Source organism: Dyadobacter sp. HNCC25DJ183 (assembly GCF_056895175.1).
Genome location: NZ_JBXHAP010000011.1, coordinates 1 through 57,671 on the forward strand (window position 1 = coordinate 1; position 57,671 = coordinate 57,671).

The 57,671-nt window shown below is 46.0% G+C and carries 54 protein-coding genes and 1 tRNA gene (1 of these 55 running past the window's edge); 30 read left to right on the top strand and 25 right to left on the bottom strand.

Going from position 1 to position 57,671, the window contains the following annotated elements; translation table 11 throughout:
* From AC1XTG_RS24460 to AC1XTG_RS24480, 5 genes are all read left to right on the top strand, one after another.
* On the top strand, window positions 1-1,059 hold a 1,059-nt coding region (locus tag AC1XTG_RS24460; protein WP_484843782.1), incomplete at its 5' end, for a T9SS type B sorting domain-containing protein.
* Between the two features lie 109 nt (window positions 1,060-1,168).
* Window positions 1,169-2,047: an ACP S-malonyltransferase gene (gene fabD / locus AC1XTG_RS24465; protein ID WP_056279340.1), complete on the top strand. Its 879-nt coding sequence runs from the start codon at window positions 1,169-1,171 to the stop codon at window positions 2,045-2,047.
* 66 nt (window positions 2,048-2,113) lie between these two features.
* A tRNA-Gln gene (locus tag AC1XTG_RS24470) sits at window positions 2,114-2,184 on the top strand.
* 279 nt (window positions 2,185-2,463) lie between these two features.
* Window positions 2,464-3,069 carry a TetR/AcrR family transcriptional regulator gene (locus AC1XTG_RS24475; RefSeq protein ID WP_056279337.1) on the top strand — a complete coding sequence of 202 codons (606 nt, stop codon included), beginning with the start codon at window positions 2,464-2,466 and terminating at the stop codon, window positions 3,067-3,069.
* 114 nt (window positions 3,070-3,183) lie between these two features.
* A complete protein-coding gene (locus AC1XTG_RS24480; protein WP_056279335.1) occupies window positions 3,184-4,683 on the top strand; it encodes an oligosaccharide flippase family protein in 1,500 nt (499 codons plus the stop codon).
* Window positions 4,684-4,693: 10 nt separating this feature from the next.
* Here AC1XTG_RS24480 and AC1XTG_RS24485 read toward each other — a convergent pair whose 3' ends face one another.
* Both AC1XTG_RS24485 and AC1XTG_RS24490 read right to left on the bottom strand, forming a co-directional pair.
* On the bottom strand, window positions 4,694-5,440 hold the full coding sequence (locus AC1XTG_RS24485) for an ABC transporter ATP-binding protein (protein ID WP_484843783.1): 747 nt from the start codon (window positions 5,438-5,440) through the stop codon (window positions 4,694-4,696).
* Between the two features lie 29 nt (window positions 5,441-5,469).
* Window positions 5,470-6,198 (bottom strand): MlaE family ABC transporter permease, encoded by a 729-nt coding sequence (locus AC1XTG_RS24490; protein ID WP_056279331.1) that lies wholly within the window; start codon window positions 6,196-6,198, stop codon window positions 5,470-5,472.
* A 60-nt stretch (window positions 6,199-6,258) separates the two neighbouring features.
* Here AC1XTG_RS24490 and AC1XTG_RS24495 point away from each other — a divergent pair, with 60 nt between their 5' ends.
* The 3 genes from AC1XTG_RS24495 to AC1XTG_RS24505 all read left to right on the top strand — a co-directional run bounded on the left by AC1XTG_RS24495 (window position 6,259) and on the right by AC1XTG_RS24505 (window position 8,712).
* Window positions 6,259-6,969: an SDR family oxidoreductase gene (locus AC1XTG_RS24495; protein WP_484843784.1), complete on the top strand. Its 711-nt coding sequence runs from the start codon at window positions 6,259-6,261 to the stop codon at window positions 6,967-6,969.
* A gap of 73 nt (window positions 6,970-7,042) precedes the next feature.
* A complete protein-coding gene (locus AC1XTG_RS24500) occupies window positions 7,043-7,951 on the top strand; it encodes an ROK family protein (protein ID WP_056279327.1) in 909 nt (302 codons plus the stop codon).
* A gap of 50 nt (window positions 7,952-8,001) precedes the next feature.
* On the top strand, window positions 8,002-8,712 hold the full coding sequence (locus AC1XTG_RS24505; RefSeq protein WP_484843785.1) for a glycosyltransferase family 2 protein: 711 nt from the start codon (window positions 8,002-8,004) through the stop codon (window positions 8,710-8,712).
* 52 nt (window positions 8,713-8,764) lie between these two features.
* Here AC1XTG_RS24505 and AC1XTG_RS24510 read toward each other — a convergent pair whose 3' ends face one another.
* The 3 genes from AC1XTG_RS24510 to murB form a co-directional block, all read right to left on the bottom strand.
* A complete protein-coding gene (locus AC1XTG_RS24510; protein ID WP_484843786.1) occupies window positions 8,765-10,765 on the bottom strand; it encodes a T9SS type A sorting domain-containing protein in 2,001 nt (666 codons plus the stop codon).
* 63 nt (window positions 10,766-10,828) lie between these two features.
* The gene (locus AC1XTG_RS24515; protein ID WP_484843787.1) at window positions 10,829-12,058 is read right to left on the bottom strand and encodes a hypothetical protein; all 1,230 of its coding nucleotides are present in this window, start codon (window positions 12,056-12,058) and stop codon (window positions 10,829-10,831) included.
* A gap of 3 nt (window positions 12,059-12,061) precedes the next feature.
* Window positions 12,062-13,078 carry a UDP-N-acetylmuramate dehydrogenase gene (murB, locus tag AC1XTG_RS24520; RefSeq protein ID WP_484843788.1) on the bottom strand — a complete coding sequence of 339 codons (1,017 nt, stop codon included), beginning with the start codon at window positions 13,076-13,078 and terminating at the stop codon, window positions 12,062-12,064.
* A 110-nt stretch (window positions 13,079-13,188) separates the two neighbouring features.
* Between murB and AC1XTG_RS24525 the strand changes: the two genes are divergently transcribed.
* The gene (locus tag AC1XTG_RS24525) at window positions 13,189-13,755 is read left to right on the top strand and encodes an SPOR domain-containing protein (RefSeq protein WP_484843789.1); all 567 of its coding nucleotides are present in this window, start codon (window positions 13,189-13,191) and stop codon (window positions 13,753-13,755) included.
* A 57-nt stretch (window positions 13,756-13,812) separates the two neighbouring features.
* Window positions 13,813-14,925, top strand: a complete 1,113-nt coding sequence (gene gmd / locus AC1XTG_RS24530; RefSeq protein ID WP_056279318.1) for a GDP-mannose 4,6-dehydratase — start codon at window positions 13,813-13,815, stop codon at window positions 14,923-14,925.
* A gap of 68 nt (window positions 14,926-14,993) precedes the next feature.
* Here the strand turns inward: gmd and AC1XTG_RS24535 are convergent, their stop codons facing one another.
* Entirely contained in the window at window positions 14,994-15,467 is a 474-nt protein-coding gene (locus AC1XTG_RS24535; protein WP_056279317.1) for a thioredoxin family protein, read from the bottom strand.
* Between the two features lie 152 nt (window positions 15,468-15,619).
* Between AC1XTG_RS24535 and yihA the strand changes: the two genes are divergently transcribed.
* The 5 genes from yihA (at window position 15,620) to AC1XTG_RS24560 (ending at window position 19,787) form a co-directional block, all read left to right on the top strand.
* Window positions 15,620-16,231: a ribosome biogenesis GTP-binding protein YihA/YsxC gene (gene yihA, locus AC1XTG_RS24540; protein ID WP_056279315.1), complete on the top strand. Its 612-nt coding sequence runs from the start codon at window positions 15,620-15,622 to the stop codon at window positions 16,229-16,231.
* Window positions 16,232-16,325: 94 nt separating this feature from the next.
* A complete protein-coding gene (locus tag AC1XTG_RS24545) occupies window positions 16,326-16,862 on the top strand; it encodes a DUF5606 family protein (protein WP_082489048.1) in 537 nt (178 codons plus the stop codon).
* A 70-nt stretch (window positions 16,863-16,932) separates the two neighbouring features.
* Window positions 16,933-17,592, top strand: a complete 660-nt coding sequence (gene deoC, locus AC1XTG_RS24550; protein WP_484843790.1) for a deoxyribose-phosphate aldolase — start codon at window positions 16,933-16,935, stop codon at window positions 17,590-17,592.
* Window positions 17,589-18,713: a glycosyltransferase gene (locus AC1XTG_RS24555; RefSeq protein WP_484843791.1), complete on the top strand. Its 1,125-nt coding sequence runs from the start codon at window positions 17,589-17,591 to the stop codon at window positions 18,711-18,713. Before deoC ends, AC1XTG_RS24555 begins: the two co-directional genes overlap by 4 nt.
* A gap of 129 nt (window positions 18,714-18,842) precedes the next feature.
* Window positions 18,843-19,787, top strand: a complete 945-nt coding sequence (locus tag AC1XTG_RS24560) for a 3-oxoacyl-ACP synthase III family protein (protein ID WP_484843792.1) — start codon at window positions 18,843-18,845, stop codon at window positions 19,785-19,787.
* A gap of 74 nt (window positions 19,788-19,861) precedes the next feature.
* On the opposite strand, the gene AC1XTG_RS24565 is transcribed toward AC1XTG_RS24560, so the two are convergent.
* Window positions 19,862-21,856: a M1 family metallopeptidase gene (locus AC1XTG_RS24565; protein ID WP_484843793.1), complete on the bottom strand. Its 1,995-nt coding sequence runs from the start codon at window positions 21,854-21,856 to the stop codon at window positions 19,862-19,864.
* A gap of 134 nt (window positions 21,857-21,990) precedes the next feature.
* Between AC1XTG_RS24565 and meaB the strand changes: the two genes are divergently transcribed.
* Both meaB and AC1XTG_RS24575 read left to right on the top strand, forming a co-directional pair.
* Window positions 21,991-22,977, top strand: a complete 987-nt coding sequence (gene meaB, locus AC1XTG_RS24570; RefSeq protein WP_484843794.1) for a methylmalonyl Co-A mutase-associated GTPase MeaB — start codon at window positions 21,991-21,993, stop codon at window positions 22,975-22,977.
* A gap of 104 nt (window positions 22,978-23,081) precedes the next feature.
* Window positions 23,082-23,564, top strand: a complete 483-nt coding sequence (locus AC1XTG_RS24575; RefSeq protein ID WP_056279302.1) for a lipocalin-like domain-containing protein — start codon at window positions 23,082-23,084, stop codon at window positions 23,562-23,564.
* 50 nt (window positions 23,565-23,614) lie between these two features.
* Here AC1XTG_RS24575 and AC1XTG_RS24580 read toward each other — a convergent pair whose 3' ends face one another.
* Window positions 23,615-24,049, bottom strand: a complete 435-nt coding sequence (locus AC1XTG_RS24580) for a YybH family protein (protein WP_484843795.1) — start codon at window positions 24,047-24,049, stop codon at window positions 23,615-23,617.
* A gap of 225 nt (window positions 24,050-24,274) precedes the next feature.
* Here AC1XTG_RS24580 and AC1XTG_RS24585 point away from each other — a divergent pair, with 225 nt between their 5' ends.
* Both AC1XTG_RS24585 and AC1XTG_RS24590 read left to right on the top strand, forming a co-directional pair.
* Window positions 24,275-25,150: a diacylglycerol/lipid kinase family protein gene (locus AC1XTG_RS24585; RefSeq protein WP_056279301.1), complete on the top strand. Its 876-nt coding sequence runs from the start codon at window positions 24,275-24,277 to the stop codon at window positions 25,148-25,150.
* A gap of 33 nt (window positions 25,151-25,183) precedes the next feature.
* A complete protein-coding gene (locus tag AC1XTG_RS24590) occupies window positions 25,184-25,516 on the top strand; it encodes a translation initiation factor (RefSeq protein WP_056279299.1) in 333 nt (110 codons plus the stop codon).
* 12 nt (window positions 25,517-25,528) lie between these two features.
* Here the strand turns inward: AC1XTG_RS24590 and AC1XTG_RS24595 are convergent, their stop codons facing one another.
* Both AC1XTG_RS24595 and AC1XTG_RS24600 read right to left on the bottom strand, forming a co-directional pair.
* Entirely contained in the window at window positions 25,529-25,981 is a 453-nt protein-coding gene (locus AC1XTG_RS24595; protein ID WP_056279297.1) for a hypothetical protein, read from the bottom strand.
* A 61-nt stretch (window positions 25,982-26,042) separates the two neighbouring features.
* Entirely contained in the window at window positions 26,043-27,284 is a 1,242-nt protein-coding gene (locus AC1XTG_RS24600) for an ABC transporter permease (protein ID WP_056279294.1), read from the bottom strand.
* Window positions 27,285-27,412: 128 nt separating this feature from the next.
* Here AC1XTG_RS24600 and ggt point away from each other — a divergent pair, with 128 nt between their 5' ends.
* Window positions 27,413-29,179, top strand: a complete 1,767-nt coding sequence (gene ggt / locus AC1XTG_RS24605; protein ID WP_484843796.1) for a gamma-glutamyltransferase — start codon at window positions 27,413-27,415, stop codon at window positions 29,177-29,179.
* A gap of 110 nt (window positions 29,180-29,289) precedes the next feature.
* Window positions 29,290-30,639 carry a hypothetical protein gene (locus AC1XTG_RS24610; protein WP_484843797.1) on the top strand — a complete coding sequence of 450 codons (1,350 nt, stop codon included), beginning with the start codon at window positions 29,290-29,292 and terminating at the stop codon, window positions 30,637-30,639.
* Window positions 30,640-30,643: 4 nt separating this feature from the next.
* Here AC1XTG_RS24610 and AC1XTG_RS24615 read toward each other — a convergent pair whose 3' ends face one another.
* Entirely contained in the window at window positions 30,644-31,150 is a 507-nt protein-coding gene (locus AC1XTG_RS24615; protein ID WP_484843798.1) for a cupin domain-containing protein, read from the bottom strand.
* Window positions 31,151-31,281: 131 nt separating this feature from the next.
* On the opposite strand from AC1XTG_RS24615, the gene nudK reads away from it, so the two are divergent.
* The gene (nudK, locus tag AC1XTG_RS24620) at window positions 31,282-31,878 is read left to right on the top strand and encodes a GDP-mannose pyrophosphatase NudK (protein WP_484843799.1); all 597 of its coding nucleotides are present in this window, start codon (window positions 31,282-31,284) and stop codon (window positions 31,876-31,878) included.
* 50 nt (window positions 31,879-31,928) lie between these two features.
* On the opposite strand, the gene AC1XTG_RS24625 is transcribed toward nudK, so the two are convergent.
* From AC1XTG_RS24625 to AC1XTG_RS24635, 3 genes are all read right to left on the bottom strand, one after another.
* The gene (locus tag AC1XTG_RS24625) at window positions 31,929-32,264 is read right to left on the bottom strand and encodes a YtxH domain-containing protein (RefSeq protein WP_056279288.1); all 336 of its coding nucleotides are present in this window, start codon (window positions 32,262-32,264) and stop codon (window positions 31,929-31,931) included.
* Window positions 32,265-32,390: 126 nt separating this feature from the next.
* Complete coding sequence (locus AC1XTG_RS24630) at window positions 32,391-33,122, bottom strand: SIMPL domain-containing protein (protein ID WP_484843800.1); 732 nt, start codon at window positions 33,120-33,122, stop codon at window positions 32,391-32,393.
* A 192-nt stretch (window positions 33,123-33,314) separates the two neighbouring features.
* Window positions 33,315-33,749, bottom strand: a complete 435-nt coding sequence (locus AC1XTG_RS24635) for a MarR family winged helix-turn-helix transcriptional regulator (RefSeq protein ID WP_056279286.1) — start codon at window positions 33,747-33,749, stop codon at window positions 33,315-33,317.
* 256 nt (window positions 33,750-34,005) lie between these two features.
* Here AC1XTG_RS24635 and AC1XTG_RS24640 point away from each other — a divergent pair, with 256 nt between their 5' ends.
* Together AC1XTG_RS24640 and AC1XTG_RS24645 are read left to right on the top strand one after the other, a co-directional pair.
* Window positions 34,006-35,859, top strand: a complete 1,854-nt coding sequence (locus AC1XTG_RS24640) for a zinc-dependent metalloprotease (protein ID WP_484843801.1) — start codon at window positions 34,006-34,008, stop codon at window positions 35,857-35,859.
* Window positions 35,860-35,930: 71 nt separating this feature from the next.
* Window positions 35,931-36,443 carry a hypothetical protein gene (locus tag AC1XTG_RS24645; protein WP_056279282.1) on the top strand — a complete coding sequence of 171 codons (513 nt, stop codon included), beginning with the start codon at window positions 35,931-35,933 and terminating at the stop codon, window positions 36,441-36,443.
* Window positions 36,444-36,533: 90 nt separating this feature from the next.
* Here the strand turns inward: AC1XTG_RS24645 and AC1XTG_RS24650 are convergent, their stop codons facing one another.
* From AC1XTG_RS24650 to rpsU, 3 genes are all read right to left on the bottom strand, one after another.
* Window positions 36,534-39,119, bottom strand: coding sequence for a phosphoenolpyruvate carboxylase (locus AC1XTG_RS24650; RefSeq protein WP_056279280.1), 2,586 nt, complete (start codon window positions 39,117-39,119; stop codon window positions 36,534-36,536).
* Between the two features lie 66 nt (window positions 39,120-39,185).
* Window positions 39,186-40,058, bottom strand: coding sequence for a tyrosine-type recombinase/integrase (locus tag AC1XTG_RS24655; protein ID WP_484843802.1), 873 nt, complete (start codon window positions 40,056-40,058; stop codon window positions 39,186-39,188).
* Between the two features lie 102 nt (window positions 40,059-40,160).
* Complete coding sequence (rpsU, locus tag AC1XTG_RS24660) at window positions 40,161-40,355, bottom strand: 30S ribosomal protein S21 (protein WP_026629542.1); 195 nt, start codon at window positions 40,353-40,355, stop codon at window positions 40,161-40,163.
* Window positions 40,356-40,512: 157 nt separating this feature from the next.
* On the opposite strand from rpsU, the gene AC1XTG_RS24665 reads away from it, so the two are divergent.
* The 3 genes from AC1XTG_RS24665 (at window position 40,513) to AC1XTG_RS24675 (ending at window position 44,840) form a co-directional block, all read left to right on the top strand.
* Window positions 40,513-41,448, top strand: a complete 936-nt coding sequence (locus AC1XTG_RS24665; protein ID WP_056279276.1) for a Ppx/GppA phosphatase family protein — start codon at window positions 40,513-40,515, stop codon at window positions 41,446-41,448.
* A 76-nt stretch (window positions 41,449-41,524) separates the two neighbouring features.
* Complete coding sequence (locus AC1XTG_RS24670) at window positions 41,525-44,101, top strand: zinc-dependent metalloprotease (RefSeq protein ID WP_484843803.1); 2,577 nt, start codon at window positions 41,525-41,527, stop codon at window positions 44,099-44,101.
* A 58-nt stretch (window positions 44,102-44,159) separates the two neighbouring features.
* A complete protein-coding gene (locus AC1XTG_RS24675; protein WP_484843804.1) occupies window positions 44,160-44,840 on the top strand; it encodes a peptidoglycan DD-metalloendopeptidase family protein in 681 nt (226 codons plus the stop codon).
* Between the two features lie 8 nt (window positions 44,841-44,848).
* On the opposite strand, the gene AC1XTG_RS24680 is transcribed toward AC1XTG_RS24675, so the two are convergent.
* The 3 genes from AC1XTG_RS24680 to AC1XTG_RS24690 all read right to left on the bottom strand — a co-directional run bounded on the left by AC1XTG_RS24680 (window position 44,849) and on the right by AC1XTG_RS24690 (window position 49,450).
* Window positions 44,849-45,601: an SDR family NAD(P)-dependent oxidoreductase gene (locus tag AC1XTG_RS24680; protein WP_056279269.1), complete on the bottom strand. Its 753-nt coding sequence runs from the start codon at window positions 45,599-45,601 to the stop codon at window positions 44,849-44,851.
* 28 nt (window positions 45,602-45,629) lie between these two features.
* Window positions 45,630-47,336: a S41 family peptidase gene (locus tag AC1XTG_RS24685; protein ID WP_484843805.1), complete on the bottom strand. Its 1,707-nt coding sequence runs from the start codon at window positions 47,334-47,336 to the stop codon at window positions 45,630-45,632.
* Between the two features lie 164 nt (window positions 47,337-47,500).
* Entirely contained in the window at window positions 47,501-49,450 is a 1,950-nt protein-coding gene (locus AC1XTG_RS24690; RefSeq protein WP_484843806.1) for an acetoacetate--CoA ligase, read from the bottom strand.
* Window positions 49,451-49,748: 298 nt separating this feature from the next.
* Here AC1XTG_RS24690 and AC1XTG_RS24695 point away from each other — a divergent pair, with 298 nt between their 5' ends.
* On the top strand, window positions 49,749-51,356 hold the full coding sequence (locus AC1XTG_RS24695; RefSeq protein ID WP_484843807.1) for a pseudouridine synthase: 1,608 nt from the start codon (window positions 49,749-49,751) through the stop codon (window positions 51,354-51,356).
* 58 nt (window positions 51,357-51,414) lie between these two features.
* Here AC1XTG_RS24695 and AC1XTG_RS24700 read toward each other — a convergent pair whose 3' ends face one another.
* From AC1XTG_RS24700 to AC1XTG_RS24720, 5 genes are all read right to left on the bottom strand, one after another.
* A complete protein-coding gene (locus tag AC1XTG_RS24700) occupies window positions 51,415-52,947 on the bottom strand; it encodes a Do family serine endopeptidase (protein WP_484843808.1) in 1,533 nt (510 codons plus the stop codon).
* 217 nt (window positions 52,948-53,164) lie between these two features.
* Window positions 53,165-53,596: an Hsp20/alpha crystallin family protein gene (locus AC1XTG_RS24705; RefSeq protein WP_056279258.1), complete on the bottom strand. Its 432-nt coding sequence runs from the start codon at window positions 53,594-53,596 to the stop codon at window positions 53,165-53,167.
* A gap of 215 nt (window positions 53,597-53,811) precedes the next feature.
* Window positions 53,812-54,558 (bottom strand): ribonuclease III, encoded by a 747-nt coding sequence (gene rnc, locus AC1XTG_RS24710; RefSeq protein WP_031529466.1) that lies wholly within the window; start codon window positions 54,556-54,558, stop codon window positions 53,812-53,814.
* 14 nt (window positions 54,559-54,572) lie between these two features.
* Window positions 54,573-55,826 carry a beta-ketoacyl-ACP synthase II gene (fabF, locus tag AC1XTG_RS24715; protein WP_056279256.1) on the bottom strand — a complete coding sequence of 418 codons (1,254 nt, stop codon included), beginning with the start codon at window positions 55,824-55,826 and terminating at the stop codon, window positions 54,573-54,575.
* 45 nt (window positions 55,827-55,871) lie between these two features.
* On the bottom strand, window positions 55,872-56,108 hold the full coding sequence (locus tag AC1XTG_RS24720) for an acyl carrier protein (RefSeq protein ID WP_015813362.1): 237 nt from the start codon (window positions 56,106-56,108) through the stop codon (window positions 55,872-55,874).
* Between the two features lie 228 nt (window positions 56,109-56,336).
* On the opposite strand from AC1XTG_RS24720, the gene kdsA reads away from it, so the two are divergent.
* Together kdsA and AC1XTG_RS24730 are read left to right on the top strand one after the other, a co-directional pair.
* Window positions 56,337-57,149: a 3-deoxy-8-phosphooctulonate synthase gene (gene kdsA, locus AC1XTG_RS24725; protein WP_056279254.1), complete on the top strand. Its 813-nt coding sequence runs from the start codon at window positions 56,337-56,339 to the stop codon at window positions 57,147-57,149.
* Window positions 57,146-57,671 carry the 5' portion of a phosphatase PAP2 family protein gene (locus AC1XTG_RS24730; RefSeq protein WP_484843809.1) on the top strand. The gene runs 158 nt beyond the window's last position, so 526 of the gene's 684 nt are visible here — the first part of the coding sequence; the start codon lies at window positions 57,146-57,148; its stop codon lies beyond the right edge, outside the window. The genes kdsA and AC1XTG_RS24730 overlap by 4 nt, the downstream gene beginning before the upstream one ends.

Sequence of the window (57,671 nt, forward strand, 5' to 3'; positions counted from 1 at the left end):
TGGACCACGCAGAGCGGGCAGCTCGTCAAGTTTGATGAGACAAAAACAGCCAGCAGTGTACGCCTTGAACAGGGCGCTGCCGAGCCGGGCAAGATCCGCGTCAACTGGTCGGCGCTGGTGCCCTGGGACAACACCAACCGCGTACACAGGATATACAGAGAAGACAAAACCAAACCAGGTACCTTCAACCGCATTGCCGACTGGCCGGTGCAGGGAAGCCAGTCGTTCAGCTTTGTCGATGACGGCGTTGACAGGTATGCTGCCGACGGGACTGCCAGCATTAGCATCAACAACGATTCTACGTACTGCTACAAAGTGGAAACGGTGGGCTCTTACAACAACAGCCAGATCAGGCCAGCTGTACTTTACAACTTCTCGCAGATATTGTGTGTGTCTTCTTCGGATACCACCAAGCCTTGCCCGCCTGTGCTGGCACTTGACCCGCTCAACTGTGATTCGTTACAAGCACACCCGGACGCATTCTGCGACTCACCTACATTTACCAACCACCTCTCGTGGACCTACCCGCAGCAGGCAGACGGTAAAGAATGCGATGCGGCAGTGACCGCTTACAGGGTCTACTATGCCCGCTATGAAGATGAGACTCCTGCCCTGATCGCAACAGTGACTATCCCGCCTGCACCGCTGGCAACCGAGTACGACCATACCGGCCTTACCTCCTTTGCAGGCTGCTACTATGTGACGGCCGTCAACAGGTTTGGTGCGGAGAGTGCCCCCAGCAACACCGTGTGCAAGGACAACTGCCCGATGTATGTGTTGCCCAATGTGTTTACACCAAATGGGGACACGAAAAACGATGTGTTCCAGCCTTATGAATGCCCTGCTTTTGTGCAGTCCATGGAGTTTACTGTCTTCAACAGGTGGGGTGCCAAGGTGTTCTCTACCACCGATGTGAACATCAACTGGAACGGAAAAACCAATGCAGGAAAAGACCTCGCAGCAGGGCAGTATTACTACGAAGCAAGGGTCCGTTTTGAATCAGCTAAAAGAGAAAGCGAGCAAACTATCCTGAAAGGATGGGTACAGCTTATCAGGTAAGGCACGATTATATGTGTCTTTTTTCTTTCGAGATCAAGTATTTCCTTTGTAGCCCGCGCATGATGCGCGGGCTTTTTATTTAATGTGAGCAACCTAAAATTCAGAAACTATGAAGACGGCATATATTTTTCCCGGACAGGGATCGCAATTCAAGGGAATGGGATTTGACCTTTACCAATCCTCAGACTCTGCCAAAGCACTATTTGAAAAGGCGAACGAGGTACTTGGCTTCGAAATTACGAAGGTGATGTTTGAAGGTTCGGATGAAGACTTAAAACAAACTGCTGTAACCCAGCCTGCCATTTTTATTCATTCCGTGGTATTGGCAAAGATCAGCACCGACTTCAACCCGAATATGGTCGCTGGTCACTCGCTGGGGGAATTTTCAGCATTGGTTGCCGCTGGTGTATTGTCTTACGAAGAAGGCCTGCTGCTTGTTTCCAAACGTGCTTCGGCAATGCAGAAAGCCTGCGAAATCCGTCCATCGACAATGGCTGCCATTCTGGGATTGCCTGATCAGGTGATCGAAGAAGTTTGTGCAGGTATTACTGACGAGATTGTGGTTCCAGCCAATTATAACTGTCCCGGACAGGTCGTTATCTCAGGCTCTGTGGAAGGCGTTGAGAAAGCGTGCGAGCTGCTTAAAGCAGCAGGTGCCAAACGTGCTTTGATCCTGCCGGTAGGCGGCGCATTCCATTCTCCGTTGATGGAGCCGGCGCGTGAAGAGCTGGCTGAGGCAATTCATGCTGCCCAATTCGAGCCCCCTGTTTGCCCTATTTATCAAAATGTAAATGCGAGGCCGGCTACGGAGGTTACCGTGATCAAGGAGAACCTGATTTCTCAGCTTACAGCGCCTGTAAGATGGACGCAGTCTGTGGAGCAAATGGCAGCCGATGGGGCCGAAATGTTTATCGAATGCGGCCCGGGAAAAGTGTTGCAGGGACTGGTTAAGAAGATCTCTCCAACCGCATTGCTGCAAAGTATTTAATTTTTTTGCGCAAAAGCTTGACAACTTAATCTCGTCACATTACTTTTGCACCACTGTTTACGGTTTTGGCCGATGGTGTAATGGTAACACAGGACATTTTGGTTGTCTTATTCAGGGTTCGAGTCCTTGTCGGCCAACAGTAACTTAAAGAGCTCAGTTTTCTGAGCTCTTTTTTTGTTTCCCACAAATTCATACCCACTTCTTGGGATTTCTGCCAACCAGGCCCTCTCCTTTTTAAGAATGTGTACAAATTACAACATTCAAATCCCTTCATAACTGCTAAAAAGGCACAATAGACGCTGTTTTTGGATGTTTTATATACCAATCCTTCGATTTGGTTACTTACCATATTTGGATACTATAAAATTTCCAGATGAAATATTACATTTATATGTTTTAACCTAAACAGCACCCATATGAAAATTGACAAAATCAAAAAGCGTGACCGAGAGCGGACCAAGAGTAAGATACTCAAGGCAGTAGGAGATGTAATTGAGCAGCATGGAACCGAAAAAGTGGGGGTTAACCTCATTGCCCGCACAGCCGGTGTCAACAAAGTTCTTATTTACCGGTATTTCGAAAGCGTAGACGGGCTCATGGAGCAGTACGTAAAATCCGGTGAGTACACTTCCACCAGCAGTACCGATTACATCGACAACATCCCAGAACTGGGCCCGGAGGAGCGCGCTGAGGCATTGAATAACCTTATGCAGACATTCATGAAGGACCTTCGTGAAAGAAAAGCGACACGCGACCTTTTAAGGTGGGAAATTGGCACGGGCAAATCCATGCTTTCTGACGCCAGAAATCAAACGGCTCACAAAATCCTGGGCAAGATAGGCGAGCTTCCCAATTTTAATGATACCAGTGCGCTGGTCTCCTTCCTCTCTGCCGGAATCTACTTTATGACCCTTTCCACCGACTATCGCCAAAAAATGATCGACGTGGACCTGCATTCAGACGACGGCTGGAAACGCATTGAACGAATTATTGAACGTATCATTACAGATATCAGAAACTAGCCCGCAACGCTGCTATCGCAATTTTAAACAACCATAACCTATATTTGCCCGTTCATATATGATAATACTGATACTTTCTGAATAGGCCTTGCCAGTGTTGACGGGCTATATAATATGAGTGTTTTAAAGAAGCTAGCGGGGGAAACCGCCATGTACGGGATCAGCACTATGCTGGGCCGTTTTCTGAACTACCTGCTGGTTCCCCTTCATACCGGGCTGTTTAAACCCGAGCAGATCGCCGCACAAGGTCAATTGTACGCCTACGCAGGGTTGACAATGGTTATTTATACTTTTGGAATGGAAACAGCCTTCTTCCGCTTTGCGAGACAGGAGGCAGATCGAAAAACCTACTATAATCTCATTTTAAGTGCAGTAATGCTGGTCAGCCTGTTTTTTTCCGGGCTGATCTTCATTTTTGCACCCCAGCTTGCCGAGGCAATCCGCTATCCTGAAAGCGCCAATATTGTCAGGATGTTTGCGGCCATTATGGCGACTGACGCGATTATTGCTATTCCATTTGCCAGGCTGAGGCTGGAAGGAAAAGGTAAAAAGTTCGTGACAGTGCGCCTTGCGAACATCGTTATTACCATTCTGCTGAACCTCTTTTTCCTGATCGTTTGCAGGGATATTTATCAGGGTAAATATCTGTCGATGCTGAAACCTGCGATAGACCTGTTCTACAATCCCGCTCATGCCCCGGATTACATTGTTTTTGCCAATCTGATCGCCAACCTCCTCTTCTTTGTCTCACTTCGCAAAGAGTTTGCCGGGTTCAGGTTTGTTTTTGACAAAACCCTCTTTCAACCTGTCTGGGTATATGCTTTTCCAATTCTGATTATGAATGCGGGTGGGGTGATCAATATGCTTTTTGACCGTACATTCATCCAGTTCTTACTTCCCGACGGCTTTTATCCGGGTCGCAGTACCAAAACAGCAATTGGTATCTATGTGCAATGCTATAAGCTTTCCATCTTCATGAACCTGGCTATCCAGGCATTCAAATATGCCGCAGAACCATTCTTTTTTACAAAAGGAGAAGACAAGAATGCCCCGCCGATATTCGCAAAAGTGACAAAATACTTTATCATTATCTGCGCGTTGATGTGGGTTGGTATCTCCTTGAATCTCGACTTGTTCGCTGAAATATTCCTGAAACAAAAGATTTACCATGAAGGCTTGCCGGTAGTACCCTGGCTGCTCGCGGGATATTTCTTCCTGGGGATTTACTATAATGTTGCAACCTGGTTTAAGCTGACAGATCAGACGCAATATGGAACCTGGTTCACATTGACCGGAGCCTGCATTACCATTCTCACGAGTTTCCTTTTGGTACCGCAAATCGGCTACCTTGGCTTCGCAATAGCTTTTGCATTGTCGGGATTGGTGATGCTTGTCCTGTGCTATTATTACGGACAGAAGTTTTATCCGGTACCTTACGATGTGAAATCCGCGGTAGGCTACCTGGCAGGCGGCGGGGTCTTGATCTTTCTTTCTTCCCTCGTAAAAATACCTGAGCTCTGGCTGTCCGCTACGCTGCACATTATCCTTTTCGGACTGTTTGCTGCCGTTGTGTTTATATTGGAAAGGAAAAATCTTCCTGCATTGAGGAAATAAAAAAGACTAGCTAGGGCTGCATTTCACGCAGCAACTTATTGGAGAAAAGGAATTCTTTCAGCTCGGGAACGGTGGTTTTGGTTATATCTGAATTGACCCCTTCCCACAACTTGTCTCCCTGGTACAAGAACATGATGTTCTGGCCGATCTCCATCACCGAATTCATATCGTGTGTGATTATGATCGTGGTGATCTGATATTCTTCGGTGATCTCTTTGATCAGCTCGTCAATCTTTACCGAAGTAAGCGGATCAAGGCCTGAATTGGGCTCATCACAAAAAAGATACATTGGGTTCATGACAATAGCCCGCGCAATTCCCACGCGCTTTTTCATTCCACCGCTGATTTCGGAAGGCATTCTTTTGGCAGCTGCTTCCAGGCCAACCCTTTGAAGACAGAATGCTACCCGTTCCTGTTTTTCCTGTGAAGACTGATCCGTCAGCATATCCAATGGAAAGCGCACATTTTCCTCAACTGTTTTAGAGTCAAATAGCGCCCCGCCCTGAAAAAGCACTCCCATTTCGCGGCGAATGGACTGTTGTGTTTCCTTATCGCTGTTATAGAAGTCGCGGCCGTCGTAAATTACATTACCCTGATCCGGCTTTACGAGGCCGATCATGCATTTGAGTAAAACACTTTTCCCGGTACCGCTCCCGCCGATAATCAGGTTGGTCTCCCCTTTCTTGAAAGTTGCGGAAATGCCTTTTAAAACCTGTTTTCCGTTGAAAGCTTTGGAAATATTACTGATCTCGATCATTGCTTGCTGAATTGATAGCCTGGGCTGAATTATAACAGTAGTTGCGCAAGTAAATAATCCGCAATTAATACGGAGATACAGCTACTAGTTACCGCGCCAGTGCTTGCTTTGCCCACTTCCAAAGCTCCACCTTGTGTAAAAAACCCTTTATATGAAGATATCGTTGCGATCAGAAAACCGAATACAAACGGTTTTACACACATAAAGAAAATATTATATGGAACAAAGGAATCCCTTATCCCCTCCAGATAATCTCTTTCTGAAATCACGCCGGTTAATGTTCCGGCAAGATACCCGCCGAAAATATTCAGGAATCCGGCGAATATAACAAGCATTGGAAACGTCAACATCGCAGCAATTACCTTCGGGAGCACCAGATATGCCGCTGAATTGATCCCCATTACTTCCAATGCATCTACCTGCTCAGTGATCCGCATAGTACCCAGCTCACTGGCAATATTGGAGCCCACCTTTCCCGCCAGCACAATGCAGGTAATCGTTGGCGCAAGTTCAAGTATCGACATATCCCGCACGATTAATGCAACCGTAGAAACCGGAATAATCGGGCTAACCAGGTTGTAGGCGGTTTGAATGCAGGAAACAGCACCGATAAATGTGGAAACAATCGCAACAATGAAGACCGAACTCACCCCGATTCCCACGCACTCCTCCATCAGACGCCGCCAATAAACAGACAGCTTTTCACCTCTCGAGAATATTGTCCCTAGAAAAATAAAGTATTTCCCGATTACAGACATAATCTTAATAGTATTCAATATTTTCGGGAAAATTAGGCAAAAAAAGAAGCATTTAGAAAAATGAATCAATTAGCGGTAGTTACCGGTGGCACAAAGGGAATCGGCCGGGCGGTAATTGAGCGATTTCTGCAAGGCGGATTTGATGTGGTCACCTGCGCGAGGAATAATGACGATCTGCACCAGCTTAAAAGTCAATGCAACCTAACTTACCCGGGAAGCGAAGTCTCCATCTTTCAGGCCGACTTGTCCGAACGTTCTCAGGTGAGTGCATTCCTTGATTTTATTAAGTCTCAAAACCGTTTTCCAGAGGTACTTATTAACAATACCGGCGTATTTATTCCCGGACAGGTACACAATGAAGAAGAAGGTGTTTTAGAGAAAACGATTAACACCAACCTTTACAGCGCCTACCACCTCACACGAGGATTGCTGCCTGAAATGACAGCCGCGAGAAAAGGGCATATTTTTACACTTTGCTCCACCGCGAGCATTATCGCATATCCAAACGGAGGTTCTTACTGTATATCCAAATTTGCGCTTTACGGGATGACCAAAGTGCTCAGGGAAGAAATGAAGCCCCACAATGTGAAAGTAACCGCAGTGATTCCGGGAGCTACATTGACCGATAGCTGGAAAGGGACTGATTTACCGGAAGAACGATTTATTGATCCAAAGGACGTTGCAGAGGCAATCTGGTCAACTTACTCGCTTTCCGGACGCACAGTTGTTGAAGAAATATTGATCCGCCCGCAGTTGGGAGACCTGGATTGATTAGTGTACAAAGCGCATTTTTAGTAAATTGCCGCATTTTTAAAATTATTTATTAAAACCTTTAGCTTTTTTCATGGAACAATACCTCGGTATAGACGTGGGCGGTACTAACGTAAAAATGGGAATCGTTGACGCTACGGATGGGAGAATTTCAAATTTTTATAGCCATGATACGGCTAGCTGGCGCAGCTCAGGACATTTCATTGAACGTTTGGGCGATGCAATCGCATTGCAGCTGGTCGAATATCCCGAGGTGAGACGAGTAGGTATCGGAGTTCCTGGACTGACTACCCGCGACCGGACTACATTAATTGAAATTACAGCAATTCCCGAAATAGATGGTATCGCGATCGTGCCTGACCTGAAAGCCCGCTTTCCAACACACGATTTTTACCTCGAAAATGACGCCAATGCAGCTGCATTGGGAGAGTACTATTTCGGAGAGGATAAATTGCCGGAAGATTACATTTTCGTAACGCTCGGAACCGGGATCGGCGGAGCAGCGATTATAGATAAGAAGGTTTTCAAAGGCGGCGGCGGTAATGCAATGGAACCCGGACATATACCGTCCAAAAACGGTAAGGTACTGGAAAGGAACATCGGCAAAAAAGAGCTTCTCGACCTGGCTATTTCCATGCGTGCAGCCTATACAGGCACAACACAGCTTCCTGCTGACGGTACTATCTCAACAACCGGCCTCGTAGCTGCAGCTTCGGGAGGTGACGAGCTTGCCAAGCAGGTATTCCAGGAAATGGGTTACTTGCTGGGAGAAGGACTGGTTTCAATGGTACGCATCCTGGATATTACTACAATTTTGATCGGCGGTGGCATTTCTGCTTCGTTTGAATTTATTTTGCCAGCAATTAACGAGCGCTTTCAATACTGGTTAACTCCTTATTATCTGAAAACAATCAGCATCAAGCGTGCTACATTGGCCAATGATGCAGGATTGCTTGGAGCGGCTTCGTTATGTTTTGATTGAGATACAGAGATTTACAACTTCATATTAGCCATACACGTTACTAGTCCCGGATGAAATTATCAGTCATAGTTCCTGCTTACAACGAAGAGAAGACCATTTGGAGAGTGCTGGAAAAGCTAAAATCCGTCGAGTTAATAAATGGTTTTCAGAAAGAAATTGTAATCGTAAATGACTGTTCCTCAGACAATACCGAAGGAGTAGCACAAAGATTTATGGCTGAAAATCCCCTTTTGGAAGTAAGCTACTATCGTCACGAATACAATCAGGGAAAAGGAGCGGCACTACATACCGGATTCAGACGTGCTACCGGTGACTACATCATCGTGCAGGACGCAGATCTGGAGTATGATCCGCAGGAATTCAATATTTTGCTGAAACCGGTCGTCGAGGGTTACGCCGATGTAGTTTATGGCTCCCGCTTTATGGGCGGAAGGCCGCACAGGATCCTGTTTTTCTGGCACACGATCGGAAACAAATTCCTGACATTCCTGAGCAATATGTTCACTAACCTGAACCTGACGGATATGGAAACCTGCTACAAGCTTTTCAGGGCCGATTTGCTCAAGAACCTTTCACTCCATGAAAAACGCTTTGGCTTTGAGCCGGAAGTAACCGCAAAGATCTCCAAAATACCCAAGATCAGAATTTATGAAGTAGGTGTGTCTTATTACGGCCGTACTTACGAAGAAGGTAAAAAGATTAACTGGAAAGACGGTTTCCGCGCATTGTACTGCATTGTACGCTACGGATTAGGAAGCTGATTCTGACAATATATAGAAAAACAAAAAAGGGTAGCGAGCGCTACCCTTTTTGTTACTGCTTGATGATCTTACTACTGATCATAGTCCCGTCGCCCTGGTCTACTGTAAGAATGTAGAGGCCGGTCGGCATCGTTGAAATATCCATTTCATACCTGCTTTCAGATTTTAGCTGCCCATTGTGCACCAGCTGCCCGCGCGCATTGCTCAGCCGGATTTCTCCTTTCACCGGATTTCTGAACTCCACCTTTAAAGCCGCTGAAACGGGGTTAGGATAAATTTTCCAGAACATTTCGTGCGGTTCCGGTTTTATTGCCAGAAGCGGCAGCATTTTTACGGTAGTAGTTTTTACAAGCGACTGCGAGGTTTTGCTGAAAGCCTGAATGCGGTAGCTGTAAGTTTCATCCGGAGAAACGTCTTTGTCCTCATAAGACAGCGTACTTCCATTGAATGTATCGATGGTTTTAAAGTCCGCATCATCGGGTCCTTTCTTTTCCAGCACATACCGGTCGGCGCCCGTAGATTGCCAGGAAACCAGCACACTGGCCAACTCGGATTCTTTGGCTTCAAAAACGGGGAATGTAATGATATTAGCAATAGCATACTCCTGGAAGGAAAATGCACCCAAACCGCGCGCATTCGTCAGAAAAGGTCCGTAATAAATCCTGATCTGCTCGCCTTTGTAAGCAGGAAGGTAGGTCAGCTTGCTCGCATTAGAAGCCCCCGCGAGCTTTAAGATAACCTTATTGCCATTTGCAGAGCCTGATGCAATGCTTGCCGGCTTCGATTCGTCACCGTCAAAGTAAAAAACATCTTTCAACCCTTTAAGGAACTTCGTGCCACTGACATCGTCAATCAGCGTATCCTTTGGCCAGCGCAGGTTCTGCCCTTCTTCGAAAACCAGCGTTATTTCGTCTTTTTGTTCAGATGAATAGTAAATCTTCTGCACATCCGGGCAATTTACATTACTGCTGTCAGCAGAACCGTACACTTTTGGTTTGAGGAAATTGTAAACCCTCCTCCCCAGTTCCTGATAGCCGGAAAGACTATAATGAATGCCGTCAAAACCAGGCAAGCCATTTACATTGAAATGATCCGTTTTGGGATAAATGTATTTGGTTTTCCGCTGAAACTCGCGGATCGTACCTGCTACGTAATACGGGTTAAAAAGTACAGGAATTTGAACGACCACAAACTTGTCAACCTGCGGGTAATCCTGCTGCCAGTATTTAAAAAGCTTGTCATATTCCTGCTCATAATTACGGATATCCTCCAAAGCTTCCTGCTCTCCCTGATACCAGAAGAAAGCACGAATTCGGCCAGCCCTGGCGGCTTTGATCCTCTGGTACAAAAAACCATATAAATTCGAAGAGGCCGGATTTTCAGCATTGCGATCGGTGTGGTAGCGGATGTACGAGCCGGGCAATGCACCGTTGATTACGCAGGTGGGAATGCTGTCTTTTTCGAGAATGCGGCGCTGCATTTCCACGCCCCAGGCGCCTGCGTAAGGCCACGACCACGAAGAAGGTATCCACATGGTATCGCCCAAAGTTTGTGCAGGACTGTCATCGGGGGTTCTGCCAAGGGTGCGCGCGTATTTACTTGACCAGTCTCCAAAATGGACCGCGGCCGCATTGGATTGTCCGCTGATTACGTAAAAATCGCCAGCAACGATCTCTGTTCGTTTTACAATCAGTACCGAATCATCTGTTTTACAAACATAAAATGCGAATTCATAATCCGCCATTTCAGCTTTGATCTTTGGTTTCAGCTCAAAATTGGCGAAACTCTGACCGGCATAATCCAGCTTTTGCTGCTGCAAGGCAACCTGCTTTCCATTGCGGAAAGTAACCACCGACATGTGATCCCAGCCTGTTGCTTCGATTTTTCCTGCAAAGGGAACTTCGGCTACATTATTGTCATCGCGTGCGAAAAGCTGCATATCCTTAGGCAGCTTGTTGAACACAACAGAGAAGAAACGCTGGCCGTATGTTTCCTGCGATATTCCTGCGAGTATGATCAGGAAAAAGGCACTTACCTTACTTGTAAAGCTCATTTCATTCAGCAACTTTTAAATTCAAAAGCTTGATTTTACACCGCAATTGATATAAATATATCCTTAATATTTTGCATTTACTGCTTCTGCTTTTTCTTCTACTTTTTCGGTCAGCGACCATTGTTCGTCAAACATAGCCAGGAACCACAAAGCCATAATTACCGGTAACGAATATTTATCCCACGATAACTGCGCCTTACCAAGCAGCAACACATTGAATGCAACCATCCAGCTCGCCAGATTGAATCTGGGAGAGAAAAAACGCATTAAAGTAACTAATGCTAAAAGTCCGAAAATGACCTGCTTTATTAGTCCGCTGATCCCGATCGTCATCATTAACTGATCAATATAACCCAGATAAGGCCACGTGAAATAGGGATTATAAGCTTGTTTGGCAGGTGAAAAGATGATCACGGCCGTGAGTATCGCGACGAATGCGGCGAACAGCTTGGGATAAAGTGACGGAAACTTAAACAGGTAGCCCAGCTTTCTGGTAAAAATCAATTCGGGGATCACGTGATAAACCGCGATAACCACCGACGCATACATCAGATAACCGAAATTGTACTGCGCGATCTTATCCGAATCGTAGTGCTGATCGGCCATAACGGCAGCAGGGGCCGGTCCCTTCCAGAGCAAAACCCACGGCACAATACTCAAAACCGCAATTCCGTACCAAAGCCACGTTTTATCTTCCCACGCATTCCTGATCAGCAATGCAGGTTTAGTTGATTTTTTCAAATGATTAAACAGCTCGTAAGCCACCACCGCAGCCGGAAACGCGAGCATATACTGCCGGCAACAAACAGCCGCCGCAAACAGCAGCATCCCGGCCCAGTGTACACGTTTGATATAAGCGACGATACCGGCGAGTACAAAAAACATCGCAAAAATGTCCGTGTAGTAATAAACGCTGACCAGATAGTAGTTTGGAAAAAACAGCAGTCCGCCCAGGCAGAGCCAGAAGCGACGGCTTTTTTCAGGACTGTTCCATACAAAGAGCATTAACAGACCGAAGCTAAAAACGAACGTGAGCAAACGCAGCGCCTGAATGCTTTCGCCAAAAAGACTCACAACCCAGCCACCAAGAATAAAAGGAATGGGCGTGTTGAGCTCATTGTAGCTTTTCAGCAAATCAATGGAAGGGATCGGTTCGGGACTGAAATAAACGGCTGTCGGCAGGTAATGGAACTCATCCTGATAGAGCGCTACCGTAAACCGCTGCTTCAAAAAGAAGACTGCAATAAAAAGAATAACAAGAAACAGCGTCGCGTTGCGCTTTTTTGAATTCATATATCAAATGAAATTTACCTCCGCCTTTAAACTGATCCCGAATTTGGACAGAATGGATTCCTGAATTGACTCAGATAATAACTTGATTTCGTTTCCGGTACCGCCTCCGTAATTCACGAGTACCAGCGCCTGCTTTTCGTGTACACCGACGTTCCCTTTCCGGTAGCCTTTCCAGCCTGCTTTTTCGATCAGCCAGCCGGCGGGCACTTTCACTGTGTTTTCATCAACAGGATAACCCGGTATTTCAGGATATGTCTTTTTAAGATCTTCATATTGTGCCGCAGGAATTTCGGGGTTTTTAAAGAAGCTTCCCGCATTTCCGATCTGCGCCGGATCGGGTAATTTGCTTTTCCTGATCCGCATAATCGCTTCACTTACGTCGCTGATCGTTGGAACTGTAACTTCCATTTCAGCCAGTGTTTTCTGGACGTCGCCGTAACCAATGTTCAGCACAGGATTTTTGGACAAAACAAAGGTGACGCCTGTAATTACGAAGCGGCCGCTGGCTTCCTTTTTGAAAATACTTTCACGATAGCCGAATTTGCATTCCGCATTTGAAAATATGTGCAGTGCGCCGGTTTCAACCTCGACAGCCTCCACCGATTCAATCACATTTTTAACCTCTACACCATACGCGCCAATATTTTGCATGGGCGCAGCGCCTATACTGCCAGGGATCAAAGAGAGGTTTTCAACACCTCCATAACCGCTTCTCACGCAGTATAATACAAACTCATGCCAGCTCTCACCACTACCTGCTTTCAGCCAGATCTGACTGTCAGTCTCCTTTATTTTATCAATTCCAGTGAGTTTCGGATGAATTACAAGCGCGTCAATATCCTGTGTTAAAAGGATGTTGCTGCCTCCGCCTAAAATAAATTTCGGCGTTTTTTTCCATTCCGGATTGGTCAGGATTTCGGTTAATTCCGTTAGAGATGTAATTTCAACAAAAAAGCACGCCGTCGATTCCAGCCCAAAGGTATTATAATGTCGGAGCGGAAAATTGGATTGAATTTGCATTGGTATTGTGAATTGTATTGGTAAAGTTAGGTATTACAATCAAAACTAAGTGGTATGCCGATTCATCCTTTTTTATTATGTTTGTTAGTTAAGTTACCGTTTTCAGAGATATGAAGCTGAAAAAGAATTCCTTATTGGCGCTGCAGATTGGCATGATCATCTTATCAGCCTGTAGTAAAAAGTCGGTAGTCAGCTCGTCCAGCTCGGAGTACAGAGAAGACCTTTCGGCGGTGCGCCCGAGGTATGAATATGTGGAACCTGTATTTGACAAAGCCGTCACAGAAACAGCTCCGAAGACGGGCACAGCGCCGAAAACGGATGTGGACAAGCCGCTTTACGTTAACAAAAAGCTGGATACAGTTCTGGATACGCTGGCTAAACACAACAAGTCGATCAGGTATATCAATGGATATCGCATTCAGCTGTATGTTGGTAATGTGCGGCAGGAAGCTGACGGCGCAAAGTCTTATATATACCAGGCATTTCCAGATCTGAACCCCTACGTTTCCTACTCTCAACCCACTTACCGCGTTAAAGCAGGTGACTTCATGTATCGCAGCGATGCAGAACAGTACCTCGATCTGATTAAAGAACAATATGCCTCGGCCGTTATTTTACCCGACCGTGTCGATATAAAAAGAAGCTTGAACGTAAATCCCTCAGCAGAAAACAATTAATTAAAATAAACAGTAATAATTTAATCGCAATCTCACTCGATTTTACTAGACGTCTAAATGAAAAAGGCATTGATTACCGGGATAACTGGGCAGGATGGCTCTTATCTGGCCGAGCTCTTACTGAGCAAAGGATATGAAGTACACGGCATTAAGCGCCGTAGCTCTTTGTTCAATACGCAGCGGATCGACCATATTTATGAAGATCCACACGAGAAAAATGTGCGTTTCCATCTTCACTATGGTGATCTGAGTGATTCTACCAACATCATCCGGATCATTCAGGAAGTTCAGCCCGACGAAATTTACAACTTGGGCGCTATGTCGCACGTACAGGTGAGTTTTGAAGAGCCTGAGTACACTGCCAATGTGGATGGTATCGGTACTTTGCGGATTCTGGAAGCGGTTCGTTTGTTGGGATTGACTAAAAAGACCAAGATTTACCAGGCTTCTACCTCAGAGCTTTACGGTTTGGTACAGGCTGTTCCACAATCAGAAACAACTCCTTTTTATCCACGCTCGCCTTACGCAGTTGCGAAACTGTACGGTTACTGGATTACAGTTAACTACCGCGAAGCTTACGATATGTTTGCAGTGAACGGGATTTTGTTCAACCACGAATCTCCATTGAGAGGTGAAACTTTCGTGACCCGCAAAATCACCCGCGCAGTTGCACGTATCGCACTGGGCTTGCAGGACAAAGTGTACCTGGGTAACCTGGACGCACAACGGGACTGGGGCCACGCCAAAGATTTCGTTGAAGCGATGTGGCTGATCCTGCAACAGGATACCCCCGAGGACTTTGTGATTGCAACGGGTATCACCACCCGCATTCGCGAATTCGTGAAAATGGCTTTTGACGAAGTAGGTATCGAAGTTGCATTTACAGGCGAAGGTGTAGACGAGATCGCGACCGTTGTTGCATGCAACAACCCTGATTTCCAGATTGAAGTTGGCAAAGAAGTAGTAGCTGTTGATCCAAGATATTTCCGTCCTACCGAAGTGGAATTATTGATTGGCGATCCAACGAAATCAATGACAAAACTGGGATGGAAACCTAAGTATGACCTGAAAGCACTGGTTAATGATATGGTTGCAGCTGACGTGACCCTGTTCAAAAAAGACAGGTTACTCGAAAGCAGCGGTCACCGTGTTCCAAACTATTACGAATAAAAATATCAGAAATAGAAAAGCCCCGGAGCACTCATTTGCTTCCGGGGCTTTCGCTTTATATACTGTTATTAAACTGTCCTCTTTTTCGCAGTTGGCTTTTTCAACGATTTCCCCGTTTTGATCAGGTCTTCTGCGCTGGTGTAGCCTAATACCTTTTTCACCACTTTTCCATTTGGATTGATAAAAAACAATGTCGGATAGCCTTCGATCGGGTATTTACCGGCCAGCTTAGGTCCCTCGCCGCTCTCCATGTCAAACTTCACATTGATGAAATTTTCATTGAAAACTTCGGCTACATCTGCCCTTGTAAAAACATTTTTCTGAAGCAACTTACACGGTCCGCACCAGGTAGTATATGCGTCAAAAAAAATGATCTTGTTTTCAGCCTTTGCTTTTTTCAGGATGGAAGCCCAGGATCCTTCAACGAATTGAATTCCTTTTTCCGCTTCTTTTACTTTCTTATCTCCATTTCCGGCAGTGGCCACAGAAAACGACAAAGCCATTACAGCGATCAGCAGACCTAATTTCTTTAAATTTCTCATTACTTGCTTGATAGTTATACTTATATCCTAATAACGAAAATAACGTGTAATCTTGTTTTTCACAATTCCTTGTTAAACATACGATTAAGCTTTTACAATGGATTTGCGGGGCAAAAAAGATAACTTCGCAGCTTCATTAACATTAATTCCTTATGAAAGTTCAGGATGCCAGGTACGTAATGAGCAATTCAGATTATCTGAAATGTCCCTCCCCTGAATTGCCTGAGTACGCATTCATCGGCCGCTCCAACGTAGGCAAATCTTCGCTGATCAATATGCTTACAGGTAAGAAAGCGCTGGCGAAAACCTCGCAGCAACCAGGAAAAACGCAGCTGATCAATCATTTTATCATCAATGAGACCTGGTACCTCGTCGATTTGCCTGGTTATGGTTATGCCAAAGTCAGCAAATCGGAACGGGATAAGTGGGAGAAGATGATCAACGATTATCTGTATAACCGCCAAAACCTGATCTGCACATTTGTATTGATCGACGTGCGGCACAGCGCAATGGCCGTCGATCTGGAATTTATGTCGCAGCTGGGAGAAGCCGGCATTCCGTTTCATATCATTTTTACAAAAGCAGATAAGCTTAAACCGGCGCAGGTAGCAAAACAGGTGGAGGCATATACCGCGAAACTGGCTGAACTCTGGGAAGAAATACCGCCGATGTTTGTGACATCGGCCGAAAAAAACGAGGGCCGGGATGCTGTTCTGAAAGCAATACAAACTTACAACGACGCGTTTCAGAATACACAGCCTTAGCAAGTTGTTTGGCGAAGTATCTTTCCGTTATTTTGCGGAAAACTTGCCGGTCAGTAAACCGCATTCAAATCAGAAATAACAAATAACAAAAAGGATGAGTGAAAAAGTAGAGTCTACAGGAATGGAGCTGTTAAAGGAAATAGCAAATGTTTCAGGTAAAGGCGGACTGTTCCGTATTCTCAAACCCAGCCGCGCCGGCGTGATTGTTGAAAGCCTGGATGAAAAGCGCGAGAAAACGCTGATCGGGCCCACTGCGAGAGTTTCTGTGTTGAAAGACGTGTCTATTTTTACAGACGGAGAGGAGGAATCAGCTCCGCTTGAAGACGTATTTACCAAAATTCGCGAAGTACATGGCGAACAGGTGGACTTGTCTATCAAAACTGCCTCGGACAAAGAGCTGATTGAGTTCCTGAACAAGATCCTGCCTGATTTTGATCGTTCAAAAGTATATGTATCTGATATCAAAAAGATCATTACGTGGTACAACCTGCTATCTAAGCATTTACCGGAGCTTTTTGTAGTGACAGAAACAGAAGCAGCCAGTGAACCCGAAGCGGCAGCCGAAGAAGCTGGTGCGGAGTCGGAGGACGAAGGCAAGAAAACTGCTAAAAAAGAAAAAAGCAAAGCTTAGTCAAGCCTGATAATATCCGAAAACCCTGTCTTATGGCGGGGTTTTTATTTTTTGATCTTGTACCAAATACATGAACGCACTCTCCTCCCGCATTGATCACACACTGCTAAGTCCTGTCGCAACTGAAACTGATATTCGCAAGATATGCGAGGAGGCGTGGACGTTCCAGTTCAAAGCGATTTGTGTGGCACCCACCTATGTGCCTTACGTGGTTGAAATGATGGAGTTTTGTCCCGTCAGGATTGAGCTTGCGACTGTCATCGGTTTTCCAATGGGCTACTCCGCCACGGAAGCCAAACTCGCAGAAGCACAGATTGCATTGGATCAGGGAGCCACCGAGCTGGACGTGGTCATGAACCTGTCGCGATTTAAATCAATGGCTTACCTGAGTGTGCGGCAGGAGCTGACACAACTGGCCCAGCTGGCTCACAGCAAAAATGCATTGATCAAGATCATTATCGAAACTGCCTACCTCGATTCATTCGAGCTTTACACGGTTTCTGAAATCTGTGCAGAGGCGGGGGCCGATTATGTAAAGACCTCTACCGGGTTTGCTCCCAAAGGTGCCGACGTGGAAGTAGTCAAAAACCTCCGCACGATCCTTCCCAAAGAGGTGAAAATCAAAGCTTCCGGCGGCATCCGCACAGCTGAACAAGCCCTTGCATTGATAGAGGCCGGTGCGGATCGCATTGGTACCTCGGCGGGAGTAGCCATTGTCGGCCAGCAATGAAACGGGTTTTGCTACTGAGCACGGTACATCCGCCGACCGACCCGCGCATTATGTACAAAATAGCGCCTGCGCTGGCGGCGCATTACGAGGTGATATGTGCTTTGCCGAAAGTCAGGCAACAAAAGGCATTTAGAACCATTTCCCTGCCTTTTTTCAAAAAACTCTGGTCAAGATTACTGGTAACCTACCCGGTTGTGTTCTGGAAATGCTTCCGGCTGAAACCCGACATTCTGCACATTTTTGTTCCTGAGCTTATACCGGCTGCTTTCGTGTTCAAATGGCTGGGAGCCAAGGTCATTTATGAAGTTCAGGAAAATCTCTATCAGAAATTCAGTATAAAGAAATACAACAATGCGAGGATCTATCAGCTGTTCTTCCGGTATTTCGACAAGCTGGCGCGCAGGCAATTCTTCCTGATTTTTACTGAACAAGCATATCTCGGTACTTACCGCAAATTGAGGTATCCCTATGCTGTGATTCAAAACTTTGCGCGGATCCCGGAGCCTGAACTTTGCAGATCCACTCAAAAATCTACCTCAGCAAATCCCGAGTTCTTATATGTTGGTGTGATTTCCCTGGAAAGATGCATTGATGTTATCATGCTGGCTTTTGCGAAATTGAAAATCCGCTACCCGCACTTTAAAGCTCATTTTTTCGGACCGTTGCGGCTGGATCAGAATGTACTGAAAGCATTGCCAGGGTTTGACCAGGTACGCGACAATGTGGTTTTTTATGGGTATACCGACCAGCAGACTGCCTTCCAATGTGCCTCGCGCTGTGTAGCCGGGATTGCCCTGCTCAAACCAGTTGCCGACTACCCGGATTCTTATACAACCAAGTTGTTTGAATACATGGCGCATAGCCTGCCGGTGGTCACTTCCGACTTTCCCTTGTACAAGTCCATTGTAGAACCTTCTCAATGCGGATTTTGTATTTCTCCTTACGACGACGCGGAGCTGTCTGACAAGCTGGTGTTACTGGCAGAAAATGATCCGCGGCGAGTGCAGATGGGGAAGAATGGTAAGATTTGCGTTGAAAATTTTTATAATTGGAAGCACGAAACACAAAAACTGCTGTCTTTTTACGTAGATATATCAGATACAAAAAAAGATCGCGGTTGAACCATCTGGTTATTATGATTTTATAAATTTACTATTGAATTGTTCAAATATTTAGTACTACGATTTCTATGAAATATTTAACTTTCGGAATCAAAAAGAATCGTAGTTTGCGGAGTCAACTTCTCAATCATGTATATTAATACAGTTAGTCATTATTTGCCAAGCGAAGTTATTGGTAATGAATATTTTACAAATCTCAACAACCTGTCCAACGAATGGATTGTAGAACGGACCGGAATCTCAGAAAGACGTAAGGCATCAGCGGAAGAGAATACTTCCACCATGGCAATTAAAGCGGTTGAATCACTACTTGAAAATATTCCTTACAGCAAGAACGAAATAGACCTTATTATCGGCGCTACTTATACGCCTTACGATACCATTGTTACGCTTGCCCATGCAGTACAGCACCAGCTGCAAATCCCGGATATTCCGGTGGTGAGCATTTCATCCGCCTGCTCCTCGCTGCTTAATGCAATCGAGATCGTGGAAGGTTACTTTGCATTGAGCAAAGCGTCCAAAGCATTGGTCGTCGTTTCTGACCATAATACTGCCTATTACAATGAAATGGATACGGTTTCCGGTCATTTATGGGGCGATGGGGCGTCGGCACTGCTGATTTCCAAAGAGCGCCAGACCGATTCGGATATGCATATCAAAAAGATCATCACAGGCGGAGCAGCTACCAGTGGAAAAGCGATTGAAGCAGTGGTACTCCGGCCCAATGATCGCGGCGTCATTATGCCATTTGGCCGCGATGTGTTCCAGAATGCGTGCATTTATATGCCAAAGGTGAGTCAGCAGGTACTGCATGCTTGCGGACTTACGATTGACGATCTCGACTACCTGATCCCGCACCAGGCCAATCACCGGATCAGCCTCAATGTGATCAATACCCTCGGCATTCCGGTCGATAAGCTGATTTCCAACATCCAATATCTGGGAAATACCGGTTGCGCAGGCTGCGCGATTGCCTTATCTGAAAACAAGGACAAGTTTAAAAAAGGAGAAAATATCGTGTTGACCGTTTTCGGAGGAGGATACTCTTACGGCGCAATGCTGGTTACCATTTAATAGCAGGACATTAAAAAAGCCTTCCGACGGAACACATTGTTCAATTGGAAGGCTTTTCTTTTTTACAAACTTTGTCAGTTCACCTCCGGCTCTGCAAACATCTGCGGTTTCCAGACATTGTTTGACGGATTGATATCCGGCAATGCACGTTCCGGATCAATAGTTACCGAACGAATCGGCTGCTGGGTTGGAGCCTTGAAAGTCCAGGTCCCGCCTCTCTGCCAGATTTCAACAGGCAGTTCAATCCGCGTTTTCTTGCCACTTACTTCTTCAATGTCAATCTTCGCTGGCATTGCCCACTGGTCCAGGTTTTCAATTGTGATAAATGAGCCGCGCTGCGGGTTTTGCTCCACGTAGCTTACGCTTTTCACACTCTGATCAAGCTTGTAGTTCTCGAAGAACCAGCCTTTCCAGAACCAGCCCAGGTCCTCGCCCGCTGCATCTTCCATTGTACGGAAGAAATCATAAGGAGTCGGATGCTTGAATGCCCATCTCTGCACATATACTTTAAATGCATAATCAAACCTTTCCTTGCCCAAAACCTGCTCACGCAGCATTTTAAGACCTAAACCTGGTTTCAGGTAAGCTTCCCAACCCAGGTTTTGTGCCTGAACAACATCAGGGATAGTCATGATAGGGTCGGCTTTCTGTCTGTAAATGAGCGGCGCCAGTTGGTGCAGATCATTCATCTGCGTCGTTTTATATTCGCCATTGTTGAAGTTGTCACTGGACAGGAAGTTGATGAATGTGTTGAAACCTTCGTCCATCCACGCGTATTTACGCTCATTGTTACCCACGATCATCGGGAACCAGTTGTGGCCGAATTCGTGATCTGTTACTCCCCAAAGATCATCCTTGCGACTTTTGCTGCTGCAAAACACGATACCCGGATACTCCATTCCGCCGACGATACCGCCCACATTGGTAGCAACAGGGTAGGTATATTCATGAATATAGCTCGAATAAAACTCGATACAGCCCTTTACGTATTCGGTTGAGCGGCCCCAGCCATCCAATCCGCCGTCCTCAGCAGGATATACCGATTGCGCTAATGCAGTCTTTCCCCTTGGTAAATTCATTCTCGCTGCATCCCACACAAATGCTTTTGAAGTGGCCCAGGCAATATCACGCGCCTGCAAACAACGGAAGCGCCAGGTAAGCATACCTGATTGTTTCGGCCTTGTAGCAGGATTTGAAACCTCTTCTGCCGACCGGATCATCACAGTCTGCTCGCTTTTAGCTGCATTCGCCAGCCTGGTTCTTTGCTCCGAGGTAAGTACTTCACCCGGATTCAACAGCTCGCCCGAACCTACCACAATGTGGTCCCAGGGCACAGTTACATTGTATTCAAAATCGCCGTATTCCAGGTAAAACTCACCCGCACCCAGGTAGGGCAACAGGTTCCAGCCTTCTATATCATCGAAAACAGCTACCCGCGGGTACCATTGTGCCATTTCATACACGATACCATTTTTTGTTTCCAATGTTCCCATGCGGTCTGAACCGTACTCGGGAATTTTGAAGGCGTAAGCAATTTTGATTTTGATCACATCGCCGTTTGCTTTCACCGGATTTTTCAGGCGGATCTGCATGCGGGTATCTGTGATTTTGAAATCGGCTTCAACAAACTTGTCTTTGCCTTGCTGAACAGTTACAGTGGTAATGGAATCTCCGCCATTGAAACCTGTGTTCCCGAATCTTCCGCCGGTCACCGGCGTTGTTCTGCCTCCTCTCGATTGCTCACTGAATGCATTCTGATCCAGTTGAAGCCAGATAAATTCAAGGTTTTCAGGACTGTTGTTCTTGTAAGTCAGCTCTACATCCCCGCTCACTGTTCCTTTCGCCTCATCGAGCGTTACGTTGATTTTATAGTCGGCTTTGTTCTGCCAGTATTTAGGTCCCGGCGCGCCGCTGCCTGTGCGGTATTCGTTACCTGGCTGGAAATTAAACAGCGGGTGAAACAATACGTGTGCGTCATAAGCCCCTTTCCCAGCCTCCTGTGCACTTGCGCTAAAAAAGCCCAGACTGCTTAACACAAGCAAACCCAGACGAACCATCGAAATTTTCATTCTGATCAATATAATTGGAAAATATAGAATTGAAAACGACCAAGATACGCCTTTTCGCCTTTTCTCATATAAAAAGTTTAATTTTCGGCGACGAACGACATACCGCCTTCTAGGCAGTATTTTAATCAAAAACTATGCGGGAGCGCCTTTCTTCAGAAGCTTACGTCAACGGTATCCTGGCCGGTGACCGCATTATCCTGAGCCGCGCTATTACCGTCATTGAAAGCCGGCTGCAAGGCGACCGCGAACTGGCGCATTCCATTCTTCAAGGCATATTACCTCATTCAGGAAATGCATTGCGCGTAGGGATCACAGGGGTACCCGGCGTAGGAAAGAGTACGCTGATCGAGGCGCTCGGCACACACCTTACCTCTCTTGGAAAACGTGTGGCGGTGCTTACAGTAGATCCCACAAGCTCAAAGACCGGCGGCAGTATCCTGGGCGATAAGACCAGAATGGAAGAGCTGGTCAGAAATCCGCTGGCATTTATCCGTCCATCTGCAACGGGCTTGTCGCTCGGCGGCGTTGCTCGAAATACCCGTGAGGCTATGATGCTGTGTGAGGCGGCCGGCTATGATGTAATTCTGGTGGAAACGGTCGGTGTGGGACAATCGGAAACGCTCGTGAAAGGAATGACAGACTTTTTCCTGCTGCTTACATTGCCCGGCGCCGGCGACGAATTACAGGGGATCAAAAAGGGGATTATGGAAATGGTCGACGCCATTGTGGTCAACAAGGCAGATGCAAATCATGCACAGCAAATGGAAACCGCCATTTCTGATTATCAGAATGCATTACATTTAATGCCGCCGGCAAGCTCCGGTGTTCCGGTAAAGGTCATGTCGTGCTCGGCAATTGAAAACAAAGGCATTGCAGAGATCTGGAATCTAATCGCTGAGTTTGAAAATACCACGCTACTCAGCGGATACTTTGAAAAAAACCGTGCATTGCAACAAATAGACTGGATGCATGAAATGATCCGGCAGCTATTGGAAGATAGTTTTTACGAAAACAATAAGGTCAAAACCCGGTTACCAAGCCTTGAAGCGGCTGTCAAAGAAGGTAATTTACTTCCTGCCAGCGCGGCAAAAGAGCTGATCGCATTATGGTTGAAGCGGTAATTTTTCCGCTTCACCGCTAAAAGTTTTTCGCCGGAAGCATTTTTAAGGTAGGTTTGAACGTTAAACTTACCATTTCCCAACTGATCACATTAATTCCAAAATCCATGAAAATCACTCATTACGCAACCAGGTCTCTCTATGCGATGCTGCTCGCGATGGCTTTGATAGTAGCTGCCTGTAAAGACGACAAAGAGCCCGATGCCGAGCCGCTCGATAATAATCCGATTGTAGGTACCTGGCAGCTGACTGCGATTACTCCCGAGCCGGGCGCTCCTCCTATTGGAAACATTGAGCAGATCAAGGCGGTAGTTCCGTGTATTTTTGAGATGAAACTGACCTTCAATGCCAACAACACCATCGCAACGGCTGATTGCCCGGTGGCGGTAACTGCAATAGGTACGCTCGTTCCCGTAGGTACCAATGCCAAATGGAAGGTAAATGGCGATAAACTTACATTGACTGAGGGAAGTAACTCGGAAGAATTCAAGATCACGCAAACACAAACAGACCTGACTGTGGTGGTGAATACAAACACAGATACCACCAAGCCTCCTGTGAATGCATTGCTTATTTTCAAGAGAGTATAGGCGACCGATATCTAACAAGAAAGCCGGGCATCAACCCGGCTTTCTTGTTTTCATCCGCTTGTATGATCGCAAATGATCAGCCATTTTCCCTTTATTTTCTTGAAAAGTAAAGTGTAGTGTCCTTCCAAATCGCCTTTTTCTGGTCGGGTCAAATGGAATTTACCTACAACAAATGCTACACCCGGGCCCGGAAAGGAGAAATTCAGGAATGTAAATTTCAGCTTTCCCATTGTTGCATTGTCGGGATAACTCTTCATATATCGCTCGTAGGTTGCTTTGTACCCGTAAGTAATACCTGCTTTTCCCACAAACATCAGCGAGTCAGAATTCCAGTATCCATTCATGAAGGATTTGATATTTCCCTGATTCCAGTCCGCCTCCTGCTGCCGGAGTATCGCCAGCACTTCTTCCTTGTCCTTGTCCGACTGGGCGAATGAGAAGGTGCAGGTAGCAAGCAGGATGAGGCTAAAAAGCCAGTTTCTCATATTTTTTGCAGATTTTTGTAAAACAGTTGTTCGGTCTTCCAATATAATGAAAGATTTGATTGGCCGGTACTAACAGCATTTACACGACAGTAATTCGCAGGAATGGGAAAGTTCAATGATCTTTTCAGCAAGATTGACAGGCAGAAATATCCGTTTATCGATGGTATTTACTACCTGTTCATTATCGTTTTTCTACTCATACTTTTCTTATTCTTCGCCTGATCAGTGGCTCGCTCCTTTCTCTTTATCCTCAATCCAAACTCGGGTACTTCAACCGGCAAAAGAACTGACTTCATTACTTCCCGCATTCAGTCTATCGCGGACAAAAATGATTGTAATGCAGAAATTCTTTTTACCGAAGGCCGGGCGCATGCTACGCAGCTTGTGAAAGAACACGTTAACCGGCAGGATTGGGCTGGTATTGTGGCAGTGGGGGGAGATGGTACCATTAACGAAATCGCGCAGCCGCTTGTAGGTAGCAAAACGCCGGTTGGTATCATTCCGCTGGGTTCGGGAAACGGGCTGGCCAGGCATTTAGGGATTCCGATTTCGCTGGACCAATCGCTGTACAAGCTTTTTTCGGGCAAGCAGGTTACAATAGATACGGCAACACTCAACGACATTCCCTTCTTCTGCACGGCGGGGATGGGCTTTGACGCGTACGTTGGTCACCTTTTCAGTCAGCAGAAAGTGCGCGGACTGGCTACTTATGTCAATGTTTCGTTCCGCTCCTACTGGCACTACAAGCCGCAGAGCTTCAAGCTGAATGGTGTAAAGACCAATGCATTCTCCATCTCGTTTGCCAATGCAGGTCAGTTTGGAAATAACGCCTGGGTAGCTCCGCAGGCTAATTTGCAGGATGGAATGCTCGATATCTGCACGATCAAACCTTTTCCAAAATGGTATGGTACTTCGCTCGCATACCAGCTTTTTACCAAACAAATGAAGGCGTCGCGTTTTATCGATTATCAAAGTGCAACGCACGCTGTGATCGAGACCGAAGCGCCGCCGCTGATCCACTACGATGGCGAGCCCCTGCAGCTAACAACTGCGCGCATTGAAGTCAGTATCAAACCTGAAAGTCTGCGCGTGATTGTTTAAATTCACATTACAAACAGGAATACAGTTTTAAAAATGTCAAAAAAGAACCGCTCCGGGATCATCTATTCAACCAATCCCGATTTCGAGTTTAATGATGCCGACGATGAAGCTGAGACTTTGCCGCCGAATCAGCAGGACCTGCGGGTTTGGCTGGAAAGAAAGGGCGGGGGAAAGGTAAGTACGGTGATAAAAGGTTATACAGGCAAAGTATCGGACCTGGAAGCTTTGGGCAAGCTGCTCAAAAACCTCTGCGGAAGCGGCGGGACAGTAAAGGACCACGAAGTGCAGATCCAGGGAGACCACCGCGACAAGGTAATCACCTGGCTGACCAGCAAAGGATATAAAGCAAAAAAAGCCGGAGGTTAGTCCGGCTTTGCATTAAAGTACTTCGTTGGTATCGATTTCTGTGGGAGAAGGCAGCGGTTCCGTCTGCGGCTGATTGTCTGGCAAAGCAGGTCGCGAGCCGCCCAGCACCTCAACATTCGTCACAAAATATTTGGTATCCCCATTCCAGGGAAGCGTAAAAAATTTCTCTTCGTAGGTCAGCGACACGCGGTGACCATTTTTGATCGCTTCTTCGAGTTTTGCAATCGCATCCTTATTCTTCCCGCTTACAGAAAAGACCCATTCCGACGAGTTCATTGTTCCGTCGCCCTCATAAAGCCCGCCCATTCTAAGCTCGCCTTCGTAAGTTTTGAACAAATATCCTTTGTTGCTGAGCTTGGTAATAAAACCGCCTCTTTTGCCTTCGCTGTAATATCCGAACGTGAGATAGTATAAGATTCCAAAGATAATCGCGAGAAAAATCGCGAATATGACCCATTTACGCATAAGTGTGAAATTCAGTGTTTATGATGAAAGCTAACTTCGGAAAACGGTTTGATTTTTCCTACTATTTCGCGCGGATTGCAATAACCGGGTCCATTCTGGCGGCAAGCATCGCGGGAATGATCCCTGAAAGCACGCCGATGACACTGGATACGGTAAGTCCGAGCAGGATATTACCCGGTGTCAGCAGGATTTCCAGCGAACCCATTGGTACAAAAGACATCAGGTAAACCAGGAATATCCCTACCAATCCGCCTACCAAACTGAGCATAACCGCCTCGAAAAGAAACTGAAAAAGAATGGAATAGTTTTTCGCGCCAAGTGATTTCTGGATACCAATCAGGTTTGTCCTTTCTTTTACCGAAACAAACATGATGTTTGCAATCCCGAAGCCTCCTACCAGAATGGAGAAGCTGCCTATCACCCAGCCCGCAATCGTTAATACAGCGAACAAGCCGGCAATTGCCTGTGCTGCCGCCTCGGGACGATTGAGTGAGAAGTTGTTTCCTTCACGGGGCTTTATACCGCGTTTGGTGCGCATTAAGCCGGTTATCTCAGCTTCGACTTCCTGCATTCCCTCATCTTCCGGGAAGCCTTTGACAACTATATCAGCACTCCTGCGGCCTGACTGGAATAATTTTGAAAATGCAGTAAAAGGGATAATGCAGTTCTTATCGGGACTACCGCCAAAATCGACCAGACTCTCTCCTTTTTTCACCTGTACCCCAACAATCGTGAATTTATTACCGGCCAACTTGAAAGGTTTCCCGATCGCATCCTGTCCCGGATACAAGGCAGAGGCGATATCCGCACCTACCACGGCGACATTCCTTGCATTGCTTGTTTCCAGCGGAATGAAGTAGCGGCCTGTCGCGATCGGAATTTCGGAGATCTGATTGTACTCGAAGGAAACGCCCTGGATTTGAGCTGTGATGCTGTTTGAGCCGTTTTTAAGAGTTGTATTTCCCTTGAAATCCATCACGGCAACTGCGCTGGCACTTTCGAGGTTTTCGTATAGATATTTGTATTCGGCATAAGTGGGCTCCGGCCACTGAAAGTATTTCCACCATTGATATTCACCTCCAAAACCCCAGGGCCATTTTTGAACATAAATCACTTTATCGCCAATGAAACTCATGCTGTCCTTGATGCTTCTTTCCAAGGAATCAACAATGGTAAAGACGGCAACAATGGCGAAAATGCCGACTGTAACACCGAGCAGGGAAAGGATTGTGCGCGTAATATTAGACTTTAGCGCTTGCCAGGCAAATCTGAGACTTTCTAAAACCTGTCGTAAAAATTTCATAATCACAGTCGGGACATATTCAATTCAAAAGTTAACGGTTAAGCCTCTGATCCTGAAATAAATTGTTACAAAAGGTAAGAAAAACGGTCTGATTTGATATCTTACAACACTAACCTTACACTCCTGTTATGCAAAAACACTACACATTCTTCATTATTTTCTGTTGCATTCCGTGGCTTGCATCTGCCCAGAAACCTGTTCAGGAATCCACCGGCTTTTACCAGTTCCTTTCCGACGATCCAAATCAAAAACCTTATTTCAGCGACAGGCAGGGTGTTTTCGCCAAAAATGGCATGGTTGCGTCCGCACATCCCGAAGCTTCAAAGGTGGGAGTTGAGATATTGAAAGCGGGAGGAAATGCGGTTGATGCGGCGGTGGCTGTGCAGTTTGCATTGGCGGTTGTGCACCCTTCGGCAGGTAACCTCGGCGGCGGCGGATTTCTGGTGCTGCGCGACAAGAGCGGGAAGAGTTACAGCATCGATTTTCGTGAAAAAGCGCCGTCAAAAGGGCACGCAGATATGTACCTCGACAAAGACGGAAACATCATTCCAAAAGCAAGTACTCTGGGCCGACTTGCTTCCGGTGTGCCGGGATCCGTAGCGGGAATGGCAGAAGTGCATGCAAAACACGGTAAACTTTCATGGAAGCAGGTTTTACAGCCCGCAATAGACCTGGCGATGAATGGCGTGGTGCAGACAGAGCGGGAGGCACGCGGGCTGAATGCAGTGCGAAAAGATGTGGAAACGCTCAATCCAGGTACCGGCTACTTTATTCATCCGGGCGGAAAGGAATGGGCTGCGGGCGATATTCTTGTTCAGAAGGATCTGGGAAAGGTTTTGAAAAGGATCCAGAAAAAAGGGCGTGATGGTTTTTACAAAGGCAAAACAGCCCGGCTGCTTGTCAAAGACATAAACCGGAATGGGGAAGGGATAATCAGCAAAAAAGACCTTGCTGACTACAATGCGGAATGGAGGGAAACCATAGCTGAGAGCTATAAACACTATAGAGTGATCACCATGGCGCCGCCTTCGAGTGGCGGAATTGCACTGGTGCAGTTAATGCGCCTTACCGAACAGTTTCCGTTAAGGAAATGGGGCTGGCATGCTGATTCAACCATTCAGGTGATGATTGAAGCCGAAAGGCGCGTTTATGCTGACAGGGCCAAGTTCCTGGGTGATCCCGATTTCGTGAAAGTGCCGCAGGAGACGCTGATGAACAAAGCATACCTGGCTGGTCGCTGGGCAGATTTCAACTGGAATAAAGCAACCGACAGCAAGGATATTCAAGGCGGTACTTTTCCGGGATATGAAAGTCTGGAAACCACGCATTTTTCGGTTGTGGACAAAGAGGGAAACGCAGTTTCGCTCACTACTACATTGAATGGAGGTTACGGGAGCCGCGTTGTAATCAAAGGCGCCGGATTTTTCATGAACAATGAAATGGACGATTTCAGTATCAAAGCCGGTGCGCCGAATATGTACGGACTTATTGGAAATAAAGCCAATGCAATTTCGCCAGGTAAGCGAATGCTTTCCTCCATGACGCCGACTATCCTCGAAAAAGATGGTAAGCTTTTCATGGTGGTAGGTACTCCCGGAGGTTCGACCATCATTACTTCTGTGTACCAGACCGTTTTGAACGTGCTCGAACATGGAATGACAATGCAGCAATCGGTGAATGCATTGAAATTTCACCATCAGTGGCTTCCCGACAAGACAACATTTGAAGCCAATGCATTTTCAGAAGGAGCAATCAAAAAGTTACAGGATAAAGGATATATTCTTGAACAACAAAGAAATACAATCGGCCGCATGGACTGCATTCTTGTCTTACCCGACGGAACGCTTGAAGGCGGCTCGGATCCCCGGGGCGACGATACAAGCGTCGGGTACTGATGGAATGCGGGCGGACGGGCTTATAGATTGTTGATGATTAATTGCAATTTGTCTGCAATAAGACTTAAATTCGGATGAACAGAGTAACCATTTGTTTATTCGAATTTGCCATGAAAAAGTCCATTTACCTGATACTTCTGCTAGTCGCACTTATTTCAGGGTGTAAGAAAGATAAAGACCCGGAAGTTGGTCCAAAGCCTGAGCCGCAAGCCGAAAATCCGACGAAAGCAGGAGAATTCCTGAAAGGTCTGAATGTAACAGGTGCACAGCAAATCACTTTTGATTCTACTTCCAACAGCTATATGGTGAGCCTGCCCGACACTTACAGCGAGCAGCAGGCCGAAGTTAAATTGTCGCTGCATTCGAACATCGGACTGGTAAACCAGAACGGTGAGATTACCAAAGACAGTATTATCAGGTTCACATACCAGGGAGCCGGTCCGTTGATGTTTGAGCTGCGCGAAAAAGCCAATCGCGGCACCTTCTTCTTCAATGTATATTTTAATTTCTCTGGCAAACCCAATATTACCCTGCTTAGCAAAGAATTGCCCATCAATGCGCAGGGCATCAACTTCCCGCTTCGGTTTGAGGCCAAAGTGGGCAGTATTCCTTCCAGTCCAAACCAGGCAGGACCTATTTTAAGAGTTGTCAATCCAAAAACTGGCTTTTCGACGGAAACAGTCGTGTATAATATAGAAGGTCGGATTGGATTGGAGAAGACAGAAGCGCTGCTTACCTCTGATCCGTACAGGTTGGAAATTTTATTTTATAATCAGGAACCGGTGGTTTTTGAAGGCATCAAATTCATCCGCGACACGCCGATAGTTACTGTTTGGCCGACTTATAAATTTCAGTATACAAGGAAAGATACCGTTGCTGCCACGGGCGGAATATTTATCCCGGAAGGAAAGTATACTGTGACTTTTTCAAGCGACTTTCTTGAAAAACCAGTGACCGCCGCAATGCGGGTGAATGACCATTCCAAGATCTCGCTTGACAAGATCCCGGCCAATTTAGAGGAGGGTGTGTACCTGCTTTCGTTTTATGAAAAGGACAAACTGATTGGCAAGAACAGTGTTTATGTAGGCAACTTCGAAACGAACTGTCTGGAAACAATTTGGAAAGGGAGTATCGAAAAAACGCATGAGCGAAATACTTTACCTCTTTCTCTTAACAGAGGTGACGAATTCTACACCAAATCCCAGCCACTCGATTACGGATCAGGAAATACCAATTTTGATGTAAACAGGCTTCCCCGACTTCGCCTGAAATCGGCGGCCAAGACGGTTGATCTTGCTCCTGAACTTGTCGTTTATAACTGGGGAATAGCTGGTGTGAGTTATCCTCTGGGCAAATACAAGCTCCCGGCTGATCTGCCTGTCGGGAAATATACGGTTACCGGCGTTTATACTAACCGGTACGAATCGAAGCCTTACTGGTCAAAAATGGAAGTTAAATAGCAGCTTAAATCCTGGTTAGCTCAGCAATGATTGTCTGGAATTCGGGATACTCGGCTTGTAATGCCGCTCTGTCTGCCATTTCAAAGTCCCTGAAATCAAAGCCGGGCGCGACTGTACAGCCGACCAGCGAATAGGAACTTCCGGCAGCCGGGCGCGAGCCGAACCAGGCTCCCGCCGGAACTACTGCCTGAAAAGTCTCTCCATTTTCGGGATCACTTCCCAATCTGATGATCTGAAGTTTCCCGGTTGTTGGGTCAATTACAAATATCTCCAAAGCGTCACCTGCATAAAAATGCCACATTTCGTCCGATTTGATCCGGTGAAATGCGGAAAAATGATGCGCATCCAGGAGGAAATAAATACCTGTACTCGCCGCTCTTTCCCCACCAAATCTAGGCGGCAGTGCCTCCGAACTGATTACATCTTTCGCACGGTAAGTTTCTGCATAGAACCCGCCTTCCGGGTGTGGTTGCAGCTGGTATTTCTCAACCCAATATTCAAGAGACTTCATAGTAGTTACAGTAAGCAGCTCCTAAACTAGGTTGAAAGCTGATAGCTGCCAAATAATCAATCACATTTGTCAGTATTGATCAATTCATTTACTTTTGATCATTATTAATCAATTTTAATCAAAACTGTTCAATGGAGAATCCACGCGTAAGGTTGGTCAATGAAGAAGTACTGTCTGATAACTGGTACACATTGCGTAAGTATACATTTGATTATCAGGGCAACAACGGCAAATGGGAGCGGCAAAGCCGGGAAGCTTATGATCGGGGGAATGGGGCTACCATTCTGCTGTACAACATTGAGAAACAAACCGTTATACTTACCAATCAATTCCGGCTCCCGACATACACGAATGGAAATGCATCAGGAATGCTCATAGAAGCGTGTGCAGGCTTGCTCGATAAAGACAATCCCGAAGATTGCATTATCAGGGAGACAGAGGAAGAGACCGGCTACAAGCTCAGTTCCGTGCGCAAAATATTTGAAGCCTATATGTCGCCAGGATCGGTAACTGAAATTCTGTACTTTTTTGTAGGCGAATATTCCGAAGAAATGAAAGTGAGTGAAGGTGGCGGCGCCGACGGCGAGCAGGAGAACATTGAAGTAATGGAAATCCCGTTTGCAGAGGCACTCTCCATGATTTCACGTGGCGAAATAAAGGATGCAAAAACCATCATGCTGATCCAGTATGCGCAGATTAACCACCTTTTAAAAAACAATGCAGCTTGAAACCGGCGTTACGCCGGTTTCAAGCTGCATTTCAATATACTATCCTGCTCCTACGAAATGGGATCGGGAATAGGTGTGTTCGCGGGAGTGGCTGTGGTGGTGGAAGTTTCTTTGTTCCCGACGAATTTTTCGTAAAGATCTTTCAGAAACGACTCCACGTCAGGGAAATTTCCCTTGAGCGATTCAGCTCCTTTGCTTTTCAGCTCTTCAAAGTACTCGGGAGCTTTATCAATTGCGCCCTCGGCCTCTGCTTTGAGACTATTCGCTTTGGTTTTAAGATCTTCCAAAAGCTTTTCTCCATCTTCGGATTGAAGATACTTGTGTGCTGCAACCCCTGCTGCGGCGCCAAGAATAAATGTGGCCAGATGTTTTGAATTGATGCCCATGATTTCCAGTTACTTAGTTTAGCTTTAAGTTAAATAACCATTTCTAAATTTCCCGGAGACCTGCTCCGGTGGTGAGTTACCACCAAAAAATTATGCCTGCAAAAAGCAGGCATAATTCAGAAGGATTTATTTAATTTCAAATGCCGCCTGCATCCGGTAGCTGATCTTGATTTTCTGATACTGTACATCGCTCTGGGTAACTGCATCGGCCGACTCGGCTGAGAATGCGCGTACATTGGCTTTTGCAAACATCGGCTGAGGGAAGTACAGGTTTTCATCCAGCTCTTTAATTTCCAGCACACGGCCCAGTTTCTGATCCAGTGACGCGAGCAGGTATTCAGCCTTTACTTTGGCTGCTTTCAATGCATCGATCTTTACCTGCTTCTTAAATTCCTCCTTTTTGGAATGGTCCACGCGGGAAACATTCGCATAATTAACCCCGCGGCTCTCCACTTTGGACATGATAATATCGAGTTTCTCCGCACTGCTCACTTTCAGCTCATATTGCTTGCTTTCGAGGAAAGTGGCAGGCTTTTTCTTTTTATCAACATAATCCTGGTAACCACCTACCCCGCTGATCGACAGACTTTCTTTCGGCAAACCTGCGTCGGCTATTGCTTTCACAAGCTGCTTTTCCAAAGTACTGATAACCACTTTATCCTTCTGGTTTTTTTCATCTGCATAGTACTCACGCAGCGAAATGTTAAAGTATATCTCATCCGGCACTACCTCGATTTCAGCGAAACCGGCCACTTCAATATTCGGTACCTGCATCAATTGTTCTGTTTTTACCTGTGAGAACGCTGGGGACAACATGGCTGCCGATAAGAGGAAGCTTGCTAAAAATGCTTTTTTCATGGCTTTAAAAAATAAAAATGAATTGAAAATGAACGCTGGAATACACACCATGTAAAGGTGTTTTGTATCTCAACGCAGTTTAGATGCTTTATTGTTGCTAAAGTTTAAAGGAATGTAGCATGGCTGTAAAATAAAAAATGGAAGATTGCCCTTGTGAGGATCATCTTCCATTTGATTTCGTTGTGGAAAGATTCAGGTAAAATTCTGGTAAATGGAGTCCATTATCCGCACAAAATGCTGATAATCTGAATCGTTAAGGCTGCCCCACCCTTTTCTCCTAATGTCCGCTACGATCGGAAAAGCCTGGTTGTAGATAGCCTGACCATTTTTTGTTAAAAAAAGGTTGAATTTCCTGCGATCACCTGCTGCCGGCCCGCGCTCCACCAACCCCTTTTTTTCAAGCAGATCGATGATCCTGGTGACAGTTGGCGGATCTTTGAAGGTCATTTCAGCGAGCTCGTTCTGGCTCACTCCCTGCTTCCTGAATATATGATCTATGAGCACCCATTGGTCCACTGTCAAATCGAAACCGGCTTCTGTCAGCTGCTTTTGCAAGGCGTTACGAATTTTTTTGATAGTCGTGTCTATCTTAAAAAAATAGGCACGATGATCGGAGTGATGTGTCATGTAGAGTACAAGTTGAAGTTTAGCTATTGAGTATATCGGGTTATAAGTCTCCCCAACTATTCGTCTACTAATAATTGCAACGAAAATTGGCTGATCAAAGCCAACTTTCCCTGGCAACCTTTCCGTTCGTACTCAGCTTCTCACCGGCAGCTAATTCGCGCCACCCGCAGCTATAAAACTATTTTGTTAATCCTAGAAATAATAGAACATTTCACCCAATCTAGTTGGCATTGTTCTACTATTAACCCTTCTACTTATGCATAGATACTTTACGCATTTCGGAAAAATTGCCTGGATTACATTTGTTATTTTCTGCACTTGTTCGGGTGCTGCATTCGCGCAGTTAATCCACTTTATCGAACCTGTCGCCGAGCAAGAACTTCAAAGTTCCCCTGAGCTAGACGAATACGAAACCAGAATCAGGAGAAATCCAAATGTCACCGCATTTCATTTTGTCCGGCTAAATCCGCTGAAAAAGGCGCAAAGAGATGGAGTAATGAAAATCAACATTCCCGGCCAGGCGCGCCCGATCACTGCCGAAGTGAGTCACGTGGAATATCACGACGACTCGAATTATGAATGGATTGGAAAGACAGACGAAGGTCGCGGTACCATTGTACTCATTGCAAAATCAGGGAGAATCAGTGCACACATATCCACACCAGCGGGCATTTATGAAATATTTCCTGCCCTGAATGGACTATATTGCTTGCAGGAGATTGATCCTGGAAAAGCAAGTGATGTGGGATGTGCCACAGATGCTGGCGACAAAGCTGGTAACCGGACCCATGCAGAGCTCTCGCCGCCTTCAACTGAAACTCCGATTGATCACAATGCCAAGATGAACGCGTGTCAGCCGCTTGTAAATCCGCGGGTGCTGGTGCTGTATACGCCTAAAGCTTTGGAGCTTGCAAACAATGTTCAAACAATCATTGATCAGGCAAACCTCTCCATTGCCCAATTTAACAGTACAATTTACAATAGCGGTATTACCAGCAATGCAGTGTTGACGCTGGCGGGAGTTGCTGCCCTGGATTTCATTGAGAAAGACAACAAAATGACTGGTGATGTGAACGATTTGAGCATGAATATCTCCGCTCAAAATTTACGGGACCAATATCAGGCAGATCTGGTTGTACTTTTTACAAACGGCAATTACGGCGCCCGAGGAGCAACTGCAACTCCATTTTTCAACAACTCCACGGCTTATTCAATCGTGCAAATATTAAATGCGGTGACAAATAAGACATTTACGCACGAAGTTGGGCATATACTTGGTTGCAGACACGATGGGGAAGATGGTAACCCGCAATATGCCCAAGGCTACAACATAAAAAATGGATTGGGAGTCGTAATTGATCGCACAATGATGAGCGACAAGACTGCGGACGGGAGTAATAGACTCCTCAACTTTTCCAATCCAAACATTAGTGTAGGAGGAAAGGCAACTGGAACTGCTGCTAACAATAACAATGCAAAGAGAATCACTGAAACCCATTTAGTAGTCGGCGGTTTCCGGCCGAACCCTACTCCTCCATTGGCAGCTTACATTGACGGACCAACCTACGTGACAACACAGGGTGGAAAAAACTTCGAGCTTAATTATAGCTGTGGTAACGCGCCATATTCTTTCGTCTGGCAGTACAGCTATGACGGAGTAAACTATACATTATCTAATACGACAACTGACATTTTCACCTGGTTTTTCTATCAAAATCAAAAAATTTATCTGAAGGGTACTGTTACAGCTGGTGGAAAATCGACTACTGCATTCATCGCAATAACTGCTCAGATGCCAAGCCCATACAGACAGGGAAGTGCAGGGATTGACTCAATGGACACATTCAATCCCGATTTTGAAGTGACCCCAAACCCGGCAAGTGAACAGATACAAATTCACTACAATTTGGAAACTGAGGCAGATGTCAGCCTGGAAATTATGGACCTATCTGGTATTCTGTTGAAAAACTTGGTTCCACCAAGAACCCGGCAGATGCGGGGAGCACATTCTTTGTTTTGGAAAAATGACAAGCTCGAAAATGGAAGCTATTTAGTTAAGTTGACCATTGATGACAAGATAGTTGTAAAACGTATTATCGTTCAGAAATGAGACTTCTACGAAAATCGCTATATCCCTCCATTGTTGTTTATATTTTAACTGGCTGTTATAAACAGCATCTCATGCCAAGCCGGGGCACTATCGGCTATTTTGAAGCTGATTTGAATGGGAAAAATTGGAATAAGACTTATGAAAACGCTTATCAAACCGTTTCCTCTGGAATGATCCCCTACTCTTCAAGTATGCCCTGCACCCAAGACCACCTGGAAGTACTTACAGAATTGTATTCTCCTGAAGGCCATCTAAGACAGCAACTTAATTTAATGAAGATCCCGAAGAAAGCCGGAATGAACAAAATCATTGCAAGGTCAGCGTTGCATTGTGATGAAAAGGATCCTGTTTATGCGGATTTGTTAGTGGTCATGCAAGATGGGGATGTTGTAGGAGATTCTTACGGGCCGGCGGAAGGCTTTGACAACTATTTAAATATCGAAATGTACAACAGCAAAACGGGAGAAATCAAAGGGACTTTCCAGATAACCATGATAAAGACAAGAGATGGTGGCGAGCCTGTTCTTCCGGATACATTGCGTTTCACGAATGGCAGGTTTCACACGCGATTTGTGCAGGATTAAACGGCTAGATTTTGAATTTCATTTTACATAGAAAATGCTCCTGAAAGTAAGTTCCAGGAGCATTTTCATTTATGTAATAGGAATAACTACCTATGCCGAATTTCTCGCTGCATTGATAATCCCGAACATCGCCCGCATGATCAGCTGATTGTAGGTTTCTACATCAACCGGCAGGTCTTTGGGGTCAAGTGCAAGCATTTGTAATGCATATTGCTGAATGGTAATCAAAGGCAATACAATGCGCTCACGTGTTTTGATTGATACCTTTGTCACATTGTTACTGTCCAGAAGCTCTTTCTGTCCTGATACCTCCAACAGCAGGTCGCGCGTTAGCAGGAATTCGTCATACATTTTGTCCCAAAACTCGCGGTACTCTTCCTCGTCACGCAAGTACTTTGTTGCCGGGAAAAACGCCTTTGAAAGCGACTGCATTGAATTTTCGATCAAAGTCCGGAAAAACAGGGATTTCTTGTAAAGTTGCTTGATATCCTCAACCTTGTTTTCGTCCGCCATTTGCCGGATCGCCGATCCAAAACCATAGAAGCCAGGTACGTTCTGCTTCATCTGCGCCCAGGAACCTACAAATGGAATAGCCCGCAAATCTTCAAATTTCAAGCCTTCATCATCGTTTCCGCGCTTCGTGGGGCGGCTGCCAATGTTGGTCTGACCGTAAAAACGCAATGGCGTTTTCTTATCAAGGTACTTGACAAACATCGGGTGATTTTTAAGGTCCAGGTAAGAGTTGTAGGCTGCTTCTGCCATTTCCTCGATCAACTCCTTATCTTCTGTACTTAGTTCATCCTCAGCACGATTGTCACGGAATAAATGGTTTTCCAAGCCAGCGGTAAACAATCTTTCCAGATTGTACATCGCCGTGGTTACGGTTCCGTAATTGGAGCTGATAGTTTGTCCCTGTACGGTCAGTTGTATCTCCTTATCTTCAATATCGGATCCAAGCGAGGAGTAGAAATTGTGGTTATTGCCACCTCCGCGTGCAGGCGGTCCGCCGCGACCGTCGAAGAATGTGACTTTGATCCCAAACTCTCTCGAAACCTTTGTCAGCTCCTCTTTCGCGCGGTAGATAGACCAGTTGGCGCGCAGGTAACCGCCATCTTTCGTTCCATCCGAAAATCCTACCATAATTGTTTGGTGGTTCTCGCGATTTTGTAAATGGTTGCGGTAAAATTCATTCTCATACAAGCTGCGCATGATTTCCGGCGCATTGGCCAGGTCGTCCACCGTCTCGAACAATGGAACTACATCGAGCGCAAGCTTGCCATTTTCATCAGCAATCAGATTCTTCGCCAGCGCAACCACCTGCATTACATTCAACGCAGAAGTATTGTTGCTGATAACATAGCGGTGAGCGCCTTTTTCACCATTTTTCTCCTGGATCGTCTTAATTGCTCTGATTGACCCGAGGATATCTTTTGTCAAAGGATCTTCATAATCTTCGTCGCGCAAAGGAATATTGAGCGAGAGCAGCATTTCTATTTTCTTCGGCTCGTCCCAGCCTTCATAATCACTGTATTTCAATAGCGGGATCTTCTTTTCCAGTCTTTTCAGAATATCCTCCCACGCTTTCGCATGTTTCCGGCTATCCTGCCGCACATCAAGGCTCGCGAAAAAGAAACCGAACAGGTTAAGCTTCAAAATAAAATTGTCCAGCAGCTCCACAAACAGTCCCTGATGCTTGCTCACCAGCACTTCCCGTGCTTTCAGCAACTCGTCAATCAGCTCCTGTGCATTGGCATAACCCTCTTCGAACGGACCAAAGATGGTACTGTTCATCTTCTTTTCCGCAATTGACACTGCTTCGTCGACGCCCTTGAATGTAAGTCTCCTTTTCAGCTGACGGATATCGCGGTAGTAGCTGCGCAAAAGTGTCTCTCTCAGCCTGTCCGCTACCTGCAACGTAATGTCCGGATTAACAAAAGGATTACCGTCCCTGTCACCCCCCGGCCAGAAACCAAGCCGGTACACATTCGGATAAGGCCAGTCGTGAACGCTCATTCCCAACCCATTGATCAGCTTTTCAAGGATAGACGGAATAGCGTCATAATATACATTTTCGAGGAACCAGCACAGGCTGACAGCCTCGTCGAATGGAGTAGGTTTTTCGTGATTGATAAATGCAGTTTTACCAAGTTGAAGCAAAAGCTGATTTACCTCGGTAAAATCATTCTCTTTGATCGCGTCTTCGAGATCGTTGATAATCCCGAGCACTTTACCTGAGTAAAACTGGGTTGGGTGGGCAGTCAAAACGATGCGAACACTGAAATCCTGCAATTTCGTCAGCAGCTTCTTTTTCAGCTCGTCTTTGTCCAGCCTTTCGGTCAGGTAAGTAACGGAGCCTTTTCCGGTAAGATCGTGGGTTTGGTCAAATGCAGCATCTTCAACGGAATCGAAGAGTACAACTTGCCTTTCAATATATTGAATAAATGCAAAAAGCAGATCTGTCCTTTCCTTGGGAGTGGCGGTTTCAAGTAGTTCCGAAAAAAAGTGCTCGATGATTTCCTTCGGGGATTTTCCCTCCTGAAAACCTGTCTCACTCTGCTGCGTAAGTATCGGAAGTAACGAACCCGTCTGAAAAATACCGCGATAGGGCAAACTCAGGAAAAGGCTGTTGAAAATATTATACTTCGTTACAACTGCGTCCTGAAAACTGTTATTCATAATGAAGCGACGAAATTATATTTTGAGATCTGCTATGGAGGTCAAATATAATCCTAAAAATCGGTTTCAGGCTTTTGGGTGGGCTTGCTGATGCGTTTTTTTCAGCTTTTCAATGGAGTTGTGGGTATAAATCTGCGTGGCTGCCAGGTTGGCGTGACCAAGCAGCTCCTTAATTGCATTCAGATCGGCTCCGCGGTTAAGCAAGTGCGTTGCGTAGGTGTGACGGAGGATGTGGGGGCTCTTTTGAGATAAAGTAGTTACTGCCGAAAGATATTTTTTAACAAGCCTTTGAATAAACACCGGGTAAGCTGCTTTCCCCGAGTCCGTGACAATCAGGTTATCTGCGGCCGCAACTTCCTTTCTTTGTTGCAGATAGGTTTCCAGCAGCTCGGCCAGAGATTTTCCGATCGGTACAATGCGTTCTTTGGCGCGTTTTCCAAAAACCCGAAGCGTATATGCGTGCAGGTCCACGTGCCTTACTTCCAGGTCCAGCAGCTCGGCAAGCCGGATCCCGCTTCCATAAAGCAGCTCAATTACCACCCGGTCACGCATCCCCGAGAAGTCTGCCGAAAACATATCTTCCTGAAAAAGCATTTCCATTGAGTGCTCTTCAACGAATGCGGGAAGCTTTTTTCGCGTTTTTAACGCCGACAGGACTTTCGTCGGATCTTTGGAAATCAATTGTTTTCGTCTCAAAAATGCATAGTAACTCCGCAGAGAGGCAATTTTCCTGTTCACAGAAGTCGGGTTTAATCCTTCTTCCATTAAGCTGACAACCCACGACCGTAACATAGCCGGCTGTGCTGTTTCAGGAGCACTGCATTCATATTGAAGCAACAGGTATTTCTGAAATTGGTCCAGATCAGTTTGGTACGATTTGACCGTATGTGCGCTGGCGCGCTTTTCAAAATTCAGAAATTGCAGAAAGGCATCGATCATAGCGGCCAATATACAAAAAAGAGCTATCTGAAATCAGACAGCTCTTTTTTGATATGGATACAATGATCCTGTATAATTCATTCAGAAACCACTCCTTTGGATCTAGTCCTCTAAATGACCGTAAGTCTTTTCCTTGTAAACGGCACGCAAAACTTCGAAACGACGTCTAACAGATGGTTTTTCGAAAGCTGTACGAGCACGAAGCTGACGCATTGTACCGGTTCTTTCAAATTTCTTCTTGTAACGCTTAAGAGCGCGGTCAATCGATTCGTTGTCTTTTATGTTAATAATCAGCATGCTTATTAATGTAATGTTATTTTGAATGGTTTTCTGAAATTGGACTGCAAAGAAAAGTTATATCAAACAGAAAATCAAGAAATAAGTCATTAAAATTAGGTTATTTTTGCAAGTACCGCGATAGAAGGAAAGCAATGGAACAATTAGACAGCCCAATATGAGCTCTCGACTGGGAATTATCGATTTAGGAACAAATACATTTCACCTGCTGATCATCGAAAAAAATGGGGATCAGTTTTCCAAAATCTTTCATGACAGCCGTCCGGCCAGGATTGGAATGGGCGGGATCAACCGGAAAACGATCACACCGGAGGCTTTCGGCCGCGCGAGTGCCGTACTTTCCTACTTCCGGGAAACACTGGACTTGCACGGAGTCCATGCTGAACACACGTTTGCTTTCGGTACCAGTGCAATCCGGAATGCAGAAAACCAGGGCGAGTTTTGCACTGAGGTATTCCACAAAACGGGCATTTCCATTACAGTTATAGACGGGAACAAGGAAGCGGAGTACATTTATCGTGGTGTCCGTTTTGGTACCGATATTGGAAACGAGCCTTCGCTGATCATGGATATTGGGGGCGGAAGTGTGGAGTTCATTATCGGAAACCACGCGCAAATATTCTGGAAACAAAGCTTTGAGATCGGCGGACAACGTTTGATGGACAAGTTTATGAGAAACGATCCGCTATCTGTCGCCGACAAGAAGAACCTCTATAACTATTTTGACGAAAACCTCATTCCACTGGCTAATGCGATTCATCAATACGCCCCGCAGAAGCTGATCGGCTCCTCAGGCACGTTCGACACGCTTGTTGACATGGATTTTCAATACCGCCTTGGCGAAGGTCCTCCAAAACACCAGACTGACTTTCATCTTCCATTAGAAGAATTCTACCGCGCCTATCACCTTATCGTTTCCGGAAACCACGACCAGCGGATGCAAATTTCAGGAATGATCGAGCTGCGGGTGGATATGATCGTAGTCGCAGTGTGCCTGATTGACTATGTTTTAAAAAGTTACGGCATTCACAAAATTCAGATTTCCAGTTACGCATTAAAAGAAGGTGTTCTTGCCGAATTATTGTCAAACTAATTGCTTCTAATCGTAAATTAGATTTTGATTTACTCCCTGGCTTCTATCATTTAAAACAAAACTCTTAAACAATTCCATGAGATTATTTCGGTGCCTTATTCTTACGGGACTAGCTCTCGTGTATCTTAATGATGCCCAAGCCCAAAAAAAGAAGAAAAAGAAGGAAGAAGATGTAAAAATCGAAAAGGCAGTCGACGCAATGGCGACGGCGGTTAAAGACAAGCTGAAAGAGGACAAGAAAAAAAGTCCGAAGGCTTTCAAAGACCTGATCGATACCAGTGCAGTGAGCCAGAAAGGAATGATCTCGGTGCACAAAATGGACGACAAATGGTATTTTGAAATACCGGATTCGTTATTGAACCGGGATATCATGGCAGTTACCCGATATTCGAAGACGGCCGCAGGAGGCGGGATTTTTGGTGGGGAGGAAGTAAACCGTCAGATGATCCGCTGGGAAAAAGGGGTAGACAATAACGTACTGCTCAGATCCGTGACAGTGGTTTTAACCAGTCCCGACAGTACCAAACCTATTTTCCAGGCTGTTAAAAACTCCAACTCTGATCCTATCATTGGTGTTTTCGACATTAAAGCAGTTAAAAAAGATCCTGGCGCAAAAGCTTCGGTGATCGACGTTACCGAGTTTTTCAATTCTGATAACCAGGTTTTCTCACTTAACTCGGTCAACAAGCAATTGCTGAAACTGACAGGTTTCAAAAAGGAGGCTTCTTACATTGAAAAAATGAGAAGTTTCCCGATCAACACGGAAATACGGACTGTAAAAACCTTTACCGTATCGCCACAAATGCTCACACCTACGCCCGTACCGCAGATCGGCCAGTACTTACCATCGGGGCTCGACGCCGGGGTTGTCACATTTGAGATGAATACTTCCATGATCCTGCTGCCCGAAAGACCCATGCAAAAACGCATTTTCGATAGCAGAGTTGGGTATTTTGCCAATCAGTATGCGGTATTCGGTGAAGAATCGCAGCGATCAGATACGGAAGTATTTGCAGTAAGATGGAGGCTTGAACCCAAGAATGCGGAAGACGCAGCGAAACAGAAGAATGGCGAGCTGATTGAACCGAAAAAGCCTATAATCTATTACATCGACCCTGCAACGCCAGAAAAATGGCGCAAGTACCTGAAAGCCGGCGTTGATGACTGGCAGGTTGCCTTTGAAAAAGCAGGCTGGAAAAATGCGATCCGTGGCGAATACTGGCCGGAAGGCGACACAACCATGAGCCTGGAAGACGCCCGGTACTCGGTAATCCGCTATTTCGCAGCAGATATCCAGAATGCATACGGTCCGAATGTACACGATCCGCGAAGTGGCGAAATCCTGGAAAGCCACATTGGCTGGTACCACAATGTAATGCGCCTGCTGCGTAACTGGTATCTTATTCAGGCGGCTGCGGTAGACCCAAAAGCACGTACAAAGAAATTTGACGACGAATTAATGGGCGAGCTCGTGCGCTTTGTATCCTCCCACGAAATCGGACATACATTGGGACTGCGGCATAATATGGGCGCCAGCTCAGCTACGCCGGTAGAAAAGCTGCGTGACAAAGAGTGGATCAAAGAGCACGGCCACACAGCCTCCATTATGGATTATGCCCGGTTTAATTATGTGGCACAGCCCGAAGATGGTATCACCGATCTTTTCCCAAGGATTGGAGATTATGACAAGTGGGCAATTCAGTGGGGTTACAGCAACTTCGCTGATATCCTCGGTCCAAAAGCGCAGAAGGCGAAGCTGAATGAAATGACAAAAGAGGCTTACAAGGATACCAGGCTGCATTTTGGAACAGAAATCAGCCCATACGATCCGAGGTACCAAACGGAAGATTTGGGTGACAATGCGATGAAAGCTTCCGAGTATGGAATAAAAAACCTGAAAAGGATTCTCCCGAACCTGATCGAATGGAGCCGTGAAGATGGAGAAAGCTATAAGGAACTTGATGAGATTTACAGCAATGTAACTGCACAATATCGCCGGTACCTCGGCCACGTAATTAAAAATATAGGCGGTATCTACGATACACCAACTACCTACGACATGGAAGGGCCGACATTTACACCGGTCGCGAAAAGTAAGCAGAAAGAGGCAGTTGAATTCCTGAATGCGCAGCTTTTCAAAACGCCTACCTGGCTTTTAGATCAGAATATCATCAATAAGATCAAGCCCGAGACAGGTGTAGAGGCAATTAAAGCATTGCACGAATACGCGATCACTGCGCTTTTCGCAGGCGACAGGGCTGTGAGGCTGATGGAAACAGGTATGACTGCCAAAAATTACACGCTCGATGAGCTGTTCACTGATTTGGAAGGCGGTATCTGGTCGGAAACCAAAACGGGCAAGAACATCGATTTGTACCGTCGCAACCTACAGAAGGTTTATACTGAAAAGCTGATCGATTTGCTGAAACCTGGCAAAGCCAATGTACAGTCAATTCCGGTGGGAATTACCTATGGTTTTTCCACCCGCGTTGTGGAGCTGGAAAAAACGGATCTGCCTTCTGTGGCCCGGGCGCACCTGGAAAATCTGAAAACAACGATTACAGCTGCTATTCCAAAAAGTGCGGACAAAATCACAAAGTATCACTTGCAGGATATTCTGCAGAGGATCAAACAAAGTCTCGATCCTAAATAAGTCTTGAATTCAGAGAGCCGGGCATTCGTGCCTGGCTCTTTTGCTTTAAACCTCTGTTATGGCGGATTTGAAACAAATACTCGGCAACTATCCTGCATTTGCCAAAGTGATTGACAACGTAAAACCTTACAGAAGACTGGATTTCTCAGCCAGCAACGAGGTATTACTTACCCGCGATCTTTCAAAAACGAGTGAGTTTTCAAAGTATGTTTTTGAAGAGCTTCTGTCGCGAAGCAGATACAATGGAATTGGCGGGTATGGAGAAAACCGGGTGATATACCGCCAGCGAATGCATTTCGGAGGCGATGAACCGGGCGCGAGGAGCATTCACTTGGGTACTGATATCTGGATTGAAGCGGGCGAGCCGCTGTTTGCGCCTCTTGACGGAACAGTTCACAGCTACGCATTCAACAACCACTACGGAGATTATGGCCCCACGATCATTTTGGCCCACGAATTATCCGGAGTACCATTTTATACATTGTACGGGCATTTGTCGCTTTCGTCGCTCGACGGACTTGCTGTCGGAAAACGCATTGCGAAAGGGGAACGCTTCGCCTCCATTGGCGACTATCCGGAAAATGGTGACTGGCCACCGCACCTGCATTTCCAGGTGATCAGCGATATTGGTGATTATGAGGGCGATTTCCCAGGGGTAAGTAGCTTTTTTGATCAGGACTATTATTTTTCAATATGTCCCGATCCCAATCTCATTTTAAGAATAGCGAAAAATAGCTGAGTTGGTTGCTACTTCCTGTGAATGGTAGTTGCAGTAGATTGTGCACCGGCCAGAATCGTGATATCCGCAATGGTCACGCGATCCGGTGCATTTACAGCGTACAAGATTGCGTCAGCAATATCTCCGGCCTGCAATGGATCAAAACCCTGGTACACTTTCCCTGCACGCTCCTCATCGCCTTTGAAGCGAACCAATGAAAATTCTGTCTCCACAGCTCCGGGCGCCACATTTGTTACCTTGATTCCGTGTTGTGTCAATTCCAGGCGCATTCCCTCGCTTAGTACTTCCACAGCCGCTTTCGACGCGCAGTATACTGCTCCATTAGGGTAAGTCTGCTTGCCTGCAATGGAACTGATATTGACGATATGCCCCTTCCCTTTTTCCAAAAGCAATGGAATAACCGCTTTCGAAACGTATAGCAAGCCTTTTACATTTCCATCTATCATAGAGTCCCAGTCATTCGTATCGCCTTCATCCAGGGAGCCGAGCCCGTGCGCATTGCCTGCATTGTTGATCAGGATATCAATATTTTTCCAATCATCGGAAAGCGAGTTGATCATTGCAAGCACAGCACCTTTGTCGCGAACGTCAAAAAGAAGGGTGGTCACCTGTACTTTGGAAGATAATTTGTCAGCGAGCTCATCGAGCCTTTCCTGGCGGCGACCACACAGAATAAGATCAATTCCTGCATCAGCGAAGAGTTCGGCTGTTGCTTTTCCTATCCCGGAGGTAGCTCCGGTAATTAATGCAATACGGGACATTAGAATTTTGATTGTGTTACTGGTCTGACTACTCCTTTTTCTTACGCGGGATATTCAGACTGCTAAATTGACCTTTTTCAAGCTGGGCTGCCTGGTTAAACATTTGGACTGCCTGTTGAAAAACATTATCGGTAGGATTAAGTACCTGGAAAACCTCATTATTAAGTCCGCTCTTCTGCTTTCTGCCCCAAACATAGCGACCGATGATTGCCTTCGTTTGAGAGGTAATCAGTGTTTTTGAAAGATCCAGCTCAGCGGGATTTGGCTTGATGCCTGATTTCGTTGCGTCTTTTACCATATCGGCCAGCATAGCATCAGACACTTCAAAGGATTTCACAAACTCGTCAAAAGTCTGTTTTTCCAATTTCTTCTGATTTGAATTGGCATAACGCAATGCGTATTCTCTGATGATATTTTTTGAGTAAAGCTCAAACAGATACTTGCTGTTCTGCAAGGTATCTTTTGGAACAAAAATATCCGGTGTAATGCCGCCGCCGCCGTAAACAATGCGCCCGCCGTCAGTTTTATAAACTTTACTTTTATCGAATTTGATACTATCCACATTGAACAGCTCGCCGCTTTCGTAACGATGTGAAAGATCCTGGCTGTAATCTTCTCCCTTGCCCAGTTCGTAAGGTTTTTGAATGCTTCTTCCGCTCGGGGTATAATAGCGCGAGATTGTCAGGCGCAGTTCAGATCCGTCAGAAAGCTTGATTGGCATTTGAACCAGGCCTTTTCCGTAAGATCTCCGGCCCACAACCAATGCGCGGTCATGATCCTGCAATGCGCCGGCGAGGATTTCAGAAGCAGAGGCGCTTCCTTCATCTACCAGAACGATCAATGGACCCTGTTCAAAAAGTCCGTCGACGTGCGAACGTGTTTTACGGTCGAAGCGGCTGTCCTTTCCTTCGGTGTACACCAGCAGCTTATCTCCCGCGATAAATTCATCGGCCATGCTTGTAGCACGCTCCATATAACCTCCGGGATTGCCGCGCAGGTCGAGGATCAGGTTCTTCAATCCTTGCCCCTTCAATGTCTTCAGTGCAGATTTAAACTCTTCAAATGTTGATTCGGAAAAACGGCTGACCTTGATATAGCCGATCTCCTGATCAACCATATAAGATGCATCAACGGAGAATGTTGGAATGCGGTCGCGGACTACCGAGAAGTTCATCTTCTCATTCAATCCCACGCGCTCAATGGCGAGATTTACCTTCGTGCCCCTTTTACCACGTAATAATTTATAGACCTGTGCATTGGTTACACCCGGCCCCGAAAGGTTCTCTTTGTTAACCGAGATAATCCGGTCACCACTCTGGATACCCGCTGCCTCCGAAGGTCCGCCGCTCAGGGGCGTTACCACGTAAACCGTATCATTGTAAATATTGAATTCAACGCCTATCCCGTCAAAGCCCGATTCCAGCTGCGAACGTGCTGCGGTAGCTTCTTCTGCATTGAAGTAGGCTGTGTGCGGATCGAGCTTTTCCAGCATTTTTGAAATTGAAAAATCAACCAGCTCCTCGGTATTCACAGAGTCAACATAGTTATTCTCAACCAGCATCAATACTTCCCGGAACTTGGCATATCCCTTGGCAACTTCTGACAGTTTCTTTCCGCCGCTAAAAAACGTGCTGCCCAGCAACACACCCGCCGCCAGCGTTATTCCAATGATGATTGGCAAACGCACAACCGATTTTGGATTATTAATCGGTGTCTGAGACTTTTCTGGATTCATGCTGGTCAAGTTTGAAAAGGGTGTTGAGAAGACTGTCCGGCACACTTCTATCTAACGTGAAGTAAGCGATTTTGATTGCTTATTGCAAGAGAGCCGAGGGCACGTTTTGAAGGAAAACGAAAATAGAGCAGGCTTAGATCCTGAACAGAAATTGAATTTCGGCCTCAAACAAAAGATTTCAGTGATTCAGGATTACGCATTGTATCCAGGTTAATGCACTTCTCCGGATCCTGGCCCATAAGTATGCGCTTCATGGGAGCCTCCATTTTCTTCCCGTTGATCGTGTAAGGAATGTCGGCAACCTGCTCGATCGTATCAGGAATATGCCGCGGACTGTACTGGCTGCGAATCGTTTCCCTGATCTTGGCCTTCAATTCATCGGTCAGGTCCTGCTCTCTGCCCAGCACAACGAAAAGAGAAATGGTACCCTCGCCATTGGATTTTTCAAGATAAACAGCCAGGCTGTCTTTCACTTCGGGCAGGCTTTCAACTGCCCGGTAAATCTCCGCAGTTCCGATACGCACTCCTCCTCTGTTTAATGTGGCATCAGAGCGTCCGTAGATGATTACTGAGTGCCGGTCGGTTATTTTGATCCAATCTCCGTGCCGCCAAACAGCCGGGTACATTTCAAAGTAGCTGCTGTGATACTTTTCCTGGGAAGGGTCATTCCAGAAACAGACGGGCATAGAAGGCATCGGCTGGGTAATTACCATTTCTCCCAGCGCATTTTTTACCGGTTTACCATCTTCGTCAAAAGCTTCAATGCGTGCACCGAGCATTCTGCATTGTATCTCGCCTGCATATACAGGTACGATCGGGCAGCCACCTACGAATGCGGAACAAACGTCAGTACCTCCGCTTAACGAGATCAGCCACACATCTTTTTTAACCTGCTTATAAACCCATTCAAAAACTTCCGGAGGCAAGGGGGACCCGGTGGATCCAATCGTTTCTAATGCGGAAAGGCGCTCAGATGTAATGCTGACACTGCTTTTCATGGAGTTAATGAAAAACGCAGCGCCACTTCCAAAGTGTGTAATCCTGGCTTCTTCTGCCAGACTCCAAAGCACCTGTGAGGAAGGATAAGCAGGCGCCCCATCGTAAAGCACCAGCGTAGCACCGCAAAGCAGCGAACTCAACGCATAATTCCACATCATCCAGCCCGTTGTGGAGTACCAGAAGTAACGGTCGCCCGGTTTCACATTCTGGTGTAAAACCAAAGCCTTTAAATGCTCTATTAAACAGCCGCCTACCCCGTGCGTAATCGCCTTAGGCTCAGCAGTTGTTCCCGACGAATACAAAATCCAGATCGGATGATCGAAGGGAACCGGCTCAAAGTCAATGCCAAAATGCTGCAAATGGAGAATATCCTCCCAGGATGTATATCTTTCGTACCTGCTTTCGGCACCAGTATTATTGATTAAAACGATATCCTTAACAGAGCGTAGCGAAATGGAAAGCTCCTGCGCGAATGCGGTCAGATCGTGAACCTTGCCATTGTACTGGCAACCGTCGGCAATAAACAGGACTTTGGGTTCAATTTGCCGGAATCTCTCGACCAACGCCGTTTTTCCAAAATCCGGCGAGCACGAAGACCAAACTGCACCAATGGAGTTAGCTGCCAGAAACGCCACCACTGCCTGAGGTATGTTGGGTAGAACAGCCGCTACCCGATCGCCGGGCCGCACTCCTATTTGTTTGAGCCAGGTTGCTACCGCTGCCACTTCCGCTTCCAGCTGCTCCCACGATATTTCACGAAGTCCTTCCTGCTCAGATTTAAACAGAATGGCGGGCCGATCTTTTGTTTTATTCCTGAAAATATGCTCTGCGTAGTTGAGCTTGGAGCGGGTAAACCACTTGGTACCTATCATTCCACTTTGCGGGCGTTGCAAAACTTCGAGATAAAGATCGTGTGACTTAATATTGAAGTAATTCCAGAGACTTTCCCAAAAATCTTCCAGATCGGTTACAGACCACTCCCACAGGTCGTGATAAGATCGAAAATAAAGTCCCTTTTTGACAAAAAGCCAATCCATATACTTTTTCAGATTGGATTGTTCCAGCAATGTCCGTCCAGGTTTCCATAATGGCTGAGTCTGCACCTCGGTTGACATATACGATATCGTTCATTGAAGATTTAGATCCGAAAGCCTTGTAACCGGCATTTCGCTGATAGTACTAATAAACGTTGCTTTATGACTTTTGACATAAAATGGCCGCGAAATATTTAACCGGAAAATTGGCGTATCTTTGCAGGCTAATCTATAAATTATCAACACTTTCTGATGATCAGATACGCTGGCTAACTGATTTTGGTGGCATTAATGTCGGAAAATATACCACAAATTAACTTTCAGTTACAAGCAATTTGTTAAGAGGAAAAAATCCCAGTAGTGATACTGCATTCCTAAAATGAGAAAAAGAACAAACAATTCGAGACCGGCAGGTGGCCAGTCTTCGGGTGGAGGGGACAAATCCTTCCGCAAAAGCAGCGGCGGCGGCGGTAATTCATTCAGAAAACCAAAGCCAGAAACTGAAAGCCGTTTCAGTAAGCCGAGTGTTAAAAAATCCAGTCTGAAATTCTCAGCACAGGAAAACAAGCCAGCCAAATCACGTCCAAGCTTCGGACACGAAAAACCAGCAGATGACAGGCCGCGTTTCAATCGCGAACAAGGTGGTTTCCGCAAGGACAAACCCTTCGGAAATGCCGGTGGTTTCAAAAAAGATTCGGGCTTCCAGGGAGAGAAAAGGTCTTTCAGAAAACCTGAATCAGGAGAAAGCCGCCCGTTCCGACCACGCAGTACGGATGAAAATTCAGAAAGAAGACCTTTTTCCGACAGAAGAACATCTTCCGACAGGGATGAAAGGCCACGTTTTGATAAAACACATGAGTTCAGGCCGGAAGGAAGACCTGCATTCGGGAAGAGGGAAGACAGAAATGAGTTCCGTCCTAGAGAATCCAGAGAAGGCGGACCAAGAGAAAGTTTCAGGCCAAGAGAGGATGGTGACAGGGCGCCAAGAGAGAGTTTCGAACGTGAAGAAAGAGCGCCGCGGGAAGGTTTCAGACCGAGAGAAAATCGGGATCAAAGCGACAAGCGGGCACCGAGAAGTGATAGATCCGGACGCGATGAAAGAGCGCCAAGAGGCGAAAGACCATCAAGGGACGAGAGAGCACCGAGAGAAGAAAGAGCACCTGATGCCGAAGACAGAAGCGGATTGGACCGCAGAGTGGGCAGATATGAGACAGCGCCCCGCTACAATCTGCAAGATTATGAGAAGAAGATAGCTCCAAAAAAAAAAGAAGAAATCAGCACTGACATCAGGCTGAACCGCTATATCGCGAATGCAGGTATCTGTTCGCGCAGGGAAGCTGATGATCTGATTTCTTCCGGCCAGATCTCGGTAAATGGAAAAACGATTACCGAAATGGGTTATAAAGTCAAGATGAGCGACGTTGTCAAATACGGCAAAAAGGCGCTTAATCCTGAGAAAATGGTGTACATCCTGATCAACAAACCGAAGGATTATATCACTACAACGGACGATCCGGAAGAGCGTAAAACTGTTTTGGACCTGATCAAAGGCGCGTGTAATGAGCGTGTGTACCCGGTAGGTCGTTTGGACAGGAACACAACAGGTTTGCTATTGCTGACTAACGATGGTGAACTCGCCGAAAAGCTGACGCATCCTTCAAGCGGGATCAAGAAGATTTACCAGGCTGAGCTGGATAAACCAATCACAACAGAAGATTTCGAGCGGTTACAGCACGGGGTAGATCTGGAAGACGGTTTTATCCGCCCCGATGAAGTTGGTATCGTGACTCCTGATGCAATGGTGGTAGGACTTGAAATCCACAGTGGCCGCAACCGGATTGTTCGCCGGATGTTTGAGCACATGGGTTACGAAGTCCAGAAGCTAGACCGGACCGTTTTTGCAGGTTTGAATAAGAAAGACCTGCCAAGAGGTAAATGGCGGTTTTTGAGTGAGAAAGAGGTTGTCAAGCTCAAATATATGCTCTGATACAAAACAAAACGAGGCTGCGGAATCCGCAGCCTCGTTTTGTTTCAATCTATTGCTATTACAATCTGAATCCGAAAGAAAATACATCATAAGGTGCATCAGGGTAAAGCCCCTCGAATGTTACCATCGACTCTTCTTTGCCGGCAATTGCCGCTTCAAACTCCTTCACGGTACGGATTGCCTTTCCATTTACTTTGGTGATGATAAATCCTTCTTCCACCTGCGAGCGGGCAAACTTGCCGCCTTCAATAGAAACTACCTTTACACCACCTTCGATTTTATATCTGGACAAACGTTGTTTTTCCGCGTCGCTCAGGTTACCGAATTGTGCACCCAGCACATTCATGATCGCAGCGGTTTCATCGCGTTTGATGATATCAGAACCGCCTGTCCTGTTGCGTAGCGTAATGCTCAGGTCTTTTTCCTTGCCATCACGGTTTACAGTCAGGTTCACTTTATCGCCAGGCTTGTGCAAGCCGATTGATTGTTGCAGCTCAGGAACAGAATGGATATCCATTCCATCTACTTTCACGATCACGTCGCCTTTGTTTACACCGCCTGCTTTTGCTGCGCTGTTTTCAGTGAATTCACGTACGTAAACACCGTCATTCACTTTCACTCCATACTCTTCTGCTTTTCTGCTGTCAAGATCGTCCAGCTGAATGCCAAGGTATCCGCGTTGTACATTACCAAATTTGATAAGGTCACTGGATACTTTCTTCACAATGCTGGAAGGAACTGCAAAAGCATAACCTGCAAAGCTACCTGTCGGGCTCGCGATCGCGGTATTGATACCGATCAACTCACCTTTAAGGTTTACAAGTGCACCACCACTGTTTCCAGGGTTTACAACTGCGTCAGTCTGAATAAAAGATTCAAGCGGCGAATCTCCTGCGCTTGCAGAAGCCGGTGTTACACCATTGCGGCGTGATTGACCAATGATCCCAAGACCGCGGCCTTTTGCACTAACGATACCAGCAGTAACTGTTGATTCCAGATTAAAAGGGTTACCAACTGCCACTACCCATTCTCCTACTTTCACTGCATCGGAATTACCCAAGGTCACCGCAGGAAGATCTTTCGCTTCCACTTTAATTACGGCAATATCCGTAGACGGATCGGTGCCGATTACTTTCGCTCTGTATTTTCTCTTGTTATGTAGAGTCACTTCCAGCTCCTGTGCACCTTCCACAACGTGGTTGTTTGTTACAATGTAACCGTCAGCTGAAATTACAACGCCTGAGCCCGAAGCTTCCTGAGATTGGGGGCCGCGCTGGCTGCCTCCAAAATCATCTCCGAAGAAGTCCCTGAAAATATCCGGGATCTGCTGCCCGCCTCCGCGATAAGCCTGGCGGGTCATTGTTGACTTTATGTGTACAACCGTTGGAGTAGTTGCTTCTGCTGCGTAGACGAAATCGCCAGGTGCACCTACCGGAGCGCCTGTTGAGGTAAAACGTGCAATAGATTCGGCAGGGGCTTCTTTGAAAATCACATTCGTGCCGCTGTCCGGACCTAATAGTTTAAAGCCGGCAAGAGTTGACGCACTTGAAATCAACCCAACCAACACTAAACCTTTCCAATTTGTTTTCATAGACATATGTTGGGGTTTTAATTTTATGAATGATTAACGCAAAGCAAATAACTATTTATTCCCTTATCAGGCCCGTTTAACATAATTTAACAAAGATATTTCATTTCAAATCTAACCAAAATATCCTGCCAGTTCTGTCTGCATTTTGGGCCATTTCGTTGATCATAGAAGAAGGCGTTATTCGTGAAAATAACGCCTTCCGTAATACTGAACTTAATTAGGCGATTTCGATCTGACGGGCAGGTTTCTCTTTCGCTTCTTCCCTTTTTGGTAGCAAGATGCTCAAAATCCCATCGGCATAATTAGCTTCAATTTTCTCGCCGTCAATTGAATTCGGCAATGTGAAAGTCCTCTGGAACGAGTTGTATTTGAACTCTCTGCGAGTATATTTCTCCCCTGCTTCCTCACTTTTCTGCTCTTTGTGCGCAGAGATCGTCAGCTGGTTTTTTTCAAGGTTCAATTTAAAGTCCGACTTCTGTAAACCCGGAGCGGCTACTTCGATACGGAAACCTTCTTTACTTTCCACCACATTCACAGCCGGTACACTTCCCGAGAAAGCTGGTGTGTTAAATTCATTGAAAAGGTCTTTTCCAAAAAATCCGTTCAGGTAAGAAGGAGTTGCAAATTGGGTTTTAACTAATGTGCTCATTGCTATAAGATTTTATGTTTTTAATTTCCAGTTTTAACCTTCGTGGTATGCAGTGATATTATCAACTTCCATTCCGGGTTAAAAAAATGGATAACAACAAGACAAAAAGTCCGAAAGCTGCGGTGTAAAGGAAATATAAGCGACAGAATGTCCGATCTCGATTGAACAAACCTGTAAAATGACAGGATGGGGCCGTTTAAAGCACAGAGTGTTGCTTATCGCAATTCAAGAATTGCACAAGCCTGCTCAGATGCAGATTGTTCTGCTTTCTTTTTGGTGAAGCCATTGCCGGTAGCGAAAGGCTCGTCATTAACGAGTATTTGGGAAATGAATTCGCGGTGGTGGCGGGTACCGCGTTCTTCGAGTATTTCGAAGCGGATTTCCTTGCCTTCGCGTTGCGCCCATTCGATGATGAGGCTTTTGAAGTTTGCATTGTTCTGGATAATGCTATCCAGATCATAATGCGTAATCAGCTTGCTGATGATGAATGTTCTCGTGAATCGAAAACCCTTATCCAGGTAAATAGCGCCTACAAATGCTTCAAGCGCATCTCCGTACATGGAAGAGCGCGGCGACATACCGCGGCGGTTTCCATCGTATTCGATCAGCCTGTCGAGGCCCAGCTTACGTGATATTTGATTTAAGGACTCCCTGTTAACAATCCGGGAGCGGATTTCAGTGAGAAAACCTTCGTCTTTGTAGGGGTATTTGGTAAAAAGAAATTCTGCAACTACCATACCCAGTACTGCATCGCCCAGGTATTCAAGTCGTTCATTTGATTCCCTGAAACCTTTGATAGCAGTTTCCTTAGATGCAGAAGTATGGCGGAAAGCGAGCTGGTAAACGCCTAAATTGGAGGGGCGGTCACCGATTACGTGTGCAATGGACTCCTTAAATTTTTTATCCTCAGCACTTCCGGTACGGAAAAGAGAAAGTATCGGTATAAGAATTCGCTTTGCCAATTGTAGAAAGTTTATCAGTCTTCATACCTTTTGAAAATGACTGATGCATTGTGACCTCCAAATCCAAAAGTGTTACTCAAGGCAATATCTACCTTGCGTTTTTCCGCTTTGTTAAAAGTAAGATTTAGTCTTGGATTAATTTCCGGATCATCTGTAAAATGGTTGATCGTAGGCGGTACGATCTGATCTTTGATCGCCATTATGCAGGCAGCAGCCTCGATCGCACCTGCTCCTCCGAGCAAGTGTCCGGTCATAGACTTGGTAGAACTGATGTTCAGATTATAAGCGTGCTCTCCGAAGAAGGTCTCAATTGCTTTGATTTCCTGCGGATCGCCGATCGGCGTGGAAGTACCGTGGGTATTGATGTAGTCGATATCTGACGGCTGCAATCCGGCGTTTTCCAATGCATTTTTCATTACCATGTATGCGCCTAGTCCCTCAGGATGTGGCGCAGTAATGTGATAAGCGTCCGAAGACATACCTGCGCCGATCATTTCAGCGTAAATCTTTGCTCCTCTGGCTTTTGCGTGATCCAGATCTTCCAGGATAAGAGCGGCACCACCTTCTCCCAAAACAAAACCATCGCGGTCTTTGTCATAAGGGCGTGAGGCCGTTTCCGGACTATCGTTTCTCTCGGAAAGTGCTTTCAGCGCATTGAAGCCTCCTACACCAGCAATAGTAATGGCTGCTTCGGAGCCGCCGGAGATACACACATTCATCATACCAAGCTTGATATAATTGAATGCATCAATCAGCGCATTAGTTGCTGAGGCGCAGGCGGATACTGTAATAAAATTTGGCCCCCTGAAACCGTAACGGATCGAGAGTACTCCCGATGCACTGTCAACGATCATTTTAGGGATAAAGAAAGGATTAAAACGAGGTGTTTTTCCATTCTCGGAGAAGTTCATCACTTCTTCCTCGAAAGTTTTAAGCCCCCCAATTCCTGAGCCCCAAATTACACCGGCTTTGTCGAGATCAAGCTTATCTACGTCAAAGCCGGCGTCCTTCATAGCTTCGTCTGCAGCAATAACGGCGTACTGAGTAAACGGGTCCATTTTACGTGCTTCCTGTCGCGGGATGTAAGTATTGATGTCCAATCCCTTGACTTCACAGGCAAAACGGGTGCGAAACTTCTCAGCATCAAATTTTGTAATTGGCGCTGCGCCGCTTACCCCCGCAACCAGATTTGTCCAAAAGGTAGAAACATCATTCCCGATGGGCGTCAATGCACCCATTCCTGTAATCACAACTCGCTTAAAACTCATAAAAAAGGACAGAAATTGAAGATGATAACTGGCTTAAAGACCGAATTACTTCACGTTCTCTTCCAGATATGCAACAGCTTGGCCTACTGTACCAATGTTCTCTGCCTGGTCGTCAGGAATAGATAGATTGAATTCTTTTTCAAACTCCATAATCAATTCAACGGTGTCTAGAGAGTCCGCTCCCAAGTCGTTCTGGAAGTTTGCTTCCGGTGTAACCTCCGACTCTTCTACGCCGAGTTTCTCGACGATAATTTGCTTAACTCTTTCTGCAATTGCTGACATTTTATAATCACTTTTTGGTTAAAATCGCAACAAAGAAAGATATTTCAGTTCACTTTTTCAAAATTTTTTTACTGCCTTATTTTTATTGCAATTATTGCTTCTAAAATAAAAAAAGCAGAAAATCAGCTCCTTATCAGGTGTTCATTTCCCGATTTCTTTTTGCGGTCTGGAGAACATCCGGTATAAGTGTACATTCACCAAATATTTAATTAAAAGCGTTTTTGAGATATGATTTCAATTGCAAATCTAAAAAATACCGACTCGCAGCAGTTCTTTCTCATGGCCGGCCCCTGCGCGATAGAAGGCCGGGATATGGCACTTCGAATAGCTGAAAATATCGTCAATGTGACCACCAGGCTACAAATACCGTACATTTTCAAGGGTTCCTACCGCAAAGCCAACCGCACAAAAATTGACTCTTTCACAGGCATCGGAGACGAGAAAGCTTTAAAAATACTTCGGGAAGTAGGCGAAACATTTGGGGTCCCTACCGTCACCGACATTCATGAATCTCACGAGGCTGCCATGGCTGCTGAGTACGTGGATGTACTGCAGATACCCGCATTTCTTTGCCGGCAAACCGAGCTGCTGGCCGCCGCCGCGCAGACAGGAAAAGCTGTAAATGTGAAGAAAGGACAGTTTCTTTCAGGCGCTTCAATGAAGTTTGCAGCCGAAAAAATTCATGAAGTCAACCCCCAATGCCAGGTAATCCTGACTGATCGGGGCAATAGTTTCGGCTACGGCGACCTTGTTGTGGATTATAGAAACCTGCCTGAAATGGCTGCATTCGGAGTACCGGTTGTAATGGACTGCACGCATTCCCTGCAGCAGCCAAATCAAAGTTCAGGGGTAACCGGAGGCAAGCCGAAGTTGATTGAGACGATCGCCAAAGCGGCAATAGCAGTAGGTGCAGACGGGCTGTTTATCGAAACCCATTTCAATCCTTCAGAAGCAAAATCTGATGGTGCAAATATGCTCCCGCTGGATCAATTAGAAGGTTTGCTGGAAAGGCTTGTTCGCGTGAGAGAGGCTATCCTATGATCTTCAAAGCAGCGCGAATTCAGATCCTGACCTTATTGATTTGCTGCAATCTGCTGCCGCAAACCGTATCGGCACAGCAGGATTCTACCTTGTGGCGGGTAAAGGCAGGAGATATTATCCCGCCGGTTTCGTTGGCTGTTGCAGGATTGGTTGTACAGGGAAAGGTCAGCCGCAGCCTGCAAAGGGAAGTCCGGTCTCAGTATCCTGGATTTCATACCAATGCAGATGATTTTCTTCCCTACGCTCCTGGTATTGTGAGCCTTGGACTCGCATCAGCGGGTGTGAAGGGGAAACATTCGCTGGGCGATCAGGTTATACTTGCATTACTCTCGAACATTGGCGCACAGGTAGTAACTCAGGGGCTCAAACGGGCAGTAAAATACCCGCGGCCAGATGGAGAGGATAACCATTCATTTCCTTCCGGACATACCACCACTGCTTTTGCAAATGCAGAGATCCTGCATCAGGAGTATGGAGGCAGAAGTGTTTTTTATAGCATTGGCGGCTACGGAACTGCCACTG

Bases quoted from the DNA above. Each gene is read 5' to 3' on its own strand.
- AC1XTG_RS24640 (WP_484843801.1), top strand. From the start codon at position 34,006: ATGCATAGATACTTTACGCATTTCGGAAAAATTGCCTGGATTACATTT.
- AC1XTG_RS24665 (WP_056279276.1), top strand. From the start codon at position 40,513: ATGAGCTCTCGACTGGGAATTATCGATTTAGGAACAAATACATTTCAC.
- gmd (WP_056279318.1), top strand. From the start codon at position 13,813: ATGAAAAAGGCATTGATTACCGGGATAACTGGGCAGGATGGCTCTTAT.
- rpsU (WP_026629542.1), bottom strand. From the start codon at position 40,355: ATGCTGATTATTAACATAAAAGACAACGAATCGATTGACCGCGCTCTT.
- AC1XTG_RS24535 (WP_056279317.1), bottom strand. From the start codon at position 15,467: ATGAGAAATTTAAAGAAATTAGGTCTGCTGATCGCTGTAATGGCTTTG.
- AC1XTG_RS24630 (WP_484843800.1), bottom strand. From the start codon at position 33,122: ATGAAAAAAGCATTTTTAGCAAGCTTCCTCTTATCGGCAGCCATGTTG.
- AC1XTG_RS24475 (WP_056279337.1), top strand. From the start codon at position 2,464: ATGAAAATTGACAAAATCAAAAAGCGTGACCGAGAGCGGACCAAGAGT.
- AC1XTG_RS24655 (WP_484843802.1), bottom strand. From the start codon at position 40,058: ATGATCGATGCCTTTCTGCAATTTCTGAATTTTGAAAAGCGCGCCAGC.
- AC1XTG_RS24700 (WP_484843808.1), bottom strand. From the start codon at position 52,947: ATGAAAACAAATTGGAAAGGTTTAGTGTTGGTTGGGTTGATTTCAAGT.
- AC1XTG_RS24670 (WP_484843803.1), top strand. From the start codon at position 41,525: ATGAGATTATTTCGGTGCCTTATTCTTACGGGACTAGCTCTCGTGTAT.
- AC1XTG_RS24560 (WP_484843792.1), top strand. From the start codon at position 18,843: ATGTATATTAATACAGTTAGTCATTATTTGCCAAGCGAAGTTATTGGT.
- deoC (WP_484843790.1), top strand. From the start codon at position 16,933: ATGAACGCACTCTCCTCCCGCATTGATCACACACTGCTAAGTCCTGTC.
- AC1XTG_RS24705 (WP_056279258.1), bottom strand. From the start codon at position 53,596: ATGAGCACATTAGTTAAAACCCAATTTGCAACTCCTTCTTACCTGAAC.
- fabD (WP_056279340.1), top strand. From the start codon at position 1,169: ATGAAGACGGCATATATTTTTCCCGGACAGGGATCGCAATTCAAGGGA.
- AC1XTG_RS24485 (WP_484843783.1), bottom strand. From the start codon at position 5,440: ATGATCGAGATCAGTAATATTTCCAAAGCTTTCAACGGAAAACAGGTT.
- AC1XTG_RS24680 (WP_056279269.1), bottom strand. From the start codon at position 45,601: ATGTCCCGTATTGCATTAATTACCGGAGCTACCTCCGGGATAGGAAAA.
- AC1XTG_RS24510 (WP_484843786.1), bottom strand. From the start codon at position 10,765: ATGAGCTTTACAAGTAAGGTAAGTGCCTTTTTCCTGATCATACTCGCA.
- AC1XTG_RS24575 (WP_056279302.1), top strand. From the start codon at position 23,082: ATGAAAATCACTCATTACGCAACCAGGTCTCTCTATGCGATGCTGCTC.
- AC1XTG_RS24635 (WP_056279286.1), bottom strand. From the start codon at position 33,749: ATGACACATCACTCCGATCATCGTGCCTATTTTTTTAAGATAGACACG.
- AC1XTG_RS24675 (WP_484843804.1), top strand. From the start codon at position 44,160: ATGGCGGATTTGAAACAAATACTCGGCAACTATCCTGCATTTGCCAAA.
- AC1XTG_RS24690 (WP_484843806.1), bottom strand. From the start codon at position 49,450: ATGTCAACCGAGGTGCAGACTCAGCCATTATGGAAACCTGGACGGACA.
- AC1XTG_RS24645 (WP_056279282.1), top strand. From the start codon at position 35,931: ATGCCAAGCCGGGGCACTATCGGCTATTTTGAAGCTGATTTGAATGGG.
- AC1XTG_RS24555 (WP_484843791.1), top strand. From the start codon at position 17,589: ATGAAACGGGTTTTGCTACTGAGCACGGTACATCCGCCGACCGACCCG.
- fabF (WP_056279256.1), bottom strand. From the start codon at position 55,826: ATGAGTTTTAAGCGAGTTGTGATTACAGGAATGGGTGCATTGACGCCC.
- AC1XTG_RS24595 (WP_056279297.1), bottom strand. From the start codon at position 25,981: ATGCGTAAATGGGTCATATTCGCGATTTTTCTCGCGATTATCTTTGGA.
- AC1XTG_RS24515 (WP_484843787.1), bottom strand. From the start codon at position 12,058: ATGAATTCAAAAAAGCGCAACGCGACGCTGTTTCTTGTTATTCTTTTT.
- AC1XTG_RS24495 (WP_484843784.1), top strand. From the start codon at position 6,259: ATGAATCAATTAGCGGTAGTTACCGGTGGCACAAAGGGAATCGGCCGG.
- AC1XTG_RS24545 (WP_082489048.1), top strand. From the start codon at position 16,326: ATGAGTGAAAAAGTAGAGTCTACAGGAATGGAGCTGTTAAAGGAAATA.
- AC1XTG_RS24610 (WP_484843797.1), top strand. From the start codon at position 29,290: ATGAAAAAGTCCATTTACCTGATACTTCTGCTAGTCGCACTTATTTCA.
- AC1XTG_RS24500 (WP_056279327.1), top strand. From the start codon at position 7,043: ATGGAACAATACCTCGGTATAGACGTGGGCGGTACTAACGTAAAAATG.
- AC1XTG_RS24600 (WP_056279294.1), bottom strand. From the start codon at position 27,284: ATGAAATTTTTACGACAGGTTTTAGAAAGTCTCAGATTTGCCTGGCAA.
- AC1XTG_RS24590 (WP_056279299.1), top strand. From the start codon at position 25,184: ATGTCAAAAAAGAACCGCTCCGGGATCATCTATTCAACCAATCCCGAT.
- AC1XTG_RS24720 (WP_015813362.1), bottom strand. From the start codon at position 56,108: ATGTCAGCAATTGCAGAAAGAGTTAAGCAAATTATCGTCGAGAAACTC.
- AC1XTG_RS24650 (WP_056279280.1), bottom strand. From the start codon at position 39,119: ATGAATAACAGTTTTCAGGACGCAGTTGTAACGAAGTATAATATTTTC.
- AC1XTG_RS24505 (WP_484843785.1), top strand. From the start codon at position 8,002: ATGAAATTATCAGTCATAGTTCCTGCTTACAACGAAGAGAAGACCATT.
- meaB (WP_484843794.1), top strand. From the start codon at position 21,991: ATGCGGGAGCGCCTTTCTTCAGAAGCTTACGTCAACGGTATCCTGGCC.
- AC1XTG_RS24580 (WP_484843795.1), bottom strand. From the start codon at position 24,049: ATGAGAAACTGGCTTTTTAGCCTCATCCTGCTTGCTACCTGCACCTTC.
- nudK (WP_484843799.1), top strand. From the start codon at position 31,282: ATGGAGAATCCACGCGTAAGGTTGGTCAATGAAGAAGTACTGTCTGAT.
- AC1XTG_RS24685 (WP_484843805.1), bottom strand. From the start codon at position 47,336: ATGAATCCAGAAAAGTCTCAGACACCGATTAATAATCCAAAATCGGTT.
- AC1XTG_RS24490 (WP_056279331.1), bottom strand. From the start codon at position 6,198: ATGTCTGTAATCGGGAAATACTTTATTTTTCTAGGGACAATATTCTCG.
- AC1XTG_RS24565 (WP_484843793.1), bottom strand. From the start codon at position 21,856: ATGAAAATTTCGATGGTTCGTCTGGGTTTGCTTGTGTTAAGCAGTCTG.
- AC1XTG_RS24625 (WP_056279288.1), bottom strand. From the start codon at position 32,264: ATGGGCATCAATTCAAAACATCTGGCCACATTTATTCTTGGCGCCGCA.
- kdsA (WP_056279254.1), top strand. From the start codon at position 56,337: ATGATTTCAATTGCAAATCTAAAAAATACCGACTCGCAGCAGTTCTTT.
- AC1XTG_RS24695 (WP_484843807.1), top strand. From the start codon at position 49,749: ATGAGAAAAAGAACAAACAATTCGAGACCGGCAGGTGGCCAGTCTTCG.
- AC1XTG_RS24525 (WP_484843789.1), top strand. From the start codon at position 13,189: ATGAAGCTGAAAAAGAATTCCTTATTGGCGCTGCAGATTGGCATGATC.
- murB (WP_484843788.1), bottom strand. From the start codon at position 13,078: ATGCAAATTCAATCCAATTTTCCGCTCCGACATTATAATACCTTTGGG.
- yihA (WP_056279315.1), top strand. From the start codon at position 15,620: ATGAAAGTTCAGGATGCCAGGTACGTAATGAGCAATTCAGATTATCTG.
- ggt (WP_484843796.1), top strand. From the start codon at position 27,413: ATGCAAAAACACTACACATTCTTCATTATTTTCTGTTGCATTCCGTGG.
- AC1XTG_RS24615 (WP_484843798.1), bottom strand. From the start codon at position 31,150: ATGAAGTCTCTTGAATATTGGGTTGAGAAATACCAGCTGCAACCACAC.
- AC1XTG_RS24480 (WP_056279335.1), top strand. From the start codon at position 3,184: ATGAGTGTTTTAAAGAAGCTAGCGGGGGAAACCGCCATGTACGGGATC.